At 68.0% G+C, this 55338-nt stretch carries 55 protein-coding genes (1 of these 55 only partly in view); 32 read left to right on the forward strand and 23 right to left on the reverse strand.

The features are described 5' to 3' along the window. Positions 1–114: 114 nt before the first annotated feature. Entirely contained in the window at positions 115–993 is an 879-nt protein-coding gene (locus HW466_RS00005) for a DUF2589 domain-containing protein (RefSeq protein WP_239005840.1), read from the reverse strand. Between the two features lie 13 nt (positions 994–1006). After that, positions 1007–1699: a DUF2589 domain-containing protein gene (locus tag HW466_RS00010; protein WP_059449502.1), complete on the reverse strand. Its 693-nt coding sequence runs from the start codon at positions 1697–1699 to the stop codon at positions 1007–1009. Between the two features lie 283 nt (positions 1700–1982). Between HW466_RS00010 and HW466_RS00015 the strand changes: the two genes are divergently transcribed. Beyond that, positions 1983–2666 (forward strand): helix-turn-helix transcriptional regulator, encoded by a 684-nt coding sequence (locus tag HW466_RS00015; RefSeq protein ID WP_059449503.1) that lies wholly within the window; start codon positions 1983–1985, stop codon positions 2664–2666. Between the two features lie 68 nt (positions 2667–2734). Here the strand turns inward: HW466_RS00015 and HW466_RS00020 are convergent, their stop codons facing one another. The 5 genes from HW466_RS00020 to lysA all read right to left on the reverse strand — a co-directional run bounded on the left by HW466_RS00020 (position 2735) and on the right by lysA (position 6921). Then, a complete protein-coding gene (locus HW466_RS00020) occupies positions 2735–3787 on the reverse strand; it encodes a hypothetical protein (protein ID WP_174906042.1) in 1053 nt (350 codons plus the stop codon). Position 3788: 1 nt separating this feature from the next. Further along, positions 3789–3998, reverse strand: a complete 210-nt coding sequence (locus HW466_RS00025) for a hypothetical protein (RefSeq protein ID WP_151004595.1) — start codon at positions 3996–3998, stop codon at positions 3789–3791. 59 nt (positions 3999–4057) lie between these two features. Next, a complete protein-coding gene (locus HW466_RS00030) occupies positions 4058–4699 on the reverse strand; it encodes a hypothetical protein (RefSeq protein WP_151004597.1) in 642 nt (213 codons plus the stop codon). Between the two features lie 20 nt (positions 4700–4719). Further along, on the reverse strand, positions 4720–5331 hold the full coding sequence (locus tag HW466_RS00035; RefSeq protein ID WP_059769213.1) for a ribosome-inactivating family protein: 612 nt from the start codon (positions 5329–5331) through the stop codon (positions 4720–4722). A gap of 351 nt (positions 5332–5682) precedes the next feature. After that, positions 5683–6921, reverse strand: coding sequence for a diaminopimelate decarboxylase (gene lysA, locus HW466_RS00040; RefSeq protein ID WP_059506668.1), 1239 nt, complete (start codon positions 6919–6921; stop codon positions 5683–5685). A 108-nt stretch (positions 6922–7029) separates the two neighbouring features. On the opposite strand from lysA, the gene HW466_RS00045 reads away from it, so the two are divergent. Continuing rightward, positions 7030–7944 (forward strand): LysR family transcriptional regulator, encoded by a 915-nt coding sequence (locus tag HW466_RS00045; RefSeq protein WP_151004599.1) that lies wholly within the window; start codon positions 7030–7032, stop codon positions 7942–7944. Positions 7945–8025: 81 nt separating this feature from the next. Then, complete coding sequence (locus HW466_RS00050) at positions 8026–8625, forward strand: GNAT family N-acetyltransferase (RefSeq protein WP_151004601.1); 600 nt, start codon at positions 8026–8028, stop codon at positions 8623–8625. 98 nt (positions 8626–8723) lie between these two features. Here the strand turns inward: HW466_RS00050 and HW466_RS00055 are convergent, their stop codons facing one another. From HW466_RS00055 to HW466_RS00070, 4 genes are all read right to left on the reverse strand, one after another. After that, positions 8724–9296: a DUF4142 domain-containing protein gene (locus tag HW466_RS00055; RefSeq protein WP_059449511.1), complete on the reverse strand. Its 573-nt coding sequence runs from the start codon at positions 9294–9296 to the stop codon at positions 8724–8726. A 397-nt stretch (positions 9297–9693) separates the two neighbouring features. After that, a complete protein-coding gene (locus tag HW466_RS00060) occupies positions 9694–10317 on the reverse strand; it encodes an HAD hydrolase-like protein (RefSeq protein WP_060348335.1) in 624 nt (207 codons plus the stop codon). Positions 10318–10411: 94 nt separating this feature from the next. Beyond that, positions 10412–10678, reverse strand: a complete 267-nt coding sequence (locus HW466_RS00065) for a Txe/YoeB family addiction module toxin (RefSeq protein ID WP_060348282.1) — start codon at positions 10676–10678, stop codon at positions 10412–10414. Then, positions 10675–10935 (reverse strand): type II toxin-antitoxin system Phd/YefM family antitoxin, encoded by a 261-nt coding sequence (locus HW466_RS00070; RefSeq protein WP_014898766.1) that lies wholly within the window; start codon positions 10933–10935, stop codon positions 10675–10677. Before HW466_RS00070 ends, HW466_RS00065 begins: the two co-directional genes overlap by 4 nt. Before the next feature lie 150 nt (positions 10936–11085). Between HW466_RS00070 and HW466_RS00075 the strand changes: the two genes are divergently transcribed. Then, positions 11086–11529 carry a GNAT family N-acetyltransferase gene (locus HW466_RS00075; protein ID WP_151004602.1) on the forward strand — a complete coding sequence of 148 codons (444 nt, stop codon included), beginning with the start codon at positions 11086–11088 and terminating at the stop codon, positions 11527–11529. A 55-nt stretch (positions 11530–11584) separates the two neighbouring features. Then, positions 11585–11803, forward strand: a complete 219-nt coding sequence (locus tag HW466_RS00080) for a DUF1653 domain-containing protein (RefSeq protein ID WP_006751720.1) — start codon at positions 11585–11587, stop codon at positions 11801–11803. An 87-nt stretch (positions 11804–11890) separates the two neighbouring features. On the opposite strand, the gene HW466_RS00085 is transcribed toward HW466_RS00080, so the two are convergent. Both HW466_RS00085 and HW466_RS00090 read right to left on the reverse strand, forming a co-directional pair. Continuing rightward, entirely contained in the window at positions 11891–13102 is a 1212-nt protein-coding gene (locus tag HW466_RS00085; RefSeq protein ID WP_151004604.1) for a winged helix-turn-helix domain-containing protein, read from the reverse strand. Between the two features lie 332 nt (positions 13103–13434). Continuing rightward, positions 13435–14823, reverse strand: a complete 1389-nt coding sequence (locus tag HW466_RS00090; protein WP_060348285.1) for an MFS transporter — start codon at positions 14821–14823, stop codon at positions 13435–13437. Between the two features lie 331 nt (positions 14824–15154). Between HW466_RS00090 and treA the strand changes: the two genes are divergently transcribed. Beyond that, positions 15155–16861 (forward strand): alpha,alpha-trehalase TreA, encoded by a 1707-nt coding sequence (gene treA, locus HW466_RS00095; RefSeq protein WP_059805561.1) that lies wholly within the window; start codon positions 15155–15157, stop codon positions 16859–16861. A gap of 100 nt (positions 16862–16961) precedes the next feature. Here the strand turns inward: treA and HW466_RS00100 are convergent, their stop codons facing one another. After that, entirely contained in the window at positions 16962–18446 is a 1485-nt protein-coding gene (locus tag HW466_RS00100; RefSeq protein WP_151004606.1) for a carbohydrate porin, read from the reverse strand. Positions 18447–18555: 109 nt separating this feature from the next. Next, positions 18556–18825 carry a hypothetical protein gene (locus tag HW466_RS00105; RefSeq protein WP_060348336.1) on the reverse strand — a complete coding sequence of 90 codons (270 nt, stop codon included), beginning with the start codon at positions 18823–18825 and terminating at the stop codon, positions 18556–18558. On the opposite strand from HW466_RS00105, the gene HW466_RS00110 reads away from it, so the two are divergent. The 3 genes from HW466_RS00110 to HW466_RS00120 all read left to right on the forward strand — a co-directional run bounded on the left by HW466_RS00110 (position 18824) and on the right by HW466_RS00120 (position 21783). Then, positions 18824–18967, forward strand: coding sequence for a hypothetical protein (locus tag HW466_RS00110; protein WP_174906041.1), 144 nt, complete (start codon positions 18824–18826; stop codon positions 18965–18967). The two genes, HW466_RS00105 and HW466_RS00110, sit on opposite strands and share 2 nt — an antisense overlap. Before the next feature lie 926 nt (positions 18968–19893). Next, positions 19894–20031, forward strand: coding sequence for a hypothetical protein (locus HW466_RS00115; protein WP_170296707.1), 138 nt, complete (start codon positions 19894–19896; stop codon positions 20029–20031). A gap of 105 nt (positions 20032–20136) precedes the next feature. Next, the gene (locus tag HW466_RS00120) at positions 20137–21783 is read left to right on the forward strand and encodes an NRAMP family divalent metal transporter (protein WP_151005849.1); all 1647 of its coding nucleotides are present in this window, start codon (positions 20137–20139) and stop codon (positions 21781–21783) included. 85 nt (positions 21784–21868) lie between these two features. On the opposite strand, the gene HW466_RS00125 is transcribed toward HW466_RS00120, so the two are convergent. Then, entirely contained in the window at positions 21869–22774 is a 906-nt protein-coding gene (locus HW466_RS00125; RefSeq protein WP_059449603.1) for a helix-turn-helix transcriptional regulator, read from the reverse strand. Positions 22775–23054: 280 nt separating this feature from the next. Here HW466_RS00125 and HW466_RS00130 point away from each other — a divergent pair, with 280 nt between their 5' ends. From HW466_RS00130 to asnB, 15 genes are all read left to right on the forward strand, one after another. Continuing rightward, complete coding sequence (locus HW466_RS00130; protein ID WP_059792963.1) at positions 23055–23888, forward strand: helix-turn-helix transcriptional regulator; 834 nt, start codon at positions 23055–23057, stop codon at positions 23886–23888. Positions 23889–24126: 238 nt separating this feature from the next. Continuing rightward, a complete protein-coding gene (gene sctV, locus HW466_RS00135; protein ID WP_059805844.1) occupies positions 24127–26340 on the forward strand; it encodes a type III secretion system export apparatus subunit SctV in 2214 nt (737 codons plus the stop codon). Beyond that, positions 26337–26615, forward strand: a complete 279-nt coding sequence (sctS, locus tag HW466_RS00140; protein ID WP_006751731.1) for a type III secretion system export apparatus subunit SctS — start codon at positions 26337–26339, stop codon at positions 26613–26615. The genes sctV and sctS overlap by 4 nt, the downstream gene beginning before the upstream one ends. Then, on the forward strand, positions 26615–28654 hold the full coding sequence (gene sctC / locus HW466_RS00145) for a type III secretion system outer membrane ring subunit SctC (RefSeq protein WP_059506691.1): 2040 nt from the start codon (positions 26615–26617) through the stop codon (positions 28652–28654). Before sctS ends, sctC begins: the two co-directional genes overlap by 1 nt. Continuing rightward, positions 28635–29981, forward strand: coding sequence for a type III secretion system inner membrane ring subunit SctD (gene sctD / locus HW466_RS00150; RefSeq protein WP_174906040.1), 1347 nt, complete (start codon positions 28635–28637; stop codon positions 29979–29981). Before sctC ends, sctD begins: the two co-directional genes overlap by 20 nt. Before the next feature lie 143 nt (positions 29982–30124). Further along, positions 30125–30337 carry a hypothetical protein gene (locus HW466_RS00155; protein ID WP_059449524.1) on the forward strand — a complete coding sequence of 71 codons (213 nt, stop codon included), beginning with the start codon at positions 30125–30127 and terminating at the stop codon, positions 30335–30337. A gap of 124 nt (positions 30338–30461) precedes the next feature. Next, the gene (locus HW466_RS00160; protein ID WP_174906039.1) at positions 30462–30941 is read left to right on the forward strand and encodes a hypothetical protein; all 480 of its coding nucleotides are present in this window, start codon (positions 30462–30464) and stop codon (positions 30939–30941) included. A 53-nt stretch (positions 30942–30994) separates the two neighbouring features. Beyond that, positions 30995–31879, forward strand: coding sequence for a type III secretion system inner membrane ring lipoprotein SctJ (gene sctJ / locus HW466_RS00165; RefSeq protein WP_059449526.1), 885 nt, complete (start codon positions 30995–30997; stop codon positions 31877–31879). Continuing rightward, positions 31876–32616, forward strand: coding sequence for a SctK family type III secretion system sorting platform protein (locus HW466_RS00170; RefSeq protein WP_060329862.1), 741 nt, complete (start codon positions 31876–31878; stop codon positions 32614–32616). The genes sctJ and HW466_RS00170 overlap by 4 nt, the downstream gene beginning before the upstream one ends. Continuing rightward, positions 32598–33227 (forward strand): type III secretion system stator protein SctL, encoded by a 630-nt coding sequence (sctL, locus tag HW466_RS00175; RefSeq protein ID WP_059506696.1) that lies wholly within the window; start codon positions 32598–32600, stop codon positions 33225–33227. The genes HW466_RS00170 and sctL overlap by 19 nt, the downstream gene beginning before the upstream one ends. Further along, complete coding sequence (sctN, locus tag HW466_RS00180) at positions 33224–34609, forward strand: type III secretion system ATPase SctN (protein ID WP_174906101.1); 1386 nt, start codon at positions 33224–33226, stop codon at positions 34607–34609. Before sctL ends, sctN begins: the two co-directional genes overlap by 4 nt. Further along, a complete protein-coding gene (locus HW466_RS00185) occupies positions 34602–35276 on the forward strand; it encodes a hypothetical protein (RefSeq protein ID WP_174906100.1) in 675 nt (224 codons plus the stop codon). The genes sctN and HW466_RS00185 overlap by 8 nt, the downstream gene beginning before the upstream one ends. Next, the gene (gene sctT, locus HW466_RS00190; protein WP_059449531.1) at positions 35270–36079 is read left to right on the forward strand and encodes a type III secretion system export apparatus subunit SctT; all 810 of its coding nucleotides are present in this window, start codon (positions 35270–35272) and stop codon (positions 36077–36079) included. The genes HW466_RS00185 and sctT overlap by 7 nt, the downstream gene beginning before the upstream one ends. A gap of 24 nt (positions 36080–36103) precedes the next feature. Further along, positions 36104–37135 carry an EscU/YscU/HrcU family type III secretion system export apparatus switch protein gene (locus HW466_RS00195; protein ID WP_059805586.1) on the forward strand — a complete coding sequence of 344 codons (1032 nt, stop codon included), beginning with the start codon at positions 36104–36106 and terminating at the stop codon, positions 37133–37135. Between the two features lie 256 nt (positions 37136–37391). Then, entirely contained in the window at positions 37392–39359 is a 1968-nt protein-coding gene (asnB, locus tag HW466_RS00200; protein ID WP_060022470.1) for an asparagine synthase (glutamine-hydrolyzing), read from the forward strand. A 53-nt stretch (positions 39360–39412) separates the two neighbouring features. Here the strand turns inward: asnB and HW466_RS00205 are convergent, their stop codons facing one another. The 6 genes from HW466_RS00205 to HW466_RS00230 all read right to left on the reverse strand — a co-directional run bounded on the left by HW466_RS00205 (position 39413) and on the right by HW466_RS00230 (position 45934). Next, positions 39413–40198, reverse strand: coding sequence for a lytic transglycosylase domain-containing protein (locus HW466_RS00205; RefSeq protein ID WP_174906099.1), 786 nt, complete (start codon positions 40196–40198; stop codon positions 39413–39415). Next, positions 40195–40869, reverse strand: coding sequence for a type III secretion system export apparatus subunit SctR (sctR, locus tag HW466_RS00210; RefSeq protein WP_044847619.1), 675 nt, complete (start codon positions 40867–40869; stop codon positions 40195–40197). Before sctR ends, HW466_RS00205 begins: the two co-directional genes overlap by 4 nt. 3 nt (positions 40870–40872) lie before the next feature. After that, on the reverse strand, positions 40873–42051 hold the full coding sequence (gene sctQ, locus HW466_RS00215) for a type III secretion system cytoplasmic ring protein SctQ (RefSeq protein WP_176316066.1): 1179 nt from the start codon (positions 42049–42051) through the stop codon (positions 40873–40875). Positions 42052–42409: 358 nt separating this feature from the next. After that, positions 42410–42808 carry a winged helix-turn-helix domain-containing protein gene (locus HW466_RS00220; protein ID WP_059449537.1) on the reverse strand — a complete coding sequence of 133 codons (399 nt, stop codon included), beginning with the start codon at positions 42806–42808 and terminating at the stop codon, positions 42410–42412. A gap of 451 nt (positions 42809–43259) precedes the next feature. Continuing rightward, positions 43260–45470, reverse strand: coding sequence for a xanthine dehydrogenase family protein molybdopterin-binding subunit (locus HW466_RS00225; RefSeq protein ID WP_151005315.1), 2211 nt, complete (start codon positions 45468–45470; stop codon positions 43260–43262). A gap of 2 nt (positions 45471–45472) precedes the next feature. Continuing rightward, complete coding sequence (locus HW466_RS00230; RefSeq protein ID WP_059449539.1) at positions 45473–45934, reverse strand: (2Fe-2S)-binding protein; 462 nt, start codon at positions 45932–45934, stop codon at positions 45473–45475. A 183-nt stretch (positions 45935–46117) separates the two neighbouring features. On the opposite strand from HW466_RS00230, the gene HW466_RS00235 reads away from it, so the two are divergent. The 7 genes from HW466_RS00235 (at position 46118) to HW466_RS00265 (ending at position 54232) form a co-directional block, all read left to right on the forward strand. Next, entirely contained in the window at positions 46118–47044 is a 927-nt protein-coding gene (locus HW466_RS00235; RefSeq protein ID WP_059506707.1) for an AraC family transcriptional regulator, read from the forward strand. 1906 nt (positions 47045–48950) lie between these two features. Further along, positions 48951–49277 (forward strand): hypothetical protein, encoded by a 327-nt coding sequence (locus HW466_RS00240; protein WP_060348338.1) that lies wholly within the window; start codon positions 48951–48953, stop codon positions 49275–49277. 111 nt (positions 49278–49388) lie between these two features. Next, positions 49389–49979, forward strand: a complete 591-nt coding sequence (locus HW466_RS00245; RefSeq protein WP_059449543.1) for a hypothetical protein — start codon at positions 49389–49391, stop codon at positions 49977–49979. Between the two features lie 75 nt (positions 49980–50054). Then, positions 50055–50336, forward strand: coding sequence for a hypothetical protein (locus tag HW466_RS00250; protein WP_059449544.1), 282 nt, complete (start codon positions 50055–50057; stop codon positions 50334–50336). Positions 50337–50380: 44 nt separating this feature from the next. After that, entirely contained in the window at positions 50381–51961 is a 1581-nt protein-coding gene (locus HW466_RS00255; protein WP_174906018.1) for a chemotaxis protein CheA, read from the forward strand. A 156-nt stretch (positions 51962–52117) separates the two neighbouring features. Next, positions 52118–52702, forward strand: a complete 585-nt coding sequence (locus HW466_RS00260; protein ID WP_151006848.1) for a hypothetical protein — start codon at positions 52118–52120, stop codon at positions 52700–52702. A 108-nt stretch (positions 52703–52810) separates the two neighbouring features. Next, positions 52811–54232: a sigma-54 dependent transcriptional regulator gene (locus HW466_RS00265; RefSeq protein WP_151006847.1), complete on the forward strand. Its 1422-nt coding sequence runs from the start codon at positions 52811–52813 to the stop codon at positions 54230–54232. Positions 54233–54290: 58 nt separating this feature from the next. Here the strand turns inward: HW466_RS00265 and HW466_RS00270 are convergent, their stop codons facing one another. Next, on the reverse strand, positions 54291–54782 hold the full coding sequence (locus tag HW466_RS00270) for a hypothetical protein (RefSeq protein WP_059449548.1): 492 nt from the start codon (positions 54780–54782) through the stop codon (positions 54291–54293). A gap of 385 nt (positions 54783–55167) precedes the next feature. Here HW466_RS00270 and HW466_RS00275 point away from each other — a divergent pair, with 385 nt between their 5' ends. Further along, positions 55168–55338, forward strand: the 5' portion of a protein-coding gene (locus tag HW466_RS00275; RefSeq protein WP_060348339.1) for a LuxR C-terminal-related transcriptional regulator. 507 nt of this gene lie beyond the right edge of the window; only the first 171 of its 678 coding nucleotides appear in the window; it begins with the start codon at positions 55168–55170; the stop codon falls past the right edge of the window.

Consider the following 55338-nt stretch of genomic DNA (forward strand, 5'->3'; position numbering starts at 1 on the left):
GGTTGCCTGTGAAGAATCTTGATGATCTTCCACCTTGGGCACTTTGATGCCGTCGGCCCGTGAGGGTCCACCTGCCTAGCTCCCACCACCATTCACGGGTGGGAGGCGTTCATATCATTTCTCCTTGCTGCCCGGCCGTGCGCGCGGCACCAGGCGATGCGTGTATTCGTCGATCACGCGCATGATCGCTTCCGGAGGCGGCAGTGCCGCGAACTGCATTTCGATGTCGATGTGCTCGGTGTCGCGCTGTCGTGCGTTGCCTTGCGCGTCCTTCTTCGCGGAGCGCGGCGCGAACGTCACGTAGAAGCGGCCACGCTGCTCGTCGTCGCTCGCGATGCCACCGGCCGGCAGTGCCTCGGTGAAGTCGCCGCGCACGGTCAGGTGCACGATCATCCGGTCGAGCGCAAGCCCGCGCGGCGTGGCGAGCGCGACGAGCGGCACCGGCATCGTGTGCTCCGCGTCGAGCGCGACCGTGACCTCGCGCGGTGCGAGCAGGCCGTCGTCGCGCAGATCGAAGAACTGGTCGAGCACGGCCGTGTACTGATGCGCGAGCAGCTGGTTCGCGGCGGCTGCCGCGTGCTGCATCCCGCGTGCGATCTCGTCGAGCGCGATGCCGCGCGGCGGCGGACGCTCGTCGTCGGCCGGCGCGCCGGGCGGCGCAGGCGGGGCAGGCGGGGCAGGCGGGGCAGGCGGCGCGGGCGGCACGCCGCCGGCGGACACACCGGGCGCAGTGCCCGGTGCGTCGTGCATGTCTGGAGCGGCCCCGGCCGGTGAGCCGGTTGTCTCGGGCGGCGCGTGGTGCACCGGATCGGCGGCGATCGCCGCCGGCGCGGCCGTGGCCGTCACCGTCCCGGTATTGCCGGCCGCTGCGCCGGCCGGCGGCGGGATCGTTGCGTCCGGTTCCTGCCCGGCCGCGCCGCTGCCGGCACGCGCATCGCCATCGCCGTGGCCGCCGCCACCCGCGCGGCGCGACCGTCTGAAGAGCCTGAACATGGCCGCTCCGCGCTTACGCGTGCGCCGGCTGCTGGGCGTCCGAACCGGCTCCGGCAGGCGCGGCGGTGCTACCGCCCGTTGCCGACGCATCGCCGACCAGCTTGCCGTCGGTCGGCGTCGCCGGCAGCGGCTTCACGGCCTTCGCGTTGCCTTCCGTGACGACCGGTTTGGTCGCGGCTTCGGTCAGGAAGTCGATCACGCGCATCAGCGCTTCGGGCGGCGACTGGCGCTTCACCTGCGTATGGATCGAGTATTTCGCGCGGGTGTCGGTGCTGCGCGTCTGCTCCGCCTTGTGCGACACGCGCCCGGACACGCTGACGCTGATCGGCCCCCAGCCGAACTTGGCCTGGAATTCACCGCCGGCCTCGGTCGACGACGACGACTTTTCCGATTGCGTGATCTCCATCTCGAAGTCGATCGTGCCTTCCTCGATCGCGATGATCGGGTGAACGATCGCCGCGAGCAGCGGGATGCGCATCGTCTTCTGCACGACGCCCTTCGACACGCCGCTTTCGTCCACCAGCGTCTCGTCGTAGTCGAACTGGACGGCCACGGCCTTGCCGCCCTGGATGCAGACCTGCATCAGGAAATCCGCGTAGCTCTTCGCGGCCTGCGTCTGCGCACTGATCATCGCCTTTAACGGGCCGGCGATCATTTGGTCCATGGGTAAAGCGTTAATCACTGAGCCGATGAAATTCGCGTCCATGAATAAACTCCTCTTCGTGTTGGAGACAACGGAAATTCGTTGTCTTTATTCACGTTAGGAAATTGAAGAGGTTTACCAAATATGACGTCCGTCACGTCCGGCGGCCCGGGCCGGCTTGCGGCGGGCATCGATATGCGCGGCGGGGCGCGGTGCGGACGAATTAGGCCATTCGTCACGGAGCGACGGGCCTAGTGCGCGGCGGCTGAAACAGCGGTAAAAAAAACGCCGGGTAGGGGAAACAAAAAATCTAAACCGAGCATCCCGATTTCGAGGAAACCGCGCAATGAACGTTCTGATGATCGATAGCCCGCCGTTATTCGTCGCGGGTGTGGCGGACGCGCTGTGTAAACGCGATGTCGGCTGGCATGTGTGGTCGGCCCGCCGTCCCGAGGACGTCTTGCGCTTGCGCGACGCGTTGCTGCCCGGAACGGTCGAGGCGATCACGATCGAATACGACGAGCACGCCGCGCGGCCGAGTTGGCCGAGCGTGCTGAGCGAGACGTTCGCCGGCGCGCCGTGGCTGTGCGTGGCGGCGGCCGTGTGCCGCCGCACCATCGCCGATGCGCTGCTGGCGGGGGCGGCCGGCATCATCGACCGGCACGCGAGCGCCGACGAGTTCGCGGATGCGCTCGGCCGGGTCGCGGCCGGCGCGATATACGTGCCGCCGAACGACGGCGGCGCGACGCAGGCGCGCCCGGGCGGCCTGCCGGCCGGCGACGATCGCGCGTTCGAGCGTCTCACGCCGCGCCAGCGCGACGTGCTGCGGCTGCTGGCCGAAGGCAAGTCGAACAAGCAGATCTGCCGCGTGCTCAACGTCGCGGAAGGCACGATCAAGAACCACCTGTACGCGCTGTTCCGTCAGATCGGCGTGAGCAACCGGACCGAGGCCGCATTGTGGCTCGCGCGCCACGTGCCGCCCGAGCCGGCGGCATTCGCGTTCGCGACGGCGTGCGGTTCGCCGGGTTGATCCATGCGACGGGCGCGCCAGCAGGACGGGCGCGCGGCCGGCGAGCGCTGGCTGCGCGCCGCATCGCGCTATTGCGTCGGGGCGTCGGGCGGAAGCGGATCGTCCGCGGCCGACTGCGCGGGGTGGGCCGCGAGCATCGCGCGCGTGAATTCGGCGAGGCGCGCGCGGACGACCTCGGCGGATGCTCCGCCGTCGAGCGATTGCTGGAGGTCGAGCAGATTGGCCGCCAGTTCGCCCTGCCAGTGCGCGCGCTCGCTTGCGGCGCGCGCGCGATTCGCGGCGAGCGCCGCGCCGACGTCGGTCGAGCGATCGCCTTGTACCAGCGTCTCGAGCGTTTCGACGAGTCGTTGCAGCACGCGATGCACGGCCGTCGCGGAGAAGCCGCCGAGCATCGCGAGCGCCGGCCGCCCGAAGTTGTGCATGCTGCCCTGTGCGAACAACTGGGCCGGCAGCATCTGGACGATGATCAGGCCGGCGATCACGCCGAGAATCAGCCGCGCGCCATACGATGCGTCGTATTTCGGATCGTAGGTCGACGCGGCGACGTAGTGATGTGCCTGGAACAGCGTTGCGAACGACGCGCCGAGCCCCGCGCAGCACAGCAGGAACGTCGTGTTCCACAGCAGTTGCATGCCGTTGGATTGCAGGAAGCCTCGCTCGATGTTCTCACCCGACACGTGCGGCGACAGGCTCGTCAGCACGACCGCGATCAGGAAGCCGAGTGCCGACCCGGTCAGCAGCCGGATCAGCGGCACCGGGCCGAGCCACGCAAGCGGGTGCGCCTGGCGCCGGTGCATGTCGAGCAGCGTCACGGCCTGCGGCGTGGCGGGCGCGACGAGCGTCGCGAGCTTGCGGTGGATTGCCGTGAGCGCATGCTGCTGCGCGGGCGTCAGCGGCGTGGCGGTCGACGCGCCGGCCGACGCGCTGCCCGAGCTGGCGGCCGCGATCAGCGCCGCGAGCCGCGCGACGAGTTCGGGCTCGATCGGCAACCCGTGATGGAGCGCGTAGCGCGCCATCGCCTCGCATTCGTCGCACAGCTGCGCGGCGAGATCGTCCGGTGCGCGTGGCGGTGCCGGCAGCGCCGGCCGCGCGCGCCAGCGCCCGAAGCGCGGGGCGCCCATGTCACGGTGCGCCGTCCGGGTCCGGCACGTCCACGTCGAACGCGTGGATCGCGACGCGTTCGCGTTGCGTGCTCGACAGGTGGCGCACGCACGGCGCTTCGGCGCCCAGCTGCACGCGCGCTGCATAAGCATCGAGTGCTTCGTCGGGCGCACGCAGCGGTTTGCAGTCGCATGAATAGCGCACGGAAACGATTCGCACTGGCTGTTTCATGATGGCTTCCGCTCCCTCGATGATGGCGGCGCGGCGCTTCGGACCGCGCCGCCGCGGCTTCAAACGGACGTGATGTCGGTGATCCAGAACCACGGGTTCGCGTACGGCGCGTCGATGACCTTGGCGACGGTTTGTCCGGGCCCCGGATCGAGCGTGCCGGGCACCCAGGCTTCGTAATGGATCGGCGAGAAGTACAGGCGGCCGAACACGTAGTCGAATGCGATGCGCGCGCGGTTGCCGCCGCGAAACATCGCATTCGTGCCGGCCGTGTATTCGACATAGCCCGTCGTTTGCGTGCCGCCGCCGCGCCCGTGCGAATTCGCCTTGAACGCGCGTGCATGGCGCTCGTACAGTTTCGCGCGCTCGGTGAGCCCGTGGAATGGGTCCGTCGGCGTGCCGTAGTTGAGAGTCGGCAGGTAGCGGGGCGCGTTCTGGTGGATCTGGCGCATCGCGCCGAGCACGTCGCCGCCGATATGGCGCCCGGGCGGGCCGCGATCGACGACGTGCGCGGACGTCGCAATTTCGGACATCAGCGCGCGCAACTCGGGCGGCGCGTCGAGCCGCGCGAACGGAATCACGTACATCGGCAGCGCGCAGCCGGTCTGCTGCCTGCCCGCGCGAGGCGTATCGCCGGCATTCGCGATCAGGCCCAGTACGAACGCTTCCCAGCGCAGCGACGTGTTGAAGTCGAGTCCGGACATGAGTGGCTCCTTCGTCGGCATCAAGCCGGCTCGCCGAGCGGGAAACCCTTCGCCGCCCAGTTGTTGAAGCAGGCCGTGCGATCGTCGTTCGGCGCGTAGGTCGCGAGCGTGCCGTCGAGCAGGCCGGCGATCGCATGCTCGGTGCGCGCGAAGCGCAGCGCCTCGGACAACGCGATCACGAGCCGCGTGAGATCGGGCTTGAACGGTGCGGGCTTCGATGCGTCTGCCGGCTTGAGCTTCGACAGTGTCCACACGGCCTGATGGAGGTTGCTCGGATTGATCGTCGGCAACGGGTCGGTCGCGTAGCCGAGCCAGCCGTACGAACCGTCGCCGCCGAGCGCTGTCGCGCCGGCCGGCGTGCCGCCCGGAAACGGCCGGATGTCGAACACGAAGGCGGTGCCGCCCTGGCTGATGAAGCCAAGCGTGTACAGCGACGCGTCGACGGCGGGCCCGTTCCTCGCGGCCTGCCACGCGAGGTTGAGCAACAGCGACATGCGCGGCGCGCCGGTGTCGCTGCCGATCACGACGTCGACGGCTTGCCGCGTCGCGCGTGTGCCGTTCCGGCGGATCGCGTCGCGAAGCGACGCGAGATCGTCCCGATAGTCACTGCCGTTGGTGAGTCGAAGTTGCACGATGTTCGCTCCTGTCGATAACCCGGCGTGGCTCGGCCGTCGAGACGGCGCGCGGGGCGAAGCGAATGCGCTGCCGTGCGGCTACTGTGCGTGGCGCGCGGCGGGCGAACAATGCGGCAGAAGTCACTGTCCGTGGCGTGACCGAACACCCGGGAAGCGGATGTCGGATTCGGTGAGCGCAGGTGGACCGGGCGAAGGGCGCGACGCGCGTGCGTGTGGAGGATCGGCAACATTGGCGGCGTGCTTCATGCGTTGCCGGGCGGCATGAGCGCCGCGCGCCGAAAAGCACAACGGCCAGATTTGCCGGTAGCGGCAAACCTGGCCGATCGCGTGACTGCCGTCGAGCGCGCGTTACGCGAACGTTTCGAGCGCAAGCAGTTCGTCGATCGTCTGCCGGCGGCGGATCAGCCGCGGCGTGCCGCGATCGACGAGCACTTCCGGCGCGAGCGGCCGGCTGTTGTAGTTCGAGGACATCGATGCGCCGTATGCGCCCGCATCGTGCAGGAACAGCAGATCGCCGATCTGCGGCTGCGGCAGCTTGCGGTGCGTGACCACGCCGCCCGCGTCCTGCGTGAACACGTCGCCGGACTCGCACAGCGGCCCCGCGATCGCGATGTCGACGAGCGGCCGGCCGGCGGGCAGCGCGCCGTCGTGCGCGTGCACGGACACCGCGTGGTAGCTGCCGTACATCGACGGACGCATCAGGTCGTTGAAGCCCGCATCGATCAGCACGAAGTCGTGCTTCGGCCGGCGGTTCACCGCCTGCACTTCGGTGACGAGCGTGCCGGCTTCCGCGACGAGGAAGCGGCCCGGTTCGATCTCGATGCGCACGGCATGGCCGAGATGCCGTTCGATCCGCTTGCGCGCGGCGTCCCACTGGCTGAAGTAATGACCGACGTCGACGCGCGGCTCGCCGTCGCGATACGGAATCGACAGCCCGCCGCCCGCGGAGATGGCTTCGATGTCGTGGCCGAGCGACGTGACGAGGTCGACCATCGCGTCGCACACCTGCGACAGGTGGCCGTAGTCGACGCCCGAGCCGATATGCATGTGGATGCCGACGAGCTTCAGCCCGTACTGGCGCACGATCTCGATCGCGCGCGGCACGTCGTCGATCCAGATCCCGTGCTTGCTCTGCGGGCCGCCGGTGTTGGTCTTGTTGCTGTGGCCGTGGCCGAAGCCCGGGTTCACGCGCAGCCATACGCGGTGGCCGGGCGCATGCTCGCCCACGCGCGCGAGCATGTCGAGCGAGCCGGCGTTGACGGTCACGCCGTGCTTCAGCACGGCCGCGAGCGTCGGGCGGTCGATCAGGTCGGCGGTGAACACGACGCCTTCCGGCTCGCCCGCAGGACTGAAGCCGGCGGCAAGGCTGCGCTCGATTTCGCCGAGCGACACGGCGTCGACGCACGCGCCTTCGTCGCGCATCAGTTTCAGGATATGCAGGTTCGAGTTTGCCTTCTGCGCGTAGCGGATCACGTCGAACTGGCGCAATTGAGCGATGCGATCGCGGATGACGTCGGCGTCGTACACCCACAGCGGGGTGCCGTATTGCTGCGCGAGCGCCGCGAGCTGGCGGGAATCGAGAGACATGGCGGAAGAACCGGATCGAATGAACGGACAGGAGAATGATGCGCCTGAATGTCTATACAGTAAAATGCCTGATTATCTCGATTCAATTCACTTCTGATATAGGGAACCATGCTCACACACCGGCACATCGAGGTCTTCCGCGCGCTGATGGTCACCGGCAGCACGACGCGTGCGGCCGAGATGCTCTATACGTCGCAGCCGACGATCAGCCGGGAGCTTGCGCGCATGGAGCAGGTGATCGGTTTCGCGCTGTTCGAGCGCTCGCACGGCCGGTTGCGGCCGACGATGGCCGCGCTCACGCTGTTCGACGACGTGCGGCTCGCGTATGTCGGGCTCGAGCGCGTCGCGGCGACGGCCGCGCGGCTGCGCGAGTTTCGCGACGGGCAGTTGTCGGTGATCGCGCTGCCGGCGTTTTCGCACGCGATCCTGCCCGGCGCCTGCCGGCGCTTTCACGACGCGCACGCGGGCGTCAGCGTGTCGGTGGCGACGCAGGAGTCGCCGGTGCTCGAGGAGTGGCTGACCGCGCAGCGCTACGATCTCGGGCTGACCGAGCACGACGTCGCGCCGGCCGGCACCGTCCTCACGCCGTTGCTCGAAGTCGACGAGGTCTGCGTGCTGCCCGACGGCCACCCGCTGCTCTCGCAACGCGCGATCGATCTCGCGGATCTCGCCGATCGCCCGTTCGTGAGCCTGTCGCTGAACGACCCGTACCGGATCCTGATCGACGAGGCGTTCGCGCAGCTCGGCGTCGCGCCGCGTTCGGTCGTCGAGACGCCGTCGGCCGTGTCGGTGTGCGCGTTCGTGCGGCAGGGGCTCGGCGCGGCGATCGTCAACCCGCTGACCGCGCTCGATTTCGTCGGGCGCGATCTGCACGTGCGGCCGCTCACGCGCTCGTTTCCGTATCGCGTCAGCGTGATCGTGCCCGAGCACCGGCCGAAAAGCCTGCTCGTCGACGCATTCGCCGATGCGTTGCGCGCCGAGGCGCACGCGATTCGCCAGCGGCTCGCCGCGCTGCCCGGCTGACGCCGGCCGTATGATGGGTGTTTCGCTGCACGCCGGGCCATCCTCCTCGTCCTCTTTATCTTCATGGAAACGGAACCTGTCATGACCGACGTTTCATCTTCCGCCGAACAACCGACGCTCGTCGGCGAGCGCATCATGCTGCGGCCGCTCGACGCATCCGACCGGCAGGCATTGCTCGACGCGGCGGCGGACGGCCGGTTGTGGAACCTGAAGGTCACGGTCGTGCCGGGCGAGGACACGGTCGACGCGTATATCGACGCGGCGCTGCAAGGCCGCGCGGCCGGCACCGTGATGCCGTTCGCGATCGTCGATCGGGCCTCGGGCCGCGTGATCGGCAGCACGCGTTTCTGGAAGATCGACCGCAACAATCGCAAGCTCGAGATCGGTCATACGTGGCTGAGCGAATCGGCGCAGCGCACGCACGCGAATACCGAGGCGAAATGGCTGCTGCTTTCGTATGCGTTCGACACGCTGCACTGCGTGCGCGTGCAGTTCACGACCGACGAACTGAACGAGAAGTCGCGCGCGGCGATTCTGCGGCTCGGCGCGAAGCAGGAAGGGATCGTGCGTCACGAGCGGATCATGCCCGACGGCCGCAAGCGCAATTCGGTGCGCTTCAGCATCATCGACGATGAATGGCCGGACGTGAGGGCGCGACTGAGGGCGAAGCTCGCGACGTAACGCGAACCGCGTATCGCGGGCGTCGCGCCGCCGGAGGGGGCGGCGACGCGAAGACGGGGAAGAAGGGCGCCGCGCGCGATGCGCGGCGACGCATCGCGTTACTGCGCCGATGCGAGGTGGTGACGCTGCGCGAGCTTCTGCGCGTCCGCGTAGTGCGCCTGCAGGATCGGCAGCGACTGGCGTGCGACTTCCTTCAGCTTCGTATCGCGGCCGGAAGCGATTTCAGCCTGGAATGCCGAGATCGTCTTTTGCTGGCCGGCGAGCGCGACCTGCTCGATGTATGCCTTGTCGAATTCCGCGCCGCGCAGGTTCTTGATGCTGTCGAGCACGGCCGTGTCCGGGTCGTTGGCCGGCACGTCGACGCCGCGCGGGCTGGCCGCGCGCATCGCCTGGATGATCTTCTCGTCGTCGGTGGATACGCGCTGCGCGAATGCCTTCACCTGGCTGTCCGACGTGCGCGAATTGGCGATGCGTGCCGCATCGTGCTGCGTCGACACGGTCTTCGTGCCGTCGGTAATGAAAGTCTGGTCGGCTTCATGGATGCGCGTTTGCGTGGCAGCGGCCGGCGCGGACGCCGACGGTTGCGCGGTTTGCGCGGTCGCCGTCACGGCGACGAGAAGCAGGCCAGCGGCAGACAATGCAAGGCGCGAGACTTGGGGGAAGCGGTTCATGGGACCTCCTTTCTATCGGGGCTCTGATTAACGGACGGATCGGCTGATCCGCAGCTGTGCGAGAGACCGGGCGCGCCCGGGCCGGACTCGATGGCCGCTCTGCCGCGGCGGCGTTCGAAGCGTTTCCCGGCCCGACTGATTCTAGGAGAGCGCTCAGGTAGCAGGTGCAACGGCGCTGTGGTTTGTGTAACGGTTCGTAAGACGAATCGATGTGCGCGCGAGCGGGCAGGTAGGGCGTACCTGTTGCATGCTTCGTGGCGGCAATTTTTGCGGGGCGCGGCGTGCGTGAAATGGCTGCGACGCGTGCGCGTGTCATCGGCGTTTCATCGGGTTGCGCATGGCGCGCGCCGGCTATTGCGCGACGCGCAGAATCGAATGCGCGATGCGCGCGACGTTCTCACACGCGATCGAGCAATGCATCGAGATGCGGGAGCAGCGGCGTCGCGCAGTGCGCCTGCAACGCAGCGGCGGCCGTGTAGCCCCACGCGACGCCCTGGAAGGCGATCCGCGCGCGGCGCGCCGCTTCGGCATCGCGGATTTCGTCGCCGACGTACAGCACGTCGTCGGGCTGCATGCCGGCTTCGCGCACGAGCGCGCGCAGCCGGCGTGCCTTGCCGAACAGCGGAATGCCGCACGCGAACGTATCGACGCATCGGCTCGCATGCGGGCCGAGCCGGTCGCGCACGATGTCCTCGCTGTTCGACGTTGCGATCGCGATGCGGATGCCGCGCGCGGCCAGCGCGTCGAAGGTCGCGTCGACGCCGGGGAACAGCTTTACTTGTGCGATGCGCGGGCGCATCAGCCGGCGCATGTCGAGCGTCACGCGCGGCACTTTCCACATCGGCACCTCGAGTGCGCGGATGATCTCGCGTGCCGACATGCCGCGCAGCGCAGGACGCAGTTCGGGCGTCGCGTCGCGAAAGCCGTGCATGCGTGACGCTTCCGTGAGTGCCGAGAGAAAGCAGTCGAGAGAATCGGCGAGCGTGCCGTCGAAGTCGAATGCGATGAGTCGATAGGGCATGAAGCGATGCCGGGAGTTCATTGAGGCGGTGACGATATCACCGAATCGGGCGGTGTGGTTCGCGTGATCGGTCGTGCGGGTGCCGAGATTGGCGCTACGCGTAGTGGTAGCGACAGGACACGATGCTGATCTGAAGATCGTCCGCTTCATAAACCAGACGGTTTGTATCGTCGATGCGGCGCGACCAGAACCCGGACAGATTGGCCTTCAGCGGTTCGGGCTTGCCGATGCCCTCGAACGGCGTGCGTTGGGCTTCGCGAATGAGCTGGTTGATGCGCTTGAGCGTCTTGCGGTCCTGCCCTTGCCAATAAACGCAGTCGTCCCACGCGTCGGAAGTAAAGAGCACGCGGCGTACGCTCATTCATCGTCCCCCGCCAGCTTGTGCTCTTTCGCCTTGCCCTTGCGCAGTTGCGCAATCGAGCGTTCGAGGTGGGCGACGTTGGCCGGCGAGCGAAGCAGATGAACCGTCTCCATCAGGCTGTCATAGTATTCCTGCGACATGATGACCGCGTTCGGCGCGTCACGACGCGTGATGAGCGTCACGTCCGCATCGTCGACGACCTGGTCGATGACCGTCTTCAGATTGCCGCGGGCATCCGAAAAATGAATCGTGCGCATGATTTGCCTCAACTTGTACCTTAAGCTGTACAAGTAAAGCACGGGTCACTTTCTGGTACGGAGTGTCGTACGGGTCGCTTCGGCGTCGCTTGTCGCCCGCCGCGCGTCGCGCTATCGTTGCTGCTCCCCAGCCCAGACCGGAGAGCCGACGTGCCAGCAGCCACACCCGCCACGCTGAGATTTTCCACCGACAAGCGCGAACTCGACATCGACGCGATCTTCGATTTCCTGCATCGCGATGCGTACTGGTCGCAGGGCATTCCGCGCGACGTCGTCGAGCGCGCGATCGAAGGCTCGCTGTGCTTCGGCGCATATATCGGCGATCGGCTCGTCGGATTCGCGCGGCTCGTGACCGACCACGCGACGTTCGCGTATCTGTGCGACGTCTTCGTGTTGCCGGCCGAGCGCGGCAACGGCTATGGCCGCGCGTTGATCGATCATGTATTCGCGCAGCCGATGGTGCAGAACCTGCGCCGCATCATGCTCGTGACGACTGATGCGCACGAACTTTACCGGCCGGTCGGCTTCGGGCCGCCCGCGAATCCCGAGCGGTTGATGGAGATTCGCCGGCCCGATATCTACACAAAACGCTGACGGGCGGCGAGCGCATACAATACGCGCTTTCGTTTTTGCCGAAGGGAAGCAGATCATGACCGAACAGGAAGCCGAACAGCTCGCCACGCATCGCCACTACAAGGGCGGCCTGTATCGCTACATCGGCGTCGCACGTCATTCCGAAACCGAGGAATCGGTGGTGGTGTACGAGCATCTGTGGCCGCATGCGCGCGGCCTGTGGGTGCGGCCGGAAGCGATGTTCAACGAGAACCTGCCGGATGGCACGCCGCGCTTTCGCAAGCTGCGCGACTGAGTCGTGCAGGCGGTGGCAGACGGCCGTGCCGCCGCGTAATCGCAGGCGGCACGCGCGTCGCCGTCACCCGTCGCGGCTGCGTCGGCCTTACGCGCTGGACAGTGCCTTCACCAGTTCGGCAGGCGCGTGCGCGACCGTCACCTCCGGCGTGCCATGCCATGCCGCCAGCCGCTTCACGGCTTTCGCGACGTCGGCCGCGAGCCCCGTGCCGAATCGCACGCCCGGCTCGACATGCACCGACTTCAATTCGAACGTGCCGAGCGCGCGATGCGCTTTCGCGTCGACGCGCCCGATCAGCCGGCCGCGATGCAGCACCGGCAGGCAGAAATAGCCATAGCGCCGCTTGTGCGCGGGCGTATAGCACTCGATCGTGTAGTCGAACCCGAATAGCGTCGACGCGCGCCGCCTGTCCCATACCACGGGATCGAACGGCGACAGCAGCGTCGTGACGGTCGAGCGCAGCGTATCGGCCGCGGCGGCCGGCAGCAGCGCGTCGAGCGAGCGATGCACGTAGGCCGGCTCCTTCCAGTCCGCGATCTTCACCGGAATCAGTTCGCCCGCGTCTGCGAGCTGCTCGAGCTCGGCGCGGTACGAACGGCGCGGCAGCCGATAGTAATCGGCCACCCAGTCCGCGCGCACGACGCCGAGCGCGCGGCACGTGTAGTCGAGCAACGCCGGCAGCACCGCGTCGCGCGGCGGCAGGTCGCGCGCATCGTCCCAGCCGGGCAGCACGCGCTCGCGCACGTCGTAGATCCGCTGGAAGTTGCGGCGTTCGGACACCATCAGTTCGCCGGTCGTAAAGAGCACCTCGAGGTGTTTTTTCTCCGGCTTGCGGTCCCACCAGCCGTTGCCCTTCGCACCGTCTTCGCGAATGAAGTCCGCGGACCGCACGGGGCCTTCGTCGCGAATCCGCGCGAGCAGCCGTTCGATTTCCGCGCGATTCCGCTCGTGCCAATCGGCCGCGTACTTCCAGCCCATTCCGGACGGATCGAGCATCTTGTAGCGCATCAGCCCGTATTGCTCGATCGGCAGGAAGCACGCCTCGTGCGACCAGTATTCGAACAGGCGCGCCTCGGCCAGATGTTCGTCGAGCCACTGCGGGGCGAAGTCGCCCAGGCGGCTGAACAGCACCAGATACGGGCTGCGCGCGACGACGTGAATGGTATCGATCTGCAACTGCGCCATCCGCCGGATCGTGTCGAGCACGTCGGCCTTGGTGGCCTTGCGGCGGGGCGGGGTCAGCAGGCCCTGTGCGGCGAGATGCAGCGCGCGGGCGGCGGCGGGCGAGAGCGTAAGCATCGGAGCGGCGGCTGATGATTGCGGTCGGGCACTACTTTAGCGCGAAAGCGGCGTACGTGCGCGACGCATGCACGCAACGCGTCTGACAATGGTTGACAGATGCGCGGCGCGACTTTCCCTATAGTGCAGTCATGGCGCGACGAAATGTGCGCGCAACGATTCCGCTTCCGACGCACATATGTCCATGGCACGCAGGAAGCAGATCCGGGATTCTCAACCCCCAACGAGAGACCCGGAGCCCTGAGCGGACATCCATGCGGCTGTGCACCGGCCCCGTGTGGATGTCCGCTGATTTTTTTTGTTTTCCGGTTTTTCCACTCCAGCCAGCACGTTCATTGCCGCTTGCCGCGCGCGACTTCGTCGCCGGCGCCGGGCGGCAACCGTCGCGTGATCGGAATCGACGCGAACGAACACAGCCCGACCACGACGAACGCGGGCCAGAAATCCGACCACACCATCGTCGTGTGCCCCTGCAGCCAGTGCGACACGTGCAGCACGAGGCCGGCGACGGTTACGCCGAGCCCGAGCGACATCTGCTGCACGACACTGCCGAGGCTCGTCGCGCGGCCTGCATCGGCCTGCGAAATATCCGCGTAGATCATCGAATTCAGGCTCGTGAACTGCAGAGCGGGGAAGATGCCGCCGACCAGCACGATCGTCCAGATCGCCCAGGTCGCCATGCCCGGATGGAACACGCCGTAGGCGGCGATCGCGAGCCCGGCGAACGCGGCGTTATAGATCAGCACCGTGCGAAAACCGAAGCGCCGCAGCGTATGAGTAGCCGTCGATCGGCTCACCGCGCCCCCGAGCGCGGACGCGCAGGTGATCAGCCCGGAATGGAACGCGCTCATCCCGAGGCCTTCCTGCAGCGCGAGCGGCAGCAGGAACGGCACCGCGCCAAGGCCGATACGGAACAGCGATCCGCCGACCACGCTCGCGTGGTAGGTCGGTATCCTCAGGAAACTGAGGTCGAGCACCGGACGCGTCTTGCGGCGCGCGTACGGCACGTAGAGCGCGAGCATCGCCGCGCCGGCCGCGCACATCAGCAGCGCGTTGCCGCGCGACGTGAGCGAACCGTCGATCAGCGTGAGGCCCATCAGCAGCAGCGCGGCGCCGCTCGCGGACAGCAGGAAGCCGAACCAGTCGAGCGGGCCGGGATCGGCCTCGTGCGTGTTCGCGATGTGCTTGCTCGCGAGGTAGATCCCGTAGATGCCGATCGGCACGTTGATGAAGAAGATCATCCGCCAGTGCAGGTAGGTCGTGATGAAGCCGCCGACGAGCGGCCCGACCGTCGGCCCGAACAGCGCGGGAATCGCGAGGTAGTTCATCGCGCGCACGAGATCGGAGCGCGGCACCGCGCGGAAGATGATGATCCGGCCCACCGGCACCATCATCGCGCCGCCGACGCCCTGCACGAAGCGCGCGAACGTCAGCAGGCCGAGCGAGTTGGAGGCGGCGCACATCAGCGAGCCGGCGACGAAGATGCCGATCGCGGTGCGGAAGACGGAGCGCGCGCTGAAGCGGTCGGCAAGCCATCCGCAGATCGGAATGAATACGCCGAGGCCGACCACGTAGGCCGTGATCGCAATGTTCAGTGTGACGGGATTGTGCCCGAAGTCCCTCGCCATCGCGGGCAGTGCGGTGACGATGATGTTCGCGTCGACGCTTTCCATGAACAACGCACAGGCAACGATGAGCGGTGCTAGAAAGACGGGCGACATGGGCAGGGCGCGCGGTAAAGACGCCATTATGCCCACAATGTGGTCGTTGCGTCACGCGGGACAACGGTCGTTCCGCATGTTGCAACAGTCGTTCCTGTTACCGCGCATGCGGGAAGAGACGACCGGGGTGGCGTGTGCGGTACATGACACGACATATGACGCGCGCCCGCGGCGGCGGCGGCGAAACTTGCGTGCGATGCGCGTTTCGTGCGACAGTCGGAACTCATCTGCGACACACAACGACGCGCATCGATCGACGGCCATCGAGACGAGCGCACGCGCGAACGAGACCCCTGCCGAACCATTCTTCATCGAAAGGAGGGGACACGTCATGACGTCACGCCGTGCCGCATCGATCGCATCGCATCCTGCCTCGCATCCGTCCATTCCCGCGCCGCGTCTGCGCTGGGCCGCCGTTCTCGCCGTCGCTTACCTCGCCGTCGCCGGTTGTGCGGCGCAGGCCGACAGCGCGAATCAACCCTCGATGCAGGCGGCCAGCCCGCCCGCCGCGGCGACGCTCGCGAGCCCGGCTTCCGGCACGCTGCTGCCGCCGCCGAGCCAGCTCTACGGCGACCTGTTCGTCGCGGTTCAGACGGCGCAAATCTATCCCGATCAGAAGACCTTCGTCGACGCGACGCCCAATACCGATCCGGCGACGATCGTACAGTTGTATCAGCAACAGAAGTCGCAGCCCGGCTTCTCGCTGAAGGCGTTCGTCGACCAGCACTTCACGCCGCCGCCGGAGGGCGGCGTCACGCCGCCCGCGAACCAGACGCTGCGCCAGCACATCGACTGGCTGTGGCCGCAGCTCACGCGCACCACCACGACGGTGCCGCCGTACAGCTCGCTGATCGCGATGCCGAAGCCGTACGTGGTGCCCGGCGGCCGCTTCCGCGAAGGCTACTACTGGGATACCTATTTCACGATGCTCGGGCTGCAGGTGTCGGGGCGCGAGGATCTCGTCGACGACATGCTCGACAACTTCGCGTATCTGATCGACACGGTCGGCCACATCCCGAACGGCAACCGCACGTACTACGCGAGCCGCTCGCAGCCGCCGTTCTTCGCATACATGGTCACGCTCGCCGCGCAGGTCGAAGGCGACAAGGTCTATCAGAAATACCTGCCGGCGCTGCGCAAGGAACATGCGTACTGGATGCAGGGCGAAACCACGACGCCGCGCGGGCAGGCCGCGCGCAACGTGGTCGCGATGCCGGACGGCGCGGTGCTGAACCGCTACTGGGACGCGAGCGACACGCCGCGCGACGAGTCGTATCTCGAGGACGTGACGACCGCGAAGTCCGTGCCGAATCGGCCGGCGAACGAGGTGTACCGCGACTTGCGCGCGGGCGCCGAAAGCGGCTGGGACTACAGCTCGCGCTGGTTCGGCGACGGCAAGACGCTCGGCACGATCCGCACGACGTCGATCGTGCCGGTCGACCTGAACAGCCTGATGTTCCATCTCGAGACGACGATCGTGAAGGGCTGCGCGGTCACGCGCGACATCGCGTGCGTGGCGGATTTCTCCGGGCGGGCGGCGCGGCGCGCGGCGGCGATCAATCACTATCTGTGGAATCGCCGCGGCTATTACGGCGACTACGACTGGCAGTTGCGCAAGCCGCGCGACGGGGTGACGGCGGCGGCGCTGTATCCGCTGTTCGCGGGCGTCGCCTGGCCCGAACGCGCGAAGGCGACCGCGCGCGAAGTGCGCAAGACGCTGCTGCAACCGGGCGGCCTCGCGACGACGACCGAGAACACCGGCCAGCAATGGGACGCGCCGAACGGCTGGGCGCCGCTGCAGTGGATCGCGATCGACGGGCTGCGCCGCTATGGCGAACCGGCGCTCGCGAAGGACATCGGCACGCGCTTCCTGGCCGACGTGAAGCATGTGTATGCGACCGAAGGCAAGCTCGTCGAGAAGTACGTGGTCGAGGGCGCCGGCGAGGGCGGCGGCGGTGGCGGCGAATATCCGCTGCAGGACGGCTTCGGCTGGACCAACGGCGTCACGCTGAAACTGCTCGGGCTGTATGGCGAGTGACAGGCCGCGTGCGTTGAACGCAGGCACGTAACCCGGCATGGCGGACACGGGCCGGACGGCCGCGCGCGCGGCGAGCCGGCCCGTGTCGTACGCACGGATGTCAGAACGTGATCGTCGTGCGCACGCCGACCACCGTTTCATCGCCGATGCGCGCGCCGGCCTCGTTCGGGTTCGGGATGCCGCCGCCCGGCCGGAAGAAGTGCTGCAGGTCGGCCTGCAACTGCCACCACGGCGCGACCTGGTACTGGTAGGTCGCCTCGATCACCGTTTCCGCGCGGCGCACCGGATAGCCGGGCGTCGCATACGTGCCGGTGTCGCCGTCGAGCGCACGCGCATGCGAACCGATCTTCGCGTAGCCGATCGCGATGCCGGCCGTATCGTCGTCGCGGCCCTTGAACGGCGCCTTGAGCGTTACGCCCGCATTCGCCGCGAAATCGACGACGTTGCGATCGCCCGGCGCGCCCATCACGCGCGCGAACACGCCGATTGAACGCGGGCTGTCCGCCGACGGCCGCCACACCATCTGATCCGCGACCGCATAGAAACCGTAGTTGCCGCGATGCGTGGCGGGGATTCCGTTGCTGGCCGGATTCGCGAGCGACAGCCCGTCGGTGCCGACGCGCGGATCGTTCGTGTGTTGCGACTGATACCAGAAGCCGAGCTTGTACGTCCCCGGCAGGCCGGCCGGTTGCGGCGCCTTCGGGTCGGCGGGCGGTGCGTTCAGCGCGTACTGGAGCTCGCCGATCACGAACGCGCCGCTGCGCAGGTTGAAGTTGGTGCCGTGCGCGTTCAGCACTTGCGCGTCGCCGTCGCTGCGGCCGGCCGGGTTGCCGTCGAACACGCCGACCATCGCGGTCCACGCGTCGGCCGGCTTCACCCGCAGCCGCACGCCGAGCGACGACAGCGGATACGCGGGGCCGCCGGACGGCAGGTCGGTGGCCGGCAGCACGGGCCAGCCGAACGTCGCGTTCATGAACGTCGCCGCGTACTGGCTCACCATGAATTCCTGGTCGACGCTTTGCTGGCCCACCCGCACGTCCGCCTTGCCGGCGAGGAACGCCTGCTGGTACCAGAGCTCCCACAGCCGCGTGGTCGAATTCGCCTCGACGCCGGTCGCGGTCTGCAGTGTCTGCAGATAGCGCTGCGTGAGGTTGGTGCCGTGAATCTGCAGCGCCGACACGTTGAAGGTGCCGCCCGGCAGCCCGATCGCCTTGTCCGTATCGACGTTGAAGCCGAATTGCGTGAGGCCCTGGTAGGCGCCGCCGCGCTGCGTGCCGCCTGCGGCGTTGTACAGGTATTCGCTGGTTTCCTGCAGGTTCAGCGTGACGCCGTGATCGCCGAGCACGTCGCGCAGGCCGCCCATGTTGCCGAACAGGTTCGAGCGCTCCCAGAAACCGGTGGGCGCGGGCGCGGCAGCATCGGCGGCCTGTGCGGGGGCGGCGTCGCTGACGCCGGACGCCGGTTCGGCCGCGGCGGCCGACGACGTCGATTGCGCGAATGCGGGCGCGGCGGCGAGCGACAGCAGCAGCGCGGCGAGCGCATCGAGGCGCGGTGTACGCGGTGCGGATTCGAAGCGATTCTTCATGCGGGCTCCGTTGTTTGATTGATTAGTGAGACTGAAGAAATGGGCACGTGAAGCGATGCAGCGGGCGCGGACAGCGGCGCGCACGGATGCGCGCGTTGCGCGCCGCCGGTCATGGCAGCCAGCCGCCGATGCGCCATACGTGCGCGAAGCCGAGGCGCGATGCGGCGACGCAGAGCAGCGCAACGAGCGCGACGGCGGTCGCCATCGCGCCGATCAGCACGCAGTCGAGCACGCGCAGTGCTGCCGGCAGGTGCGCGAGCGCGCTGCCGCGCCGGTGGCCGAACGCATTGGCGAGCGGCGCAAGGAGCGATGCCGGCGAGCGGCCGGACGCGACATGGACGAGTCGCTTGAGTCTGGCCGCGAACGATTGAAAGAACATGACGAACCTCCGTCCGGTCCGGCGCATGCCGGACGACGTGACCGAGCGCGGGGGCATGACGCGGCCCGCGATCGGCGGTTGGAACGTAACGGAGCGTGCGACGGACGAGCCGGACATGCCGGCACCGGGGGAAGCGCGCTAACCCGACGAATGCGAGCGAGCGGCGAATGACATGCGTCTTGCTGCTATCTCGCGATGGCTTGGCCGGCCTGGGCCGGCATCGAACTGCAACTGGAGCATGTGTCCACGAAGGGACTCCCTCGATGAATTGGGGCGGATTGTAGTCGCGAGTTTTGCTGCGGCGCAAGCAAAAAAAGCAGCGGCGTTGCGCCTGGTGGACCGGCTGCGCCAGCGCGTCGCGGGCCGGCCGTGGCCCGGCGCGACCGCGTGTCGGCGGCCCGTGGCGACTGTTGCTCGCGCGCATCGGCGGCGCGCGTCATGCGGCGCATTGAAAGGTTGCGGCGCGTCATTTCGGGCGCGAATCTTTCAGCGTGCAAGGCACGGAAAAAATATTCCACGGAGCGGGTGCCGGAGGGTTGACTTCCGTTTCGGCCGGTTCATAAAATCCGGCATCTTCACTCTTGGGGCCGCCGCCTTGGACGCCTGCAGTAGTCGATCTTCGAACGAAATTTCCGCCTGAGCGACCGACGTCCGCGCCTCAATCGAAGCCGCCGTTTGTCACCCAGGCAAACGGTGCGCGCAGCAGTATTCCGCAGCAACTCCCTACGTGCACCCTGATTCGCGCCGGTTAGCGTGATGCATTCGCGCATGCGCCATCCGGTTTCGCCGCCGCCCGGCGCGCGGCCGCGTTCGCGCATGCGTTTCGCATGCATCCGAACGGCGGCCCGCGCCGGACGGCGGTCAACCGTGTTCTCCGGAACACCGTACAGGAGCCGCCATGAACGACAGTGACAGTTGTCCCTTATGCCCGTTGCACCAACAGACCCTTTTGAACCCGGGTCGCAGGGACATGCCGGCCGACTAGCCTGACACGTCGTTCAGGCCCCGGACTGGCCCCGCGCCCACCACGCGGCCGGCACGCATGCCGGTGCCGCCAGGAGCCAGACCATGAACTTCGGCCTTCTGCTGTCGAACCTCCCGCACGTCGCGGAATCGCGTCCGCATTACGACGCGATGCTGACGCTCGATGCACGTCCGCGGGTGTTCTCCCGTTTGCTGAACCACCTTAAATCGTTGCTCCACTGAAGAAGCGCCGAGCGCGTCTCGGCATGCGCGCACGGCGTCGGTCCGCGCGCGCATTCCAAGGCCACACGCTTGCCGGATAAAAAAACCAGTCGTACGGAATTCATCATGTCCACGCCATCGAACGTCTCTCCACCGATCGCCGTCGAACGCAGCGCCGTGCTCGACGAAGCCCACCTGGGCGACATCCGCGGCGCGCTCGGCACCATCGCGCACCACGACACCGCCGCGCGCCGCACGTGGTGGGCGCGTCTGCGCACGCTGCTCGCGATCATCGGCCCCGGCCTGATCGTGATGGTCGGCGACAACGACGCCGGCGCATTCGGCACCTACACGCAGGCCGGCCAGAACTACGGCACGACGCTGCTGTGGACGCTGCTGCTGCTCGTGCCGGTGCTGTACGTGAACCAGGAAATGGTGCTGCGTCTCGGCGCGGTCACCGGCGTCGGCCATGCGCGCCTGATCTTCGAGCGCTTCGGCAAGTTCTGGGGCGCGTTCAGCGTGATCGACCTGTTCCTGCTCAACGCGCTGACGATCGTCACCGAGTTCATCGGCATCACGTTCGTGCTGGCTTTCTTCGGGCTCCCGAAGGTCGCGGGCGTGTGCGTGGCGGCAGCCTTGACGATGGCGGCGGTGAGTACCGGCGACTTCCGGCGTTTCGAGCGGTTCGCGATCGTGCTGTGCGTGATGAGCCTGCTGCTGGTGCCGGTGCTCGTGTCGATCCACCCGCCGGTGGCGCAGATGTCGCGCGACTTCTTCGTGCCGAACTGGCCCGCGCACGCGAAGCTGTCCGACGTGATGCTGCTCGTGATCGGCATCGTCGGCACCACGGTCGCGCCATGGCAGCTGTTCTTCCAGCAGAGCTACGTGATCGACAAGCGCATCACGCCGCGCTTCATGAAGTACGAGAAGGTCGATCTGTGGATCGGCATCGCATTCGTGCTGATCGGCGCGGTCGCGATGATCGGCTTCAGCGCCGCGCTGTTCGGCGGCCATCCGGAGGCGGGCGGTTTCACCGACGCGGGCGGCGTGATCGCGGGCCTCGAGAAGTACGCGGGCCACACGAGCGCGACGCTGTTCGCGGTAGCGCTGCTCGACGCGTGCATCATCGGCGCGGCGGCGGTGTCGCTGTCGACCGCGTACGCGATCGGCGACGTGTTCAAGATCCGCCATTCGCTGCATCGCGGCGTGTCCGATGCGAAGGGCTTCTATCTCGTCTACTTCGGCATCGTCGCGGCCGCTGCGGCGCTCGTGCTGATTCCGGGCAGCCCGCTCGGCCTGCTGACCGAAGCGGTGCAGACGCTCGCGGGCGTGCTGCTGCCGAGCGCGACCGTGTTCCTGCTCGTGCTGTGCAACGATCGCCAGGTGCTCGGCCCGTGGGTCAACTCGACGAAGCTCAACGTGTTCACGGGCGCGGTGATCTGGGTGCTCGTGCTGCTGTCGATCATCCTGACCGCATCGGTGATGTATCCGGACATCAGCGGCGAAGCGATCGTCGACGTGCTGGTCGGCGGCACCGTGCTGGCGATTGCCGGTTATCTCGCGACGGTGCTGATTCGCCGCAACAAGCGCGTCGTCGAACCGGGCATCGATCGCGCGCTGCGCGAAACCTGGCGCATGCCGCCGCTCGATTCTCTCGAGCCGCAGAACATGACGGTCGCGACACGCGTGTGGATGGCCGTGCTGCGCGGTTATCTGGTGATCGCCGTCGGTCTCGTGATCGTCAAGGTCGTGCAGATGACGCTGCTGAAGTAACGCCGCGCGGCGTCATCGCCAGATGTGAGCACATGCCGGCCCGTGAGGCCGGCATGTGCGTTTTCGCGGGCGCGTCGCGCGCGTGTCAGATCAACTCGAGCTTCGACGTCAGGTACGTGAGCTGGATCCGGTTCGCGACGCCGAAGCGCTTGCGCAGCTTGCGCAGGTGATAGTCGACGTTGTGCGCGCTGGTGTCGAGGCGCCGGCCGATCTCCTTGTCCGACGCGCCTTCCGCGATGCCCAGCAGCAGTTCCTGCTCGAACGGCGTGAGCCCGTTCACCGCGCGTTCGCGCGATGTCGCGATCAGTTGCGGCGACGCGAACTTGTGCACCGACAGCCCGATCGACAGCGCCTGCTCGATCGTCGAAGGCGTGATCCACTCGCGCGTGCGGCGCGGCGCGGTGAAGCTCATGAACGCGTGCAGCCGCGTGCCGGGCACCGCCATCGAATACATGATGCCGCTGCACATGCCGTCGTCCTGCATCGTCTGCAGGAAGCCGTCGAGCGCCGCCGGCGTCACGCACGGGCCGTCGTCGCGTTCGCGGTGTTCGCGCCGCAGCTGCTGGAGGTCCCACACGATCGGCATGTTGCATACGCGCGCGCCGAGCGTGCGCGGATCGATGTCGTGATGGTTGTGCCGCACGTAGTCGCCGCGATAGGTGGACGGCGTGAACGCCTCGTGCAGGTAGAGACTTTCGACGCGCTCGCGCGAGAATTCGAGCGCGAAGTACGCGAACGTCGAGAAGCCCGTCAGATGCAGCAGGCTCGTGACGATCCGGTTGCGTTCCGCGGTGCTCTGCGCGTGTGCGAGCGTATCGGCGACGCCGAGCTTCGGCGCGTGCGGCTGCTCGATGTCGCCGCGCTTGACGTCGTCGCACCAGACGACCTGCACCTGGCGTTCTCTCGACACGTCGGCGCAGGCGGGCGTCCGCCGCGACGCACGGGCCAGTGTTGGGGCGACCGCTTCTTCTTGCATTGCAATATCGGACATGAGCCATCCCTCGGAATCGACGCGCATCGCGTGGCGGCAGCCGTGTCGTGCACGGCGCTCGCGACGATGCGATCGAGCATCTTTATGATATGCGCCGATCATCATCCAGACGAAACGCGGGGGCATTGTACAAAAATGCCTGTGTACGCGTAATATGCCGTAATACTAATTCGGGCGAAAGGTTCATATTCGCACCGGTATAGAGATGACCAGAAAATCATAAAGAAAAGACCAGATCGTGACGGGGCAGGTTCACATATTGGGAAAGGGTGGGCTCCTCATGACATATGCTGACGACGCACCACGCGTCGAGTGGTTCTCGCAAGCCGATATCGCGGTCGCTGCCGCTTATTCGAAAGAAATTCATGCAATCGAACGCGACGTTTTTACCGGCATTCAATTCGTGCCCGGTAAATCCGACCTCGCCCCCGTCGATTTCGCCCAATGCCATGCCCGATTGCGGCAAATCGGTTTCAGCACGCTCGGTTACGGCGCGTATGAAATGATCGGGCGGCGCATCCTGTGCGCGCATCTGCTGCGCGACCTCGCGCCCGTGACGTTCATGCAGCCGTATATCGAAGGCATGCTCTACGAGAACGACCCGCGTTTCGCCCAGGTGCGGCAAAGCGGCTTTCCGGTCGCGTGGCGGCTCGACGAGATCGAGTCGGCCGCGCAGGGCAGCGGCGACCGCAAGGTGCTCGCGCTGGCGGGCCATCTGCGTGCGCATGCCATGAACAGCGGCGTGATCTTCAGCCTGTCGGCACCGCGGCTCGATCTGCGCGTCGCGGTGAACGTCACGTCGGAAGCGCACGGCACCGAATGGATCGACGATCGCGTGATCGGCGGCGCGCTGTCGGTGAGCCTCGCCGTGCATCGCGTCGCGCTGCCGTTCCTCGAGGCGCGCATCGCGCGCATGCGCGGCTTCGCGCTCGGCGACGAGCAGCAGCAGGTGCTCGAACGGCTCGTGCACGGGCTGTCCGACCAGGAGATCGCGAGCGCGCTGCGCACGTCGCTGCACAAGGTCGGGCACCATATTCGTTCGCTCGAAAAACTCTTCAACGTCCGGAATCGAGCACAGCTCGCGTATCTCGCCGCACGCCGTCTGGAGTCCTGACCCTGTCAACGCGCGCGGCGTCTGCCGCGCGATGGAAGCGGTTCCGGCGATGCGTGCGAGCGAGGGTCGCCGGGTTTCGTAGTCGGCTCGAATCGTCGCCGGAAAACCGCCGCGCCGCTACGAGGCGCATCCGTTTTCGCGCGGTTTCGCGTCGCTACACTCGTCCCATTCAACGGTCCGCGCGACACGGGGCATGACCGCCCGTGCCCGCCGGCGACAACGACAGGACGACGGCACGATGGCAGAACCGAAGGCGCTCCCTCGCGACTGGCAGCGGATCTTCTCCGCCGGCCGCAGCGTGTCCGGGCGACGTCTCGGGGCATCGCCGCGCGCCGACCTGTTTCTCGCCGGGTTCATCGTGTCGGTGGTCGCGCTGTTCATCCTGCCGCTGCCGCAAGCCGCGCTCGACGGGATGATCTCGCTGAACCTCGCCGCGAGCGTCGTGCTGCTCACGGTGTCGACCTACGTGCCGTCGGCGGTCAGCTTCTCGTCGTTTCCCGCGCTGCTGCTGTTCACGACACTGTTCCGGCTCGCGCTGAACATCGCGTCGTGCAAGCTGATCCTGCTGCATGCAAACGCTGGCCACGTGATCGACGCGTTCGGCCGGCTCGTGGTCGGCAACAACGTCGTGGTGGGCGGCGTGGTGTTCCTCGTGATCGCGGTCGTGCAGTTCATCGTGATCGCGAAGGGCTCCGAACGGGTCGCGGAAGTCGGCGCACGCTTCTCGCTCGACGCGATGCCGGGCAAGCAGATGAGCATCGACGCGGACCTGCGCGCGGGCATCATCAGCGCCGACGAAGCGCGCGAGCGCCGCGAGAAGCTCGAGCAGGAATCGCAGATGCACGGCGCGATGGACGGCGCGATGAAGTTCGTGAAGGGCGACGCGATCGCGGGCCTCGTGATCGCGTTCATCAACATCGTCGCGGGTATCGCGGTCGGCACGCTGATGCACGGGATGGACATCGGCGAAGCACTGCAACGTTACGCGATCCTGACCGTCGGCGACGGGATGGCGTCGCAGATCCCGTCGCTGCTGGTGTCGATCGCGGCGGGCATCGTGACGACGCGCGTCGCGACGCGCGACACGCGGCAGCGCCAGCTCGGCGAGCAACTCGGCGAGCAGCTCGGCGCGCATCCGCGCGCGCTGCTGATCGCGGCGCTGGTGCTGGCGGGCTTTCTCGTCGTGCCCGGTTTTCCGAAGTGGTCGTTCGCGCTGATCGCGATCGGCCTCGGCGCGTTCGCGTTCACGCAGTTGAAACGCAAAACGACCGCGCCGAGCTTCAACCTGATACATATCGCGGGCCGCATCGGCGCGACCGACGACGGCCAGCCCGCAAAGGTGTCGCACGCGGCGGGCGTCACGTCGCTGATCGCGGTGTCGTTGTCGGACGATCTGCGCACGACGCTGAACCTCGCGCAGTTGCAGGCGGCGCTGTCGAGCGCGAAGGCGCGCGTTGACGCGGACATCGGCACGGTGTTTCCGCGCATCACGCTGAACGACGACGAGGGTGCGCCGGCCGGCACGTACCGCATCTACCTGCAGGACGTGCTCGCCGCGCAGGGTGCGCTGAAGCCGGGCTGGCTGCTGTGGGACGGCGTCGCGCCGTTGCCGGAGCGCGCGGAGCGCCAGCCGGCCGAGGCATTCGGTCCGTTCGCGACCGCGCTGTGGATCAAGCCCGACGGCGCGGCGCCGGAAGGCAAGTGGCTCACGAGCGAAGGCGCGCTCGCCGCGCACGTCGAACAGATCGTGCGCCAGCATGCGGATGAACTCATCGGCATCCAGGAAACGCAGGCGCTCGTGCATCTGGTGCGCCGCGAGCATCCGGAACTCGTCGGCGAACTCACGCGGCTCGTGCCGCTGCAGCGCGTGACCGAGGTGCTGCGCCGGCTGCTTGCCGAGCAGGTGCCGATCCGCAATCTGCGCGTGATTTTCGAGAGCCTGATCACCTGGGCGCCGAATGAACCGGACGACGTGATCGCGCTGGTCGAGCTGGTGCGCGTCGACCTGCGCCGGATGATCACCGATCGTCATGCGGGCGCCGCAAGGCAACTGCGCGTCGTGCTGTTCGAGCAGAACCTGCAGGAGCGCATCGAGAACGCGGTGATGCGCACGAAACAGGGCAATTTCCTCGCGCTGTCGAGCGCGATCAAGCAGGACATCGGCGAGCAGGTGCGCGCGATCGTGCAGGCCGCGACGTCGGCGCAGGCGGCCGGCGCGGGCGGCCACGGCAACCCGCAAGGCGCGGCACGCCTTGCGGTGATGGTCGCGCTCGGCGCGCGCCGCTACGTGAAGACGATCCTGCAGCCGGTGCTGCCCGACCTCGCGGTGCTGTCGTATCAGGAAATCGAAGAGGACGTGCAGCTGCACACGGTCGGCTGGGTGAAGAACCCGCCCGACGACGGCACGCTCGGCGCGGGCGCCGGCGTGCGCACGCCGGGAGTCGCGCAATGACGAGCTCGACGATCCTCGACCTGACGCGGCAGGCGCTGATGCTGGTGCTGCTGCTGTCGCTGCCGATCGTGCTGATCGCCACCGTCACCGGCCTGGTCGTCGCGATCCTGCAGGCCGTCACGCAGGTGCAGGACGCCAACATCGGCATCGCGGTGCGGCTGATCGCCGTGATGGTCGCGCTCGTGCTGCTGTCGGGCTGGCTCGGCAGCGAGGTGCTGCGCTTCGCGCAGCAGGCGCTGGAACGCATGTTCGTTTCTTCCACAGGAGTGCTTTGATGCGTCGACGCGTCGCCCCGATCCGGTTTCAACCGCGCCGCCTGCAACGGGCCGCGCTCGCCATGTGCGCGACGGCGCTGCTCACGGCATCGCTGTGCATGACGGTCGCGCATCCGGCGCGCGCGGCCGACCTGCGCTGGCGCAACAAGCCGTTCACGATCGTCGCGAACGGCAAGAAGATCGGTGACTTCATTCGCGAACTCGCGTCGTCGCAGGGCGTGACGGCCGTGGTCGATCCGAAAGTCGACGGCGTGATCAGCGGCCGTTTCTCGGGCACGCCGCAGCAGACGCTCGACACGATCTGCTCGACCTACGGTCTCACGTGGTACTACGACGGCTCGTTCCTGTACGTCGACCCGGCCGACCAGTCGCAGACGCAGATGATCCCGATTCCGCCGAACTCGGCCGGCGAGATCGGCCGCGCGCTGCAGGCGATGCAGATTCCCGACAAGCGCTACACGCTCGTGATCAACGATCGCGCGAACAGCGTGTACGTGGCCGGCCCGCGCCGCTACGTGGAGCTCGTGCGGCAGGCGGTCGGCTCGGTCGGCGATCCGTCGGCGAACGGCGCGCATGCGGACATCCGCGCGTTCCGGCTCAAGTACGGCTGGGCGTCCGACTTCACGATCAACCGCTCGGGCAAGGAAGTGACGGTGCCGGGCGTCGCGACGATCCTGCGCCGGCTGTTCGGCAAGGGCGGCGGCACGAACGAACTGCCGTCGAGCACGCCGCTCGGGCAGGCGGCGCGCCAGGTGAAGCTCGGCTCGGGGCTGACCATCGCGGTGCCGCGGCTCGATTTCCCGGACATTTCCGGCGGCCCGCGGCAGGGCGGCTATGGTGGCGCGGACGGCAGCGCGGGCGGTTTTTCGCCGTTCTCGAATGGCGGCGGTGGCGACACGCTGCCTCAGATCGTCGCCGATCCCGCGATCAACGCGGTGATCGTGCGCGACCTGCCGGAAAACATGTACCGCTACCAGTCGCTGATCAATCAGCTCGACGAGCGGCCGCGCATCGTCGAGATCAACGTGACGATCATCGACATCAACGAGGATTCGCTCGACAGCCTCGGGATCGACTGGCGCCTGCACACGACGCACGGCGACGTGCAGATCGGCAACGGCCAGAACCCGCTGAACGGCAACACGCAGTACAACGGCGCGGGCAATCCGCCGCTGACGTTCGGCATCGGCACGTCGGAAACCGGGCAGACCGGCACCTTCATGCCGACCGGCATCGCGCTGACCGCGTCGATCGGCGGGTCGTTGCGCAACTACCTGCTCACGCGCGTGAACGCGCTCGCGCAGAAGGGGCAGGCGCAGCTGCGCTCGAAGCCGAAGGTGCTCGCGCTCGACAACACCGAGGCCATTCTCGAGAACCTCACGCAGTTCTACGTGCAGGTGCCGGGCTACCAGGATTCGTCGCTGTACAGCGTGACGACCGGCACCAGCATCAAGGTGACGCCGATGATCGTCGACGAGGCGATCCGCAACGCGGCCGCCGTGTCCGGCAATCCGCAGAGCGTGATGATGTCGATCGACATCCAGGACGGCAACATCGTGCCGGGGCAGGCCGTGTCGAACGTGCCGGTGATTCAGCAGCGCAACATCGTCACGAAGACGATGATCGACGAAGGCAAGAGCCTGCTGATCGCGGGTTTCAACGACGACGAGGTGCGGCTGAACAAGAGCGGCGTGCCGTGGCTGTCGGACATTCCGCTGATCGGCAACCTGTTCAAGTACACCGACAAGTCGGGCAACCACATGGAGCGGTTCTATCTGCTGACGCCGCGCGTGGTGACGACCGCGTCGATGTACGCGCCGGACGGCTCGCCGGTGAATCCGGGCGTGGACGGGCCAGCCGGTTCGGACGGCACGTCGATGTATCGCCCGCCGGACAACGACATCGCGGTGCCGCTCACGCCCGCGCCGCTGCCCGGCACGAAGTTCGGCCCGCCCGCGCTGCCGCCGCCGAAGGATTCGGCCGCGCAGCCCGTGGCGACGACCGCAGGAGCGTCCACTCATGTCGACGACCATCATTGATCCGCACGGCGACGGCGCTTTGCCCGGCGGCGCCGGCGCGGGGTCGGCCGCCCTCGCGTCGCCGTGGAACGTGTGCTTCCTCAGCGGACCGATGTACGGCCGCACGATGTCGCTCGCGCGCGGCGCGAACTGGGTCGGCACCGCGGCCGACTGCGAGGTGATCCTGCCCGATCGCGAGATCGGCGCGAAACAGGTGTGCCTGCAGGTCGGCGCGCTCGCGGTGACGGTGCAGAACCACGGTGGCGACGGCGGCGCGCCCGTGCTGTTCAACGACGAGCCGCTCGGCGCGGGCCGCCGCTCGATGACGCCGCAGGACGTCGTGACGGTCGGCTCGATCAAGCTCGGGATCGCGCGTCACGCGCAGGCGAGCGTCGCGGTGCCCGACGAGGCCGACGCGCCGGATGCCGCGCGCGAGGCCGCCTGGCTCGGCTGGCTCACCGGCGGGCTGCGGCGTCTGGGCAGCCGGCGGCTCGTGATCGCGGTCGTCGCGCTGTGGATCGGCGTGCTGCTCGGCGCGCTAGGTTACGGTTTCGTCGCGTGGTCGGGGCGCCTGCCTTGGCAACACGAATCGGTGCTCGCGCGCACGCACCGGCTGCAGCAACTGCTGCACGCGTATCCGGAGCTCGCCGTCGCGCCGCGCGACGACGGCGTGATCGTGTCGGGTTACGTGAGCGACCCGGTCGCGCGGGAACGCGTCGCGCAGATCGTCGCGGGCGTCGACAACGCGGCGCTCGGCAACATCTACGTGGTCAGCGATCTCGTCGCGACCGCGCAGACGTATTTCAGCGATACGGCACTGACGGTCACCTATCTGGGCCGCGGGCGGATCGAATTGACGGGCGCGGCCGAGCGCGCGCAGATCGAGCCGCGCATCCGCAACTACATGAAGGATGCGCGTCCGGCGCTGGAGGTGGTCGACCACGTGCGCGACGCCGATGCCGCCGCGCCGCGCACCGCGACGACGCTTGGCGGCGTCGCGGGAATTCCGGAGATCACGACGGTGTTCGCGGGCGACGGCGACCAGCGTTACATCGAGACGGCCGACGGCAGCCGCTATTTCGAAGGGGCGCGGCTGAAGGAAGGGCCGACCGTCGTGTCGATCGGACCGGACGAAGTCGTGTTCGAGCGCAACGGCCAGCGCATCACGATGCCGCTGGGCGGCCCGTCCGCGAGCGCGCCCGAGCGGGTGCCAGCACCGCCCGTGCCGCCGCTCGCGAGCGGCGCGGCGACCGGTGTCGCGCAGCCGGTGCCAGGGCCGACGCTGCTGCCAGATGTGGCGGCGCCGGCCGTCGGGGCGGCCGGCGCATCGAAGGAGGCGGCGCACTAGCGCCGCGACAGGATCTGCGCATCGCGCGTCGCGCGGTGCGCGCATTACGCGACACGCCGCGCGCATGCGGCGCGTCACGTCGCCGGTGGGGCATGGGGCCGCCGCCGGAATGTGGATGATGTCTTTACGCAAAGGAGCGAAATATGGGTGCCTCAGCAGCCGGTGGTCCGAACGACACGACCCAGGTCCAACAGCAGGCGGACGACCTGACCAAGACGCAACTCGAACTGACGAAGATCAACTTCCAGGTCCAGCAGTCGACCGCGACGTTCGAAACCAGTAACGCAGTGACCGCGCAGGAAGGGACGGCGAACGCCCAGGTTGCGCAACACCTGAGTTCCGCCGGCCGCGCATGACGCCGGTCGCCGGCCGTGCCGCGCGACGCCACATGCCGGGGCCGCCCGTGACGGGTGCCCGGCGGGGCGCACGCGTGTGCCGGCCGGCTCGTTTCCGGCTCTGCCGGTCAAGGAGGACACGATCATGTCGGTAACAGGCGTAGGCGCGGCGCCGCCGGGCGCAGCCGCGCTCGCGGGCGCCGTGCAGCAGGCGGGCGCGGCGTCCGATCCGGCGCAGGTGCGCCAGTTCGATGCGTTGATGCAGGCGGGCGCGTCGCCGGCCGCAACGTCGCCGTCGGCGTCCGGCGTCGCGATGTCGCGCGTGTCGGCCGATGCGGCGCCGGCGGTGCAGATGACGCCCGCGCAGGCCAACCAGTCGTCGCTCGTCGAGCGGTTGCGCACGTACGGCAACGATCTCGACACGCGGTACGCGAACATCGACAAGCATCGCACCGAGATGCTGACGTCGATGGCGGACAACCGCAGCGATCCGCTGATGACGATGGTGAAGGCGATGGATTTCCAGTGGACGGCGACCACGACGATTTCCGAATACCAGTTGAGCCTGTCGGTCGCGCAGGCGGCGAACGGCTTCACGCACACGGTGCTGAAGACGCAGGAGTGACGAAGGCCGGTGCGTGTGCCTGAAGCGGCCGCGCGCCCTGAAGCGGACAAACGATGACGACGATCGATTCGACGCCGCGCATGCATGCGTGGCGCAGCCGGGCAGCGCGCGCGCTGCTCGCGGGACTGCTCGCGCTGCTCGCCGGCTGCCAGAAGGAGCTGTACTCCGGCCTGTCGGAGCGCGATGCGAACCAGATGGTCGCCGTGCTCGGCGATGCGGGCATCAGCGCGTCGAAGGACAACGACGCGCGCGACACGTCGGATCGCAACGCATGGCAGGTGAGCGTCGCGGACGGCGACATGCAGTCGGCGCTCACCGTGCTGCAGGCGAACGGGCTGCCGAAGCCGAGCTATGCGAGCCTCGGCGAGCTGTTCCAGAAGCAGGGCCTCGTGTCGACGCCGGCCGAGGAGCGCGTGCGCTACCTGTACGGCGTGTCGCAGGACCTGTCGCGCACGCTGCAGGACATCGAGGGCGTGGTGGTCGCGCGCGTGCAGGTCGTGATTCCGGAGAACGATCCGCTCGCGGACAAGATCAAGCCGTCGTCGGCGGCCGTGTACATCCGCTATCGGCCCGGCGTGGATCTGCGCGCGATGGCGCCGATGGTCAAGGATCTCGTCGCGCACAGCATCGAGGGGCTGCAGTACGACAACGTGTCGCTGTTCCTGCAGCCGGCCGCCGCGCGCACCACGCGGGTGGACGGCATCGGCAGCGCCGTGTCGGACATCCTGCGGCTGCGCTCGCCGCTCGGCTGGCTGGTGTTCGCGCTGATCCTGCTGACCTGCGCGGTGATCGCGCTGTCGGCCGCACGGCGCGGGATGTTCGGCGCGCGGCTCGCCGCGCTGGTCGGCACGCCGCGCGGCGCGAACGCCACCGGCGGTGCATCCGCGTCGTCGGGCGGCGGCCTGCGCACGCCGGACGGCGCGCGCGACGGCGCATGAGCGACCCTGCCGCGCTGCCGCCGATCGACCGGCCCGATGCCGCGTCGCTGCCGTGGCTGCAACCGCTCGCGCCGCCGCCCGCCGCGCGGCGCGCGGCGTTTCACGCGCTCGTCTGCGAATTCAACCTGCGGCCCGACCGCTATCTGCATGTGACGCGCGTGCCGGCCGAGTGGCCCGCGCGCTATCGGTCGCCCGACGCGTTCGGGCCGGCCGGCCGCAAGCTGCTTGCGCGCCATCTGCTCGACGTGAACGGCGTGGCCGGGCAACACGACTTCGACGTCGCGAATCCATGCGCGCGGCTTGCGCTGCTGCCCGGCGCGGCGCTCGAGCAGCTCGCGTCGTATGCGGGGTTGCTGCTGCATCGCGGCTGGCTGCGCGACGCGCTGAGCGTGCGCCGCATTCGCGCGGAGGTCGCCGCGAAGCTCGGCGGCGACGCGCTGGAGCTTGCGCTCGAGCGTGCGCCGGAATTCGGTGCGCTCGCGGACACGCTCGAACCGTGGCGTGCCGATCCGGCCGCGCTGCCCGGGGTGATCCGTGCGCGCGGCGGGCGACTGCTCGCGGATTTCGTCGGCGTGGCCGGCGATGCGGTCGCGCGGCGCGCGCGCCTGAAATTCAACCGCGCGATCGACGACGAAGCGCCGTACTGGCTGAACCGCGCGCAGCGCGACCAGTTCGGCGAATTGCTGTTCCTGTTTCTGATTCCCGAGAGGCTTGCGTCATGGGACTGGCTTTTCTGATCACGAGCGACAACCTGCAGTTGCTGTCCGAGCGCAAGGTGCTCAAGGAGCGCGAATACGCGGCGCTGCTCGATGCCTCGGCGGTGATCGCGACCGCGCGCGACGAGGCCGCGCGCATCGTCGCCGATGCGCAGCGCGAATTCGACAAGCGCCAGGCGGCGGGCTACGACGAAGGCATGCGCCGCGCGCAGCGCGAGCATGCCGCGCAGACGTATACGCAGGCGCTGGCCGCCGCGCGCACGATGGAGTCGATGAAGGATTCGATGGCCGACATCGTCGTGAAGGCCGTGCGCGCGATCGTCGGCGAGATGAGCACGCAGAAGCTGTACGAGGCCGCGCTCGCGCGGATCGCGCCGCTGGTGCGCGACGAGGCGTTCCTGATCGTGCGGGTCGCGCCGGGCCGCGAGGACGAGATGCGCGACGCGCTCGATCGCGCGTTCGCCGGACAGTCGAACCGGCAACGGATCCGCATCGTCGAGGATGCGCAACTCGAACGTCACGCGTGCACGGTCGAGACACCGTCGGGGCGCATCGACGCGAGCCTCGACCTGCAGATCGACGCGCTGCGACAGGCGATCCGCCGCGACGCGCTGAAGGGCACGACGCGATGAACGCGCCGCTCGACGATCCGCAATCCGATGGCAGCGCGCTCGACGACGATGCCGCGCCGTTCGATCGCGGCCGCCTCGTCAGCGATCTCGATGCCGGGCTCGCGTTCTTTTCGCCGGTGTCGGTGCAGGGGCGCGTCAATCACGCGGTCGGCCAGATCCTCAACGCGACCGGCATCCGCGCACGGCTCGGCGAGATCTGCGAACTGCGCACGCCGAATCAGCCGACGCTGCTCGCCGAAGTGGTCGGCTTCTCGCGGCAGACCACGCTGCTCACGCCGCTCGGCGACGTGGCCGGGCTGTCGCCGGAGACGACCGTCGTGCCGTCCGGGCGCGAGCATGTGTTTCCGGTCGGCGAAGCGCTGTTCGGCCGAGTGCTCGACGGGCTTGGCCGGCCGCTCGACGATCGCGGCCCCGTGACGGGCGCCGCGTGGGTGTCGACGCAGCAGGACCCGCCGAACCCGCTCGCGCGCAAGATGATCGACACGCCGTTCCCGACCGGCGTGCGCGTGATCGACGGCCTGATGACGCTCGGCGTCGGCCAGCGCGTGGGCATCTTCGCACCGTCGGGCGTCGGCAAGAGCACGCTGCTCGGGATGATCGCGCGCGGTGCGCAGGCCGACGTGAACGTGATCGCGCTGGTCGGCGAGCGCGGCCGCGAAGTGCGCGAGTTCATCGAGCACAGCCTGTCGCCCGAGGTGCGCGCGCGGTCGATCGTCGTCGTGTCGACGTCCGATCGCCCCGCGATGGAGCGCGTGAAATCCGCGCTGGTCGCGACCGCGATCGCCGAGCATTTCCGCGATGCGGGCAAGCGCGTGCTGCTGCTGGTCGATTCGCTCACGCGTTTCGCACGCGCGCAGCGCGAGGTCGGCCTCGCGAGCGGCGAGCCGCCGACGCGCCGCAGCTTCCCGCCGTCGACGTTCGCCGTGCTGCCGCGCCTGCTCGAACGCGCGGGGCAGGGCGCGACCGGTTCGATCACCGCGCTGTACACGGTGCTCGTCGAAGGCGATGAGGAATCCGATCCGATCGCGGAGGAAGTGCGATCGATTCTCGACGGGCACATCGTGCTGTCGCGCAAGATCGCGCTCGCGAACCGCTATCCGGCGATCGACGTGCTCGCGAGCCTGTCGCGCGTGATGCCGCTCGTCGCGAGCCGCGCGCATCAGCAATCGGCCGCGCGCGTGCGCGAGCTGATCGCGAAGTACCAGGAGATCGAGCTGCTGGTGCAGATCGGCGAGTACCGCGAAGGCAGCGACCGGCTCGGCGATCTCGCGCTGCGGGCGCGCGATGCGATCGGCGCGTTCTGCGCGCAGGCGTCGCACGAGGACGTGCGTTTCGACGCGCTGCTCGCGAAACTGACGAAACTCGCGAACGATCATGTCTGAAGCCGACGACCGTCTCGTGCTCGCGACGCTCGCGCGCCTGAAGCGCGTGCGCGAGATGCGCAGCCAGATCGCGCGCGTGGCGGCCGCGCGCCAGCAGGGCATCGCCGCGCAGAGCCGGCGCGCGCTCGATGCGGCCCATGCGCAGCTCGCGCGGCAGGTTGCCGCGAAGGCCGCGATCCAGACGCGGCTCGCCGACGACGTGCGCGAGACGCGCGCGCTGCAGAACGCCGCGGCCGACACGCGCACGTTCGATCGCCACATCGGCGTCGCGAACGCGTCCGTCAGCGAAGCCACGCACGTGCATCGCGGTCACGAGGCGACGCTCGCGGACCTGCAGCGCGCCGCCCGCAAGGCCAAGGCCGCCGAGGACAAGCTCGACAAGGCGGGCGAGAAGGCATTGCAGGCGCGTGCCGCGCGGGTCGAGCGCGATGCCGACGAAGTCGCGGATGCGCATGCGGTGCGGCGTTTCGCGACCGCCGGCGTGTGGGCGGGCGACGCGCGGGAGCACGCGTCGGGGCAGCCCGGGATGGCCGCCGCATTCGATGCGGAGATGGTGCCGCGGCCGGCGGATGCCGACATGGCGGACGGGACCGGCGCGATCGACACGCGCGACTCGACCGTTTCCGCCGACGCCCCGGCACCGGCCGCCGCGGACCGCCGATGCTAGACCACGCCGCGAACTTCAACGACATCGCCGGCACGCTGCGGCCATTGCTTTACGTGATGCCGCGCCTGCTGCCGATCATGTTCGTCGTGCCGGTGTTCAACGAGCAGATCGTCACGGGCCTCGTGCGCAACGGCATCGCGGTGGTGATCGCCGCGTTCGTCGCGCCGGTGATCGACCCGGCGCAAGTCGCCGCGCTGCCGTTCCTGATGTGGTGCCTGCTCGTCGCGAAGGAGGCGGTGGTCGGCATGCTGCTCGCGGGCGCATTCAGTGCGGTGCTGTTCGCGATCCAGGGCGTCGGCTACGTGATCGATTTCCAGACCGGCAGCGGCAGCGCCGCGTTCTTCGATCCGATGGGCGGGCACGAGGGCGGCCCGACGTCAGGGTTCCTCAATTTCGTCGCGATCGCGCTGTTCGTCACGGCGGGCGGCCTGCAGGTGCTGGTGCAGCTGTTCGCGCAGTCGTATGCGTGGTGGCCGATCGGCTCGCTCGGCCCGGATTTTTCGTCGATGCTGGAGACCTTCGTCGTGCGGCAGACCGACACGATCTTCGAATGGATGGTGAAGCTCGTCGCGCCCGTCATTATCGTGCTGGTGCTCGTCGAGCTCGGCATCGGTCTGGTCGGGCGCGCGGTGCCGCAGCTGAACATCTTCGTGTTCGCGCAGCCGGTGAAGAGCGCGCTCGCGGTGCTGATGATGGTGCTGTTCCTGCCGGTGGTGTACGCATCGCTGCATGCGCTGCTGAGCCCCGACAGCGGGCTGATGGCGTTGTTGCGCGCGCTGTTCGCCGCGCACGGCGGCGCGTGACGGCGGGCCGGAACCGGAGCGCCCATGTCCGAGAAGAATCAGCAGCCGACCGCGAAGCGCCTGCGCGAGGCGCGCCGGAAAGGCGACGTGCCGAAGAGCGCGGAGACGATCTCGTCGGCGTTCTTCGTCGGCGTATGCGTCGCGCTCGCGGTCGGGATCGGCACGCTGTTCGCGCGGCTGCAGGCGCTGTTCCGGCTCGTGTTCGATGCGGCCGGCGCGGCCGATCCGGGCGCGCGGCTCGCGGCGCTGATCGACGGCGCCGCGCGCGACTGGGCGCTGCTGTCCGCGCGGATCGTCGCGGCCGGGCTGCTGGCCGGCCTGCTCGCGGGCTTCGTGCAGGTGGGCGGCGTGATGGCGTGGAGCCGGCTCGTGCCGCAGCTGTCGCGGCTCAATCCGGCCGAGGGGCTCAAGAACATGTGGTCGATGCGCAACCTCGTGAACCTCGCGAAGATGCTGCTGAAGACCGTGCTGCTGGTCGCGACGCTCGGCTGGCTGATCGTCGAGTCGCTCGACCCGGCGGTGCAGTCCGGCTTCACGCGGCCGATGTCGATTCTCGCGCTGATCGTGAAGCTGCTGATGCTGTTGTTCGGCTGGGCCGCGCTGATCTATATCGTGATGGCGCTGATTGACATCGTGCACCAGCGCCGCGAATTCAGCCAGAAGATGAAGATGTCGATCGAGGAGGTGCGGCGCGAATACAAGGAGGACGAAGGCGATCCGCACATCGAGGCGAAGCGCCGGCAGCTCGCGCGCGAAGCGCAGTTCTCGTCGCTGCCCGACCGGATCGGCTTCGCGTCGGTGGTCGTTTATTCGTCGAGCGTCGCGGTCGCGCTCTATTACGGCGGCGTCGGCACGCTGCCGTGGGTGCTCGCGCGCGGCGAGGGCGAGGCGGCCGAACGGATCGTGCGGCTCGCGCGCGACGCGTTGCGGCCGACGCTCGCGAACGCCGGCCTCGCGCAGGCGCTGTACGAGAGCACGCCCGAAAAGGGCACGATCCAGCAGCAGCATTTCCGCGAAGTCGCGCAACTGCTGAAGTGGGCGACGGGCGCGGCATGACGAGCACGCGCCCGGCGGGCCTCGCGCGCCGGCATGCTCGCGCTGCGCCGATGCGTCGTGATATGGACCCGTTTCCTGCTCGCCACGTCGGTCGCACTTTGGGCTTGACGCCGGTTTTTTTCCGGATTTGTCCGACGTTCACCCATGAATTATTGATGATTTATTTCTTCGTAATATGGCTCGACCGTCAGCCGGGCGGCGGGCTGCGAAGTGGCGCCGCCGCTGACGGAACAGGTCAACAGAGGCAGACAAATCAATGTGCGGAATCGACGGCTTTCTGAATAGCGTCGCCTTCGATGAGGAGACAGCGCGCGGCACCCTCGCGCGAATGACGGCGAGCCTCGCGCATCGCGGGCCCGACGGGCAGGGACTCTGGGTCGACCCGGAAGCCGGTATCGCGCTCGGTCACCGGCGGCTTGCGATCGTCGATCTGTCGGTCCACGGCCGGCAGCCGATGGTATCCGCGTGCGGCCGCTACGTCATGGTCTTCAACGGCGAAATCTACAACCATCGCGAGTTGCGCGCGGAGCTCGAGCGCGCGGGTCGCGCGCCCGTGTGGCGCGGCCACTCCGACAGCGAGGTGCTGGTCGCGGCCATCGCCGCGTGGGGCGTCGACGCGACACTGCGGCGCGCGACCGGCATGTTCGCGTTCGCGCTGTGGAATCGCGCGTCGCGGGTGCTGACGCTCGCGCGCGACCGGATCGGCGAGAAGCCGCTTTACTACGGCCGGATCGGCGATGCACTCGTGTTCGCGTCGGAGCTGAAGGCGTTGCGCGGCTATCCGGGCTTCGACGGCACGATCGATCGCGACGCGCTGTGCCTGTACCTGCGCCAGTCGAGCGTGCCCGCGCCGCATACGATCTATCGCGGCATCAGCAAGCTGCCGCCGGGCTCCTTCATCCAGTTCGAGCATGCGCGCGACACGCCGCGCGTGCGAGCGTACTGGACGCTCGAGCAGGCGATCGAAGCCGGCCGCGAGCGGCCGTTCGAGGGCAGCACCGACGACGCCGTCGGGCAGCTCGACGCCGTGCTGCGCCAGGCCGTCGCGCGGCAGATGGAGGCCGACGTGCCGCTCGGCGCGTTCCTGTCGGGCGGCATCGATTCGTCGGCGATCGTCGCGCTGATGCAGGCGCAATCGGCGAACCCGGTCGACACGTTCACGATCGGCTTTCACGAGGCCGGCTACGACGAGGCCGGCTATGCGAAGGCGGTCGCGCGGCATCTCGGTACGCGCCATACCGAGCTCTACGTGACGGCCGACCATGCGCTCGGCGTCGTGCCGAAGCTGCCGGCGATCTACGACGAGCCGTTCGCCGACGCCTCGCAGATTCCGACCTTCCTGGTGTCCGAACTGACGCGCCGGCATGTGAAGGTGAGCCTGTCCGGCGACGGCGGCGACGAACTGTTCGGCGGCTATACGCGCTACTTCCTGACACCGCGTCTGTGGCGCAAGCTGCATCGCGTGCCGGCGGCGGTGCGCGCGCGGATCGCCGCCGCGCTGCATGCGCTGCGCCCCGATCATGCGGACCAGCTCGCGGCGGTCGCGCAGGGCGCATGGAGCGGCGTGGAAGCGCGCGACTCGGCGACGCGCATCGGCGACCGGCTGCACAAGCTCGGCCACGTGATGACGGCCGAGAGCCGCATCGGGCTGTACCGGCTGCTGATGTCGTCGGTGCATCATCCCGAGCGCATCGCGCTCGCCGGACAGGAGCCGCCGACGCCGCTCGATACGGTGTCCGCATGGCCCGCGCACCTGAGCTTCGCCGAGCAGGCGATGGCGATCGACACGCTCACGTACCTGCCGACCGATATCCTCGCGAAGGTCGATCGCGCGGCCATGGCGGTGAGTCTCGAGACGCGCATGCCGTTCCTCGATCATCACGTCGTCGAATTCGCATGGCGGCTGCCCGCGTCGGTGCGCTTGCCGGAAGGGCAGTCGAAAGCGCTGCTGCGCCGGCTGCTGGACCGCTACGTGCCGTCGGCGCTGATCGATCGGCCGAAGCAGGGCTTTTGCGCGCCCGTCGATCACTGGCTGCGCGGCGCGCTGCGCGACTGGGCCGACGCGCTGCTGCAGCCGTCGCGGTTGCGCGACGAGGGCTTCTTCGATGCGCAGGCCGTCGAGCGCTTGTGGCGGCAGCACCTGACGGGCCGGATGAACTGGCAGCATCAGCTGTGGACGGTGCTGATGTTCCAGGCGTGGCTGGAGCATCAGCGCGCGACGTGACGCGGGATGGCCGGGCGAGCCGCGTCACGTCGTGCGCCGTGTTCGTCGCTCGCTTACTGATCGAGACACCGCACGCACAGCCGCTTCGCCTGGTTTGCCGACAATCCACGACACATCATCACGACCGGCCGTGCATGGCACGACGGCGCGTCGGCGGACGCCGCGGGCGACGCGAGCCTGCGCGCGCGTTCGGGCGGCGTGGTCGCGGCCGCGTCCATGCGCCGTTGTCGCGCGGGCGGCGGCACGTCGCGCACCACCGGGATCGGTTCGACGCCGCCTTCGCGCGCGTTGCGCTGCGCGCTCGCGACGACGCGGCTCACATAGCCGCTTGAGAATCCGGTCGTGAAGTTGCCGCTGTAGTAGCACGACAGCGCCGCGCGCAGCGCGGCCTGCGCGGGGCGCCCGGTGTTCGACGAGCGCGCGAAGCATTCGGTCAGGATCGCGCCGCCTGCCCGCAAGTTGCGGCATGGCTCGAACATCGTCGTATCGTCGAGGCCGTATTTCGCGAAGTTTCGTACGTTGACCTGAGCAAGACCGACGCTGTAGCTGAAGCCGCGCGCGGCCAGCTCGCCCACGGTCGCGCGCGCTTCGGCGAGCGACGCGGGCTGGCGTGTCAGATGGCCGCCGACCACGCCGATCGCATACGGATTGAAGCCGGATTCGGTGCGCACCAGCGCGGCCAGCGTGTCGGGATCGACGTTCGGTGCGCACGCGCGCGCAAGCTGCGCGAAGCCCGCGGCGCTGCCTGCCGCGTGCGCGCCGCGCGGCTGCATGCCCGCGCATGCGAGCGCCAGCGCGAGCAGCGCGCACAGGCTCGCGACGCCGCCGCGCGCGCTCATCCCGCCCCCGCCACGCGGTACGACAGCACGAGCCCGTGCACGAGCAGCGACCAGCCATCGAGCGCGACGAACAGCAGCAGCTTGAACGGCACCGAGATCGTCGTCGGCGAGATCATCTGCATCCCTAATGCAAGCAGGATGTTCGCGACCAGCAGGTCGACGACGATGAACACGATATAGATCACGAAGCCGATCTGGAACGCCTTGGTCAGCTCGGCGAGCGTGAAGCTCGGCACCAGCACGAGCAGGTCGTCGTCCTTGATGCCGTCGGCGCGGTTCTTCGGCCACACCGACGTGGCCGTGCGCACGAAGAATTCGCGGTCGCGCTGCCGCGTGTGCGACACCAGGAAATCCTTGACCGGCGGCAGCGCCGCATCGGCGAGCGCGCCAATGTCGGCCGTCGACAACTGCCCCGACGCGTCGAAGTGGCGCGCCTGCAGCGCGTCGCGGATCGACATTCCGACCGGCGCCATGATGAACAGCGACAGGATCAGCGCGATGCCGTTGAGCACGAGATTCGGCGGCACCTGCTGGATCCCGAGCGCGGAGCGCAGCAGGCCGAGCACGACCACGAGCTTCGTGTAGCTCGTCACCATCAGCGCCGCGAACGGTGCGATGCCGAGCGCGGCGATTACCGCGATCAGCGCGACCGGATTCGGCAGGCTGCCCATCGTTCAGCGCTCGCGCGGCGTGGGCTGCGTCAGCGTGGCGACGCGCACGCCGAGCTTCTGGCCGACCGCGATCAGATGGCCGGTGCCGATCAGCATCCCGTTCGCGACGAGATGGATCACGCTCTGGTTGATGCCTTGCTGCAGTTCGATCACCGCGCCCGGCTGCAACGCGCCGAGTTCGCCGAGCGGGATCGACGTGGGCGGCAATTCGAAACGCAGGTCGACCGCGAGGGCGTCGAGCGAGCGCGGCGCGTCGTCCGGCGACGCGTCCTGCGCGGTCGCGGGCGGGGTGTCGGTGCGGGTCGGTTCCAAAGGCATCTCCCTGATTCGTTCGACGGTCAGCCGGTTGCCCGACGGCCGTCCGGTGATCTCCCACGCCGGCGCGGCCGGCACCCGCGCGACGCACAGCAGGTTCTGCTCGTGCGCGCGCCAGCGCTCGATTGCGATGATGTCGCCGCCGACGACATCGGCCAGCTCGGCCATCGTCAGCTCGGTCCGGCCGATCTCGAATACCAGCGGCACCGGCAGGCTGGCATACGCGGCGCGCGTGTCGGGCCGCGCGGTCGCCGGCGTCGCGAAGAACACCGCGAGCGCGTCCGGCGCGTCGAACAGCAGCGCGCCGTGGCAGCGCCATGCGCCGTCGGCGCGACGCAGTTCGAAGCGCAGCGAGGCCGGCGACGTGCGCCACGCGGGCACGCTCGCCGGCGGCGGCAACAGTTCCACGCGTTGCCGTGTCGCCGCCTGCAGCACGGCCGACAACGGTGCGGCCAGGTCGGCGAGCAGCGCCGCGCGGATCACGGCCGGCACGGCGGGGTCCGCCGCGTCGCCCAGCCATGCGTCTTCCGCGACCGGGTCGATCCAGAGCGTGCCGGCGGCCGGGCCGATGACGAAGCGGTACGCGTGGGCATCGGCGGCCGGTTCGGCGTCGACGCGCCAGCGCACTTCGTACGCGTGTTCGCCGAGCGTGACCGGCACCGCGGCCGTCGCGCCGTATGCGTGCGACAACCCGCGCGCGGCAGCGGCGGACACGCGCGGCAGCCACGGCGACGCGTCGAGCGGGACCGCAGCCGAGGCCGGAGCGGGCGGGATGGCGGGCGCCGCGGCGGCCGGGGGGGCGGCGGCGGGCGAGGCCCGGTTCGCGGCGTCGCCGGCGTCGGCATTCGTCAGGGACAGCGCAGGCACGGCGGGATCGGGGCGGATTCGGCGTTGGTTCGACGGGTCGTTGTGGCCGACGGCGCAGCAAGCGCGCGGCTGCTGCGTCGATTGTAGGGACGGCGCCGGGCGTGTGCCGCGCCGGAATCCGTAGTCGTGTGCGCGCGGCGGCCGCGCGGGCGGCGGCGAGCTACGAAGCGTGCCGCGCAGCGGCGTGGCCGGATGCGACATGCCATGCGCACAAAGGCGACCGCCGCCCGGAGGCGGCGGTCGTGGCGCGGCGGGCACGCGTGCCGGGCCGCGAGGCGCCGCACGTCGGACGTGCGGCGCGGTGGGGAGCCTTGCCGGCGCGCCGCGCAGCGGCGGCGCGCGGATGCGCCGCTACGCGTTACGCGTAGTCGGCGGCCATCGCCGGCTGCGGCGCGGCGCGCAGGATCGGCGCGGCGTCGTGGCGCTCGACGTGCGTCATGGCCGCGCCGAACAGCACCAGCCGGTAGCCGACCGCATAGATCGGGATGATCCGCAGGTTCTTGTCGTGATCGAGCTGCAGCTTCGAACGGATGCGCGAGATGTGGGTATCGAGCGTGCGTGACGACACGCCGAGCTCGCGGCCCCAGACCGCTTCCTGGATCGCCTGCCGCGGCACGATCTTGTTCATGTTGTCGAGCAGGAATTCGACGACGTCGAATTCACGCGGCGTGACGTCGACGACTTTGTTGTCGATTTCGATCGTGCGGCGCACGAAGTTGATTTTTATGTTGTCGATGTACAGGTATTTGCAATCCATGTTGGCCCTCGCATGTCCGTAAAGGAGTGTTTGCGAGTCATGTACCGCAACTTCCGGGCCAGGGACGGCCTGTCAGGCATCGGCGGGCGGCGGGAGCGCGGCTGGCGCCGCGCCGGCCTTGAATCTAAAAGAATTTTTAACGCGGGACGCGCGACGGGCCGCGGAAGGGTCGGAGCAATATTGAAGGATTGTTACGTAGCATCCGGTGGGAACGTTACGGGCGTTACGGGCGGTGTTACGGGGAGCGGGCGATTTCCGCCGATCGTGCAGGGTTTCGGGTAGACGGCGAACCCGACATCGAACCCTCCCGAATAGGACGGATTGCGGAGTCAAATCAACAGGTTGGTGCGGTTTTTTGCCGACTTCGAACCCTACATTGGAACCTACCGCACGCTGGGGAAAAAACGGCCGCGCGGCACTTCTGCCGCGCGGCCGGCATTTCACCGCCCCGTCAAGCCTTAGCCGTGTCGCCCGAATCGAACGGCAGCACGTAATGCCGTTTGCCGGTTGCCGCGAAGATCGCGTTGGCCACCGCCGGTCCAACGGGCGCGACGCCCGGCTCGCCGACCCCGGTCGGTGCCTCGGCCGACGGCACGATATGCACCTCGACCTTCGGCATCTCCGCCATCCGCAGCACGTGATAGCCGTCGAAGTTGCGTTGCTCGACCTGGCCGTCCTTCAGCGTGATCGCGCTGTGCAGCGCCGCGCCGAGACCGAAGCCGATGCCGCCTTCCATCTGCGCGGCGACGATGTCGGGGTTGATCGCGATCCCGCAGTCGACGGCGCACACGACGCGTTCTACCTTCACCTTGCCGTCGGCGTCGACCGACACTTCCGCGACCTGCGCGACATAGCTCTTGAACGCCTCGGCCACCGCGATCCCGCGCCCGCGGCCCTTCGGCAGCGGCTTTGCCGGATCCCAGCCGGCCTTCTGCGCGGCCAGCTCGAGCACCGCGCGCATGCGTGGCTCCTTCGCGAGCAGGTCGCGGCGGAACAGGTACGGATCCTTGCCGGCCGCGTGCGCGGCTTCGTCGATGAACGCCTCGACCGCGTACGCGGTGTGCGAGCTGCCGACCACGCGCCACCACAGCACGGGCAGGCCGACCTTGGTGGTCGTGAGCTCGACCGACACGTTCGGTACCGCGTAGGGCAGGTTCGCCGCGCCCTCGACCGACGTCGCGTCGATCCCGTTCTTGACCATGAACGCCTCGAACGGCGTACCGGCAAGAATCGACTGGCCGACGATCCGATGGCGCCACCCGACCAGCTTGCCGTCGTCGGTCAACCCCGCATCGAGCTTGTGGAAGTACATCGGGCGATAGAAGCCGCCCTGGATGTCGTCCTCGCGCGTCCACTGCAGCTTGACCGGTTTGCCATCCGCGCCGAGCGCCTTCGCGATCGACACGGCCTCGACCACGTAGTCCGACCATGCGTTCGCGCGGCGGCCGAAGCTGCCGCCCGCATACAGCGTGTGGATCTGCACCTGCTCGGGCTTCAGGCCCGCAACCCGGGCGGCATTGCCCTGGTCGACCGTCTGGAACTGGTCGCCGGCCCAGATCTCGCAACTGTTCGCGGTCAGCTTGACGACCGCGTCGAGCGGCTCCATCGGCGCGTGCGCGAGATACGGGAATTCGTACGTCGCGCTGATCTTGCGCGCGGCGCCCGCGATCGCGGCGTCCGCATCGCCGTCCTTGCGCGCCGACGCGCCGGGCTTCGCTGCAAGCTGCCGGTATTCGCGCATGATTTCGTCCGAGCCGCGCTTTTCGGCGTTCGTTTCGTCCCAGTCGACCTTCAGCGCGTCGCGGCCCTGTTTCGCGGCCCAGAAGCCGGTCGCGACGACCGCGACGCCGCCCGGCACCTGCACGACCGACACGACACCCGGCACGGCCTTGGCGGCGGTCGCGTCGAACGACTTGACCGTCGCGCCGAAGCGCGGCGGCCGCTGCAGCAGCGCGACGCGCATGCCGGGGAACGTCGTGTCGAGCGTGAAATGCGCGGTGCCGTTCGACTTGGCGGACCCGTCGACGCGCGGAATGCGATGGCCGATCAGCTTGAAGTCGGCCGGCTGCTTCAGCGCGACCTTGTCGGGCACCGGCAGCTTCGCCGCATCGGCAACCAGCGTGCCGTACGCGGCCGTCCTGCCGCTCTTCGCGTGCGTGACGACGCCGTCGGCGGTGGTCAATTCGTCGGCCGGCACCTTCCAGCGTGCCGCCGCGGCCGATACGAGCATCGCGCGCGCCTTGCCGCCCGCTTCGCGCAGTTGCTGCCACGAGTTCGACATGGCCGAGCTGCCGCCCGTGCCCTGCATCGTGCCGAATGCGAGGTTCGCATAGCGTTTCGCATCGGCCGGCGCGCTTTCGACGCGCACGCTCGACCAGTCGGCATCGAGCTCCTCGGCGACGATCGTCGCAATGCCGGTGTACGCGCCCTGGCCCATTTCCACGTGCTTCGCGACGACGGTGACCGCACCATCGGGCGTGATGCGCAGGAATGCGTTCGGCGCGAAGTCGGTGGCGGATGCCGTCGCGGCGAGCGCGCGGCGGCCGAGGCCGGCCCAGTCGAAGCCGATCGTCAGGCTGACGGCGGCCGCGGCACCCGCGGCCTTCAGAAACGTGCGGCGCGACGGGCGCACCGAATCGCGATTGTCGAGTTCGATCGTCATGGTCAGGCTCCCAGCGTCGCGGCAGCGTCGTGGATCGCGGCCCGGATGCGGGCGTAGGTCGCGCAGCGGCAGATGTTGCCGTTCATCGCGGCGTCGATGTCCGCGTCGGTCGGCTTCGGGTTCTGTTCGAGCAACGCGGTGGCCGACATGATCTGGCCGGACTGGCAATAACCGCATTGCGGCACCTGCAGCTTCACCCACGCGGCCTGCACGGCCTGCGCGGGCTTGCTCTGCAGGCCTTCGATCGTGGTGACGTGCTTGCCCGCGATGCCGGCGAGCGGCAGCACGCACGAGCGCACGGCCTGGCCTTCGAGATGGACGGTGCACGCGCCGCACTGCGCCATGCCGCAGCCGAACTTCGTGCCGGTCAGCCCCGCATGCTCGCGGATCGCCCAGAGGACGGGCATCGACGGATCGGCATCGAGCGTAACGGTCTTGCCGTTGAGGACAAACGAGGTAGGCATTTTTGTATGTCTCCATGGGGAAAACCCGGCATGCGCCCGGTTAGCGGGCAGTGTGCGCGAGCGCGCGATTTTTGCGTCTACCCATTCCTGCAAATTTATTGAACAATCCTGCAAATCCCCGGCGCGGCCGCGAGCGATTCGCTATGCTTCCGCGATTCCGGGAAACGAAGCGAGGAACCCGTCATGGACATGACCGATATCGCGGCGTCGCGCGAATCCGGGCGGCGCGAACTGGCATCGCTGATCGCCCGCTTCGCGCCGACGGACGGCTCCCACTCGACGGCCGTGCCGGCGCTGATGCTGCATCGGCATGGGCATCCGGTCGATCTCGGCTGCGGCGTGTCGCGCGCCGCGCTCGTGATCGCCGCGCAGGGCGCCAAGCGCGTGATCGTGGCCGGCCAGGCCTACGAATACGACGCGCGCAATTGCCTGATTACGTCGATCGACTTGCCGATTCTCTCGCGCGTCACGCAGGCGTCGCCGGAGGCGCCTTACCTGTGCCTGTCGCTCACGCTCGATCCGCAGCGCATCGTCGAGCTCGCGGCCGAGATGCGGCTGCCCGAGCCCGACGCCGGCCCCGAAGGCGAGGGCATCGCGCTTGGCGAGCTGACGCCGCCGCTGCTCGATGCCGCGCTGCGACTGTTGCGGCTGCTCGAAACGCCAGCCGACATTCCGGTGATCGCGCCGCTGATCGAGAAGGAGCTGCTGTATCGGCTGATGACGAGCGGGCAGGGCACACGGCTGCGGCACATGGCCGTCGCCGGCAGCCAGACGCACCGGATCGCACGCGCGATCGAATGGATTCGCGATCACTACGCGGAACCGATGCGCGTCGACACGCTCGCGCAGGCGGTCAACATGAGCGTGTCGTCGCTCCATCATCACTTCAAGCACGTGACCACGCTGAGCCCGCTGCAGTATCAGAAGCAGTTGCGGCTGCACGAAGCGCGGCGGCTCTTGCTGCGGCAGGGCGGCGACGTCGGCTCCGTGGCCGCTGCCGTCGGCTATGAAAGCGCATCGCAGTTCAGCCGCGAATACAGCCGGCTGTTCGGTGCGCCGCCGATGCGCGACGTCGTGCATCTGCGCAAGAAGGAATTGCTCGGCACGTAACGGCAGCGCGGTTCATTTCGGTTGCATCGCGCGTCGCTTCGTCGCGCGGAGCGCTGCGCCGAACCGTGACGCCATACAATCCGCATGCCGGAGCCGTCGCACGCAGGCGAGCGAGCGCCGCTGACAGCGCTGTCGCGCCGCCCACGCACTTCTGTTTCATGCATGCATCCCTGGATTTCGCGAACCGGTGTGAGAACACCCGCGCAGCACACGAACCGACTGGTCGAAACGGGGGAAAAGTCGCGCCGTCACACATTTTCTGCATGGATCGTGCTTTACGCGAACACGTTTCAGCGATAAGAATTCTCGGTCGATATTTCATCGGAAATGTTTCTCGCGCGCATCGTGTGTCGTCATCAAGAGATTGGGGCGCGACGATTATTGACATCGAATGTCGTCAATTGAATGACGGCAGTAAAATCGGATCAAGGATATTGAAGGGTTCGTGCCGCACATGTTGTCACTTTCCCGACATGCAGGCGACGTGAAAGCCATGTCGGCCCGTCGCGCAATCGCCGTTTTCTCACCGCACTTCGCACTGTTGGTCGACGCGTGATCCCGTCGGTATTTTCACGGATGAATCAATTGCATTTCGCGGCGGCTGGGGACGCACGTCCGGAAGCTTGCCCGTATCCGCCGTGCACGCTCCGCTGCACCGGGTGCCACGCATTTCGATTCGTCGTTTTCCGGGCATGCGAATGCTGTCAAACGCGCCGCGGCACGCCGTTTCGCAGGGCCGATGGGCCGATCGGCCGCAATGTGCGACCACGCACTTCTCAAGTATGAAACGCCTGTTCGCCACCCCTTCGTGTGAGGCTCCGCAGGTCGCATTCGTACGTCTTTTCCGGGATTGCTTCGCCGTATTCAATGATCGGCACATATTGCCCACGGTTGTCGCGATACATTCCTGAAACAAAAAATGCGATTCCCGGCGATATCGGCGGGCGTCGCGGACGGCACACGTCATGTAACGACCGGTGGAATCACGCATGGCATGCCGCTTGCGACAACAGACGCACCGGCGAACGGTCGACCTGATGCGACAAAGATGGGGGGCTGCGCGTTCGTCAATAAGCAGTCGGGGACACAGCGATGAAGACCAGAAGTAGTCATTCGTTCCGCGCATTCCTTGCGCATCCGTGGGGTAGTCGGGCAGATCGGAATACGGCTCGCGATGCAGTGCCAGTGTCGCGGGCGCGTTGCCGGGTTCCATGCGTGCGCGCGTTGCACGTGCTGGAACGCCTGTCTTTCCGCATGACGACCGGCCGACAGCGGTGCTTTCCTTCCTTCGACGCGTCCGAGTGGGTCCGGCTGTTCATGCCGGACGGCGCGACCCCGATCCGACTTCGCCCGTGCAGTGCCGTATCGATTGGGCCGGGCAGATGCGGGCGCCGGCCGGACTAGCTCGAATACGCGATGGCCGGATCATCCGGAAGATCGTTGATCGGTAGCTCAGGGAGACGCGATGCCGACTCACCGTAATGCAGGCCCGTTATCGCCACGATGACGTGCATGTTTCCGATGGCGCTGCATTTTCGGTAGTTAATCATTTTCACGCATTTTCGATCGCCGAAGCGAATGCCAGGTGCCGGTATGTCGCGGGTGCGGATGTCGAAAACGACTGGTCTCGAATGGCGAGTGTCTGCATTCGGGTGCGTGAGGCAATTTGTTTTTCGATATCCGTGAATAGATATTGGATATCGAATATTTACATAAATAATCAGGAAAACAAGTCAACACGAGCTTGAACTTCGACTGGCCAAACGTTACGTGGTTTCGGATTCGAAATGAATCGGTTCTTTGTGATTGGATAGTGATCCTTAATTTCAGGGATTGCTTGAGGCAGGGAAGTTGAAGGCGTGCAGCTTTCCTCGCTTGTTCCGTCCACGCCGTTATGGAGTCGACCATGAAGAAGCTTCTGATTGCAGCAGCAGTTATGGCGGTCTCGGGTGCAGCGTTCGCAGCGAGCGGCACGGTATCGACCAGCAACTCGTCGAGCGGTGGCCAGACGATGGCCGGTGTCGTCGGGTTCGGTCACTTCACCGCGACCGATTCGGGCGCGGCGCTCGGCGCCGCCGGTGCAACGGCCGGTGGCGGCGCGAGCACCTCGATCTCGTACACGAACCACACCAATACGTCGACGGTGAGCGGCTTCGGCTTCGGCGGCGCACAAGCCGGCGGGTCCAGCGGCGCAAACGCCGGTTCGACCGGCTGGACGATGTATCACTACTAAGCCGCGGCGCATAGCGTTCGTCATGGACAGGTGGCACGGATGCCGGGTTTCGTCCCGCGGGGGCGGACCCGGCGCTCTGGCCACCGAACTTCCTCACAGCAAGGAACTGCTATGAAAGCCAACGTCATTTTAGCGACAGCGCTCACTGTCCTTTCGTCGGCCGTGCTGGCGTCCGGACCGTCCACATTCAACCAGACGCAGTCCGTCGCGGCAGGCGTGTCGGGTTCGGTGCTGGTCGGTACCGGCAGCTACACGAGCAATTCGACGTCGGTCGCGGGCGCGAACGCAGGAAGTACCGTGACACCCGCCGGATCCACCGGCACGGCATCCGCCTATCACGACTCGACTTCGACGGCCAGCGGCTGGGGCACGAACGGGGGCGCATTCGCGGCAGGCGGCGGTATCGGTGCCGCAGGCTCGTTCGGTGGAAACGGCAACACGAGCGAGAACGCCAATGCGCTGTCGGGAGGGGTGACCGCCACGATCGTACTCGGCGCGAACCACTACACGGCAACCGGCGCGAACGACAACGGCATTGCCAACGCGGGTGCCGCCGGCATGGCGGGTAGCGGGTGGTCGGGAACGGTCGCGGGCTCGAACCACATCAACTCGTCGACGGTATGGGGCACCGGTCCGGCCGGATCGCCGTTCGCCTCGGGCGGCAGCCAGGGCAGCTCCGGCGCGACTGCCGGCAGTCCCTGATTCGGGTGTCGGGGGGCCAGCTTCCCAACGACGCTGGTCTCTTTCGTCGCCTTGTTGTCACCGTAAGGAGTTGGCATGAAGCAGAAACTGATTGCCGCCGCTCTGATGCTCGCGTCTTTGACGGCGTATGGCGCTGACCGTGCTGCCGACGACGTGCAATCGAATGTGCAGACGTCAAACAACCCTGACCAGACAACCAAACCGTCACAACAACACGCGCTTTCGTCGGGCAGTGCCATCGGCGCATCGGCGGCCCCGCAATGGCCGGGCATGTCGGGCGGTTCATGGTCCCAGCTGGGCAGCGGCTGGAAGCAGTTCGGGGAAGCAGGCAAAGCTGAAGGAATTCAGGGGAATTAACACGGTTGCCTGGGTGGGAGGTCAAACCTCGTCCGGAGAGTGAAATGAACAGCAACAAGATCAGGGTGGCATGTGCGGCAATGTTCGCGATGGCCACGATCGGTGCCCAAGCGCAGACCGCCGACTCGACTTCAAGCGCGCAGTCCTCGACGTCGTCGACGGCGGTCAGCCTCGGCGGCGGCGCGAGCATGAACACGAACACGAACACCACGACCGGCGGCAATGCCACGAGCAGCAGCGGCATTCGCGGCAGCGGCAATTCGAGCGTGCAGGTGAACCTGAACCTGCCGTCTTCGACGAGCGGCGGCTCGAACGTGACGCCGCAGAGCACGAGCTCGCTCGCCGCCGGCGCGCCCGGCACCAGCCCGTACAACACCCAGACGTCGGAAAACGTCAATTACTCGGGCACCCAGACGATCAAGACGAACCCGGCGATCCAGGCGCCGGGGCTCACGACCACGCTGTCCGATACCTGCATGGGCTCGGTGAGCGTCGGCGTGTCGTTTCCGGGCTTCGGCGCGACGGGCGGCACGACCCTGGTCGACCAGGCATGCGTGCGTCGTCTCGACGCGCGTGAATTCCGGGCGATGGGGTTAACCGACGTTGCGCTCGCGCTGCTTTGCCAGAGCGATGCGAACCGGCGCGCGGTGGAAGCGACCGGCCACCTGTGCCCGGGCACGACCGCACCGCTCGCGCGCTCGAACGTGGCGCCCGCGGCCGAGGCGACCGTGGCCGACGACGTGAAGTATCGCGATCCGCTCGTGCGCAGCCGCATGGGCCTGCCGCCGCTCGACGCCGCCGCGCCCGTGCAAGCGCGCCCGGTGGCGACGACTGCGGTCCAGGCGGCGCCGATGCCGGTGTCTGCACCCGCGCCGTCGATCGCTGCACCGGCAGTCGCCACGGTGCCCGCTGCAGCACAAGCGACCGCCGTGAAGGCGACGCAAGCCGCTGCGCTCGTGCCCGCCGCCGTTGCCGCACCGATTGCCGCGGCAGCACCGTCGGCGAGTGCGGCGCCTGTCGTTGCACCGGCGGTGATGAGCGCTGCGCCTGTCGTTGCGCCGGCTGCGGTGAGCGCGGTGCCGGCTGCCGCGGTCGTTGCGGCGCCAGCGGTTGCCGACAAGGCCCCGGAACCGGCGCCCGCCGCAACCGAAGTCACCGCGCAAGCGACGGCCACGCCTGCGATCGATACGAAGGTGCAGGAACCCGTGCCGGCAGTCGCCGACAAGGCCCCGGAACCCTCACCGGCCGCAACCGACAGTGCCGCGCAAGCGTCGGCAGCGCCGGCCGCCGACACGCCGTCGCCGGACATCGCGCAAGCCGGCTCGGCCGCGAGCACCGCCGCACCGCAGACCGCGGATGCCGCAACGCCCGCGGTCGATGCGAAGCCTGCCGAACCGGCATCGCAGGCGGCAAGCGAAGCGCCCGCGCCGGAAGCCGCGCAGCCGGCCGCGGCAGCTACGGCTGCCGACACGCCGGCCGCCGATGCGAAGGCAACGGACGCGGCCGAATCCGCTGCCACGCCCGCACCGTCGGCCGACGCGCCGGCCGCGGCTGATCAGCAGGCCGCTCCGGCCGCGCCGGCGATGCCTGCGCCGGCCGTCATCTCGACGAGCACGTCGTCGTAAGCATGCGGTCGAGGCTTCCGTGCGATCGGCATCCCGGTCGCACGGAAGCCGGCGGGATTCACGGCGCGACGCGCGTCGCAAGTTTGACGGGTGTTGGTCCCATCCCCGAGGTCAACACCTCTTTTTGCCTGACCAGGGTGCAAGGAGGCCTCAATCATGAGGATCTTTTTGGCCGCGCTGCTGCTGTACGGCACACAAGCCGCCGCGCAGTCGGTTTTCCAGAATCCTGCGGTCTTCGTCATCCTGAGCGAGCAGACCCTCGCGAATGCCGCGAGCGTCCAGCAGGCGCTGACGACGCTCGGCCGCCCGGACAACACCGCATGCGTGCCGATGATGATGGTCGGCGATCCGCAGATGATCTACATGATGCCGGCGGAAGGACACGCACCGTCGTGGCAATCGCCGGTGTACGGCCGTGGCGCGCCGTTCGAAGCGCAGAACGGGCCGACGCCGACCGGCAAGACGGTCGGCGCGATGCAGCACGCGCAGGACATGCAGACCCAGCCATGGAGCGACAGCAGCGCGATCACGCAGAAGATCGCCGGCGAATCGAGCGTGTCCGCGTCGGCGCGCGTCAGCGACTGGCAGAGCAAAGGGCTGAACACGATCGAGACGGCGCCCGCGTCGGAAGTGACGGTGAACGGCAAGACCTACCGTACTTATCGCGAGGACCTCAACCAGGCCGCGCGGCCCGTTGTCGAGCCGCAGATCTACACGCAGCGTGTCGTGTTCTGCCGATGATGAAACTTTCCCGAGCGGACATGCCGGCGGCGTCGCGGGCAGGCAGGCCTGCCGCGCACCGTTTCGTGCCGCCCGTTTAGCCAGACAACCCAATGCGGCGAGGCCATCGTGAACCAATGCTGCCCGATCAGTCTGTCAGGCCCGCACGAGAGTGAACGGCCACCGTGCACGCCACCGTTCGTCGCGGTCCGGCGACACCTTGGCGTGTCGTCACGTCCGCTCGTGTATCTGTCCCAGCGTCCCGATACAGCACTCGTCGACTGCCTCGCGTCGCGCGGCTGGGACGTGTGGCGCGCCAAATCCGTTGCGGACGCACTCAATCTCGTGAAGGCGAACCGCCTGCACGGGGGCATCGTCGATTTCGACGACTTCGCATCGCCCGACGTCGCGTCGTTCGAGGCGCTGTTGCGCGATCCGCGCGTCGGCTGGGTCGCGCTCGCCGACGACGAACGGCTGCGCGACGCCGCCATCGCGCGCCTGATTCGCCAGTGCTGCTTCGGCTACGTGTGCGATGCGACGGCCCATACGACGATCGGCTATCTCGTCGGCCATGCGTACGGGATGCTGAAACTGGCGGAAGGCGATCCGGCGATCGAGGCCGTGCCGCCTGGCGGGTCGATGATCGGCGCATGCGACGCGATGCGCCGTCTGTTCGCGACCATCCGCAAGGTCGCGAACACCGAGGCTACCGTGTTCATCGCCGGCGAATCCGGCACCGGCAAGGAGTTGACCGCGTCGGCGATCCACCGGCATTCGTCGCGCGCCGACGCGCCGTTCGTCGCCGTGAATTGCGCGGCGATTCCGACGACGCTGCTGCAGGCCGAACTGTTCGGGCACGAGCGCGGCGCGTTCACCGGCGCGCACCAGCGCAAGATCGGCCGCATCGAGGCCGCGCACGGCGGCACGTTGTTTCTCGATGAAATCGGCGACATGCCGTTCGAGAGCCAGGCGAGCCTGCTGCGATTCCTGCAGGAGGGCAAGGTCGAGCGGCTCGGCGGGCACGCGTCGATTCCGGTGGATGTCCGCATCGTGTCCGCCACCCATGTCGATCTCGAGGCCGCGATGCGGGCGGGGCGGTTCCGCGCGGACCTGTATTACCGGCTCTGCGTGCTGCGGATCGACGAGCCGCCGCTGCGCGCGCGCGGCCGCGACATCATGCTGCTCGCCGAGCACATGTTGCAGCGCTATTGCGGCGACAGCGCGCACCGGATCCGCGGCTTCATGCCGTGCGCGATCGAGGCGATCCACAACTATGCATGGCCCGGCAACGTGCGCGAGCTGATCAACCGCATCCGCTTCGCGGTCGTGATGACGAATGGCCCGCTGATCTCGGCCGTCGATCTCGAACTGCATCAATATACGTCGCACCGGCCGCCGACGCTCTCGGAATCGCGCCGCCAGGCCGAGCGGCGCACGATCGAGGAAACGCTGTTGCGGCATCGGCGCCAGCATGCCGACGCCGCGGCGGAACTCGGCGTCTCGCGCGCGACGCTGTACCGCCTGATGACCGCGCACGGCCTGCACGGCTGATGCCGGTCGCGCTGGCGCGGCATGAGGCCCGGCGTCGCGCGGGCGCCGGCCCGCGCCGTCAGGCCGGCCGCTCGAAGCCCGATTCGACCCAGCGTGCGGCACTGGCCTTGTTGAGCTTGAACCCGGCGGAGACCTTCGCGTCGGCCAGCAGCTCGCCGTACGGGTCGAACGCCTTCAGTTGCGCATATGGCTCGAATTCGTCCGGCACGATGTCGAGCGTGACCGACACATCCTGCCCGTCGTCGTTCTGCACCGTCACTTCCTTGTGCAGCATCGCGCGGCGCTGCTGCTCGTGGCGCATGAGCACCTCGGTCGCGGTCTTCACCAGCGTGCGGAACGCGTTCGCGTCCATCGGCTTCGGATTCTTCTTGTCGCGACCCATCGTCCACGGGCCGACGAGCGCGGGCTCGGCCTCGCCGTCCTTGATCATCTCGACGGCCCAGCCGTCGTCGTCCTCGTTCTTGATGATGCGGGCCGTCCAGCCGTTGTCGCGCCAGAGGCCGTCTTCGTGGATGGTGGTGTCGTCGGATTGCAGATCGGATTCGGTCATGGGGAAAGCGGGAAGTACGGGCAGCCGGCATGCACCGGCGAACGCGCGGGCGCGCGGCCGGGAATGGCGCGCTGCCGCTGGCCGCTCGCCCGGCGTGGCATGCAAAGGGCGCAATTTTACCCCGCGTGCCGTCGGCGCGGCTGGCGCGACCGGCAACGTCGGCCGTTCGGCCGACCCTGGCTGCCGGCGAACGCCACGACGGGCGACGAGATCAAACTCGTATCACGGCTGCATCGTGCAATTCAGACACCGCCCCATATCCCGGCCGCGCGTTGCTGCCTAGAATGATGTGCGGGATAAAAATATCCCGAATATCGATTCAATGCCGATCCGGCCGCGCGCGCACTCCGCATCGTGCGGCCCGGCGAACCATCTGGGACTGCGCATGGGGAAATTCAGAATTCGCACTGTTTTCGCGTACGACTCGCCGCTGACGCTCGCGGGCATGGAGCACATCGCCTGCGACGCGTGCGCCATCGATCTCGTCGGCGTCTCCCGAACCTCGGCCGACCTGATCGAGGCGCTTGGCCGCGTCGAATGCGACATCGTGCTGGTC

Origin of the sequence: Burkholderia territorii, from assembly GCF_902833055.1 — a bacterium.
Classification (GTDB): domain Bacteria; phylum Pseudomonadota; class Gammaproteobacteria; order Burkholderiales; family Burkholderiaceae; genus Burkholderia; species Burkholderia territorii.

What these genes read in the sequence shown, in the direction of transcription:
- HW466_RS00005 (WP_239005840.1), bottom strand. Translation starts at nt 993, where the DNA reads ATGTTCAGGCTCTTCAGACGGTCGCGCCGCGCGGGTGGCGGCGGCCAC.
- HW466_RS00010 (WP_059449502.1), bottom strand. Translation starts at nt 1,699, where the DNA reads ATGGACGCGAATTTCATCGGCTCAGTGATTAACGCTTTACCCATGGAC.
- HW466_RS00015 (WP_059449503.1), top strand. Translation starts at nt 1,983, where the DNA reads ATGAACGTTCTGATGATCGATAGCCCGCCGTTATTCGTCGCGGGTGTG.
- HW466_RS00020 (WP_174906042.1), bottom strand. Translation starts at nt 3,787, where the DNA reads ATGGGCGCCCCGCGCTTCGGGCGCTGGCGCGCGCGGCCGGCGCTGCCG.
- HW466_RS00025 (WP_151004595.1), bottom strand. Translation starts at nt 3,998, where the DNA reads ATGAAACAGCCAGTGCGAATCGTTTCCGTGCGCTATTCATGCGACTGC.
- HW466_RS00030 (WP_151004597.1), bottom strand. Translation starts at nt 4,699, where the DNA reads ATGTCCGGACTCGACTTCAACACGTCGCTGCGCTGGGAAGCGTTCGTA.
- lysA (WP_059506668.1), bottom strand. Translation starts at nt 6,921, where the DNA reads ATGTCTCTCGATTCCCGCCAGCTCGCGGCGCTCGCGCAGCAATACGGC.
- HW466_RS00045 (WP_151004599.1), top strand. Translation starts at nt 7,030, where the DNA reads ATGCTCACACACCGGCACATCGAGGTCTTCCGCGCGCTGATGGTCACC.
- HW466_RS00050 (WP_151004601.1), top strand. Translation starts at nt 8,026, where the DNA reads ATGACCGACGTTTCATCTTCCGCCGAACAACCGACGCTCGTCGGCGAG.
- HW466_RS00055 (WP_059449511.1), bottom strand. Translation starts at nt 9,296, where the DNA reads ATGAACCGCTTCCCCCAAGTCTCGCGCCTTGCATTGTCTGCCGCTGGC.
- HW466_RS00060 (WP_060348335.1), bottom strand. Translation starts at nt 10,317, where the DNA reads ATGCCCTATCGACTCATCGCATTCGACTTCGACGGCACGCTCGCCGAT.
- HW466_RS00065 (WP_060348282.1), bottom strand. Translation starts at nt 10,678, where the DNA reads ATGAGCGTACGCCGCGTGCTCTTTACTTCCGACGCGTGGGACGACTGC.
- HW466_RS00070 (WP_014898766.1), bottom strand. Translation starts at nt 10,935, where the DNA reads ATGCGCACGATTCATTTTTCGGATGCCCGCGGCAATCTGAAGACGGTC.
- HW466_RS00080 (WP_006751720.1), top strand. Translation starts at nt 11,585, where the DNA reads ATGACCGAACAGGAAGCCGAACAGCTCGCCACGCATCGCCACTACAAG.
- HW466_RS00085 (WP_151004604.1), bottom strand. Translation starts at nt 13,102, where the DNA reads ATGCTTACGCTCTCGCCCGCCGCCGCCCGCGCGCTGCATCTCGCCGCA.
- HW466_RS00090 (WP_060348285.1), bottom strand. Translation starts at nt 14,823, where the DNA reads ATGTCGCCCGTCTTTCTAGCACCGCTCATCGTTGCCTGTGCGTTGTTC.
- treA (WP_059805561.1), top strand. Translation starts at nt 15,155, where the DNA reads ATGACGTCACGCCGTGCCGCATCGATCGCATCGCATCCTGCCTCGCAT.
- HW466_RS00100 (WP_151004606.1), bottom strand. Translation starts at nt 18,446, where the DNA reads ATGAAGAATCGCTTCGAATCCGCACCGCGTACACCGCGCCTCGATGCG.
- HW466_RS00110 (WP_174906041.1), top strand. Translation starts at nt 18,824, where the DNA reads ATGACGAACCTCCGTCCGGTCCGGCGCATGCCGGACGACGTGACCGAG.
- HW466_RS00105 (WP_060348336.1), bottom strand. Translation starts at nt 18,825, where the DNA reads ATGTTCTTTCAATCGTTCGCGGCCAGACTCAAGCGACTCGTCCATGTC.
- HW466_RS00115 (WP_170296707.1), top strand. Translation starts at nt 19,894, where the DNA reads ATGAACTTCGGCCTTCTGCTGTCGAACCTCCCGCACGTCGCGGAATCG.
- HW466_RS00120 (WP_151005849.1), top strand. Translation starts at nt 20,137, where the DNA reads ATGTCCACGCCATCGAACGTCTCTCCACCGATCGCCGTCGAACGCAGC.
- HW466_RS00125 (WP_059449603.1), bottom strand. Translation starts at nt 22,774, where the DNA reads ATGTCCGATATTGCAATGCAAGAAGAAGCGGTCGCCCCAACACTGGCC.
- HW466_RS00130 (WP_059792963.1), top strand. Translation starts at nt 23,055, where the DNA reads ATGACATATGCTGACGACGCACCACGCGTCGAGTGGTTCTCGCAAGCC.
- sctV (WP_059805844.1), top strand. Translation starts at nt 24,127, where the DNA reads ATGGCAGAACCGAAGGCGCTCCCTCGCGACTGGCAGCGGATCTTCTCC.
- sctS (WP_006751731.1), top strand. Translation starts at nt 26,337, where the DNA reads ATGACGAGCTCGACGATCCTCGACCTGACGCGGCAGGCGCTGATGCTG.
- sctC (WP_059506691.1), top strand. Translation starts at nt 26,615, where the DNA reads ATGCGTCGACGCGTCGCCCCGATCCGGTTTCAACCGCGCCGCCTGCAA.
- sctD (WP_174906040.1), top strand. Translation starts at nt 28,635, where the DNA reads ATGTCGACGACCATCATTGATCCGCACGGCGACGGCGCTTTGCCCGGC.
- HW466_RS00155 (WP_059449524.1), top strand. Translation starts at nt 30,125, where the DNA reads ATGGGTGCCTCAGCAGCCGGTGGTCCGAACGACACGACCCAGGTCCAA.
- HW466_RS00160 (WP_174906039.1), top strand. Translation starts at nt 30,462, where the DNA reads ATGTCGGTAACAGGCGTAGGCGCGGCGCCGCCGGGCGCAGCCGCGCTC.
- sctJ (WP_059449526.1), top strand. Translation starts at nt 30,995, where the DNA reads ATGACGACGATCGATTCGACGCCGCGCATGCATGCGTGGCGCAGCCGG.
- HW466_RS00170 (WP_060329862.1), top strand. Translation starts at nt 31,876, where the DNA reads ATGAGCGACCCTGCCGCGCTGCCGCCGATCGACCGGCCCGATGCCGCG.
- sctL (WP_059506696.1), top strand. Translation starts at nt 32,598, where the DNA reads ATGGGACTGGCTTTTCTGATCACGAGCGACAACCTGCAGTTGCTGTCC.
- sctN (WP_174906101.1), top strand. Translation starts at nt 33,224, where the DNA reads ATGAACGCGCCGCTCGACGATCCGCAATCCGATGGCAGCGCGCTCGAC.
- HW466_RS00185 (WP_174906100.1), top strand. Translation starts at nt 34,602, where the DNA reads ATGTCTGAAGCCGACGACCGTCTCGTGCTCGCGACGCTCGCGCGCCTG.
- sctT (WP_059449531.1), top strand. Translation starts at nt 35,270, where the DNA reads ATGCTAGACCACGCCGCGAACTTCAACGACATCGCCGGCACGCTGCGG.
- HW466_RS00195 (WP_059805586.1), top strand. Translation starts at nt 36,104, where the DNA reads ATGTCCGAGAAGAATCAGCAGCCGACCGCGAAGCGCCTGCGCGAGGCG.
- asnB (WP_060022470.1), top strand. Translation starts at nt 37,392, where the DNA reads ATGTGCGGAATCGACGGCTTTCTGAATAGCGTCGCCTTCGATGAGGAG.
- HW466_RS00205 (WP_174906099.1), bottom strand. Translation starts at nt 40,198, where the DNA reads ATGAGCGCGCGCGGCGGCGTCGCGAGCCTGTGCGCGCTGCTCGCGCTG.
- sctR (WP_044847619.1), bottom strand. Translation starts at nt 40,869, where the DNA reads ATGGGCAGCCTGCCGAATCCGGTCGCGCTGATCGCGGTAATCGCCGCG.
- HW466_RS00220 (WP_059449537.1), bottom strand. Translation starts at nt 42,808, where the DNA reads ATGGATTGCAAATACCTGTACATCGACAACATAAAAATCAACTTCGTG.
- HW466_RS00225 (WP_151005315.1), bottom strand. Translation starts at nt 45,470, where the DNA reads ATGACGATCGAACTCGACAATCGCGATTCGGTGCGCCCGTCGCGCCGC.
- HW466_RS00230 (WP_059449539.1), bottom strand. Translation starts at nt 45,934, where the DNA reads ATGCCTACCTCGTTTGTCCTCAACGGCAAGACCGTTACGCTCGATGCC.
- HW466_RS00235 (WP_059506707.1), top strand. Translation starts at nt 46,118, where the DNA reads ATGGACATGACCGATATCGCGGCGTCGCGCGAATCCGGGCGGCGCGAA.
- HW466_RS00240 (WP_060348338.1), top strand. Translation starts at nt 48,951, where the DNA reads ATGAAGAAGCTTCTGATTGCAGCAGCAGTTATGGCGGTCTCGGGTGCA.
- HW466_RS00245 (WP_059449543.1), top strand. Translation starts at nt 49,389, where the DNA reads ATGAAAGCCAACGTCATTTTAGCGACAGCGCTCACTGTCCTTTCGTCG.
- HW466_RS00250 (WP_059449544.1), top strand. Translation starts at nt 50,055, where the DNA reads ATGAAGCAGAAACTGATTGCCGCCGCTCTGATGCTCGCGTCTTTGACG.
- HW466_RS00255 (WP_174906018.1), top strand. Translation starts at nt 50,381, where the DNA reads ATGAACAGCAACAAGATCAGGGTGGCATGTGCGGCAATGTTCGCGATG.
- HW466_RS00260 (WP_151006848.1), top strand. Translation starts at nt 52,118, where the DNA reads ATGAGGATCTTTTTGGCCGCGCTGCTGCTGTACGGCACACAAGCCGCC.
- HW466_RS00270 (WP_059449548.1), bottom strand. Translation starts at nt 54,782, where the DNA reads ATGACCGAATCCGATCTGCAATCCGACGACACCACCATCCACGAAGAC.